Origin of the sequence: Actinomycetospora callitridis (assembly GCF_028737265.1) — a bacterium.
In the GTDB taxonomy this organism is placed as follows: Bacteria; Actinomycetota; Actinomycetes; order Mycobacteriales; family Pseudonocardiaceae; genus Actinomycetospora; species Actinomycetospora callitridis.
The window spans coordinates 338,082-394,466 of the sequence record NZ_JAQZAK010000001.1 but is presented as its reverse complement, the minus strand read 5'-3'; the positions used below and the strand labels follow the sequence as shown (position 1 = coordinate 394,466).

Annotated in this window: 52 protein-coding genes, 1 tRNA gene and 1 pseudogene (2 of these 54 running past the window's edge); 18 read left to right on the top strand and 36 right to left on the bottom strand. The window is 73.8% G+C overall.

Going from position 1 to position 56,385, the window contains the following annotated elements; genetic code table 11:
- Positions 1-260, bottom strand: the 5' portion of a protein-coding gene (locus tag PH191_RS01930; protein ID WP_274192946.1) for a hypothetical protein. It extends 100 nt beyond the left edge of the window; 260 of the gene's 360 nt are visible here — the first part of the coding sequence; it begins with the start codon at positions 258-260; its stop codon lies off the left edge, out of view.
- A 149-nt stretch (positions 261-409) separates the two neighbouring features.
- The gene (locus tag PH191_RS01925; RefSeq protein WP_274192945.1) at positions 410-1,312 is read right to left on the bottom strand and encodes a LysR family transcriptional regulator; all 903 of its coding nucleotides are present in this window, start codon (positions 1,310-1,312) and stop codon (positions 410-412) included.
- Between the two features lie 84 nt (positions 1,313-1,396).
- Here PH191_RS01925 and PH191_RS01920 point away from each other — a divergent pair, with 84 nt between their 5' ends.
- Positions 1,397-2,299: an EamA family transporter gene (locus PH191_RS01920; protein ID WP_274192944.1), complete on the top strand. Its 903-nt coding sequence runs from the start codon at positions 1,397-1,399 to the stop codon at positions 2,297-2,299.
- On the opposite strand, the gene PH191_RS01915 is transcribed toward PH191_RS01920, so the two are convergent.
- Complete coding sequence (locus tag PH191_RS01915) at positions 2,275-2,478, bottom strand: hypothetical protein (RefSeq protein WP_274192943.1); 204 nt, start codon at positions 2,476-2,478, stop codon at positions 2,275-2,277. The two genes, PH191_RS01920 and PH191_RS01915, sit on opposite strands and share 25 nt — an antisense overlap.
- Positions 2,479-2,632: 154 nt before the next feature.
- Here PH191_RS01915 and PH191_RS01910 point away from each other — a divergent pair.
- Positions 2,633-2,705 (top strand) — tRNA-Arg (locus tag PH191_RS01910).
- A gap of 91 nt (positions 2,706-2,796) precedes the next feature.
- Positions 2,797-3,219 carry a hypothetical protein gene (locus PH191_RS01905; RefSeq protein ID WP_274192942.1) on the top strand — a complete coding sequence of 141 codons (423 nt, stop codon included), beginning with the start codon at positions 2,797-2,799 and terminating at the stop codon, positions 3,217-3,219.
- On the opposite strand, the gene PH191_RS01900 is transcribed toward PH191_RS01905, so the two are convergent.
- The 9 genes from PH191_RS01900 to PH191_RS01860 are packed head-to-tail and all read right to left on the bottom strand — an operon-like array spanning position 3,206 to position 12,695.
- Positions 3,206-3,973, bottom strand: coding sequence for a PIG-L deacetylase family protein (locus PH191_RS01900; RefSeq protein ID WP_274192941.1), 768 nt, complete (start codon positions 3,971-3,973; stop codon positions 3,206-3,208). The two genes, PH191_RS01905 and PH191_RS01900, sit on opposite strands and share 14 nt — an antisense overlap.
- A 2-nt stretch (positions 3,974-3,975) precedes the next feature.
- Entirely contained in the window at positions 3,976-5,220 is a 1,245-nt protein-coding gene (locus tag PH191_RS01895) for a glycosyltransferase family 4 protein (RefSeq protein WP_274192940.1), read from the bottom strand.
- Positions 5,217-6,065 (bottom strand): sugar phosphate isomerase/epimerase family protein, encoded by an 849-nt coding sequence (locus tag PH191_RS01890; RefSeq protein WP_274192939.1) that lies wholly within the window; start codon positions 6,063-6,065, stop codon positions 5,217-5,219. The genes PH191_RS01895 and PH191_RS01890 overlap by 4 nt, the downstream gene beginning before the upstream one ends.
- Complete coding sequence (locus PH191_RS01885; protein WP_274192938.1) at positions 6,062-7,612, bottom strand: YcaO-like family protein; 1,551 nt, start codon at positions 7,610-7,612, stop codon at positions 6,062-6,064. Before PH191_RS01885 ends, PH191_RS01890 begins: the two co-directional genes overlap by 4 nt.
- Complete coding sequence (locus tag PH191_RS01880; protein WP_274192937.1) at positions 7,609-8,439, bottom strand: MBL fold metallo-hydrolase; 831 nt, start codon at positions 8,437-8,439, stop codon at positions 7,609-7,611. Before PH191_RS01880 ends, PH191_RS01885 begins: the two co-directional genes overlap by 4 nt.
- The gene (locus PH191_RS01875; RefSeq protein ID WP_274192936.1) at positions 8,430-9,449 is read right to left on the bottom strand and encodes a Gfo/Idh/MocA family protein; all 1,020 of its coding nucleotides are present in this window, start codon (positions 9,447-9,449) and stop codon (positions 8,430-8,432) included. Before PH191_RS01875 ends, PH191_RS01880 begins: the two co-directional genes overlap by 10 nt.
- Entirely contained in the window at positions 9,446-10,585 is a 1,140-nt protein-coding gene (locus PH191_RS01870) for a class I SAM-dependent methyltransferase (RefSeq protein ID WP_274192935.1), read from the bottom strand. Before PH191_RS01870 ends, PH191_RS01875 begins: the two co-directional genes overlap by 4 nt.
- Positions 10,582-11,520 (bottom strand): hypothetical protein, encoded by a 939-nt coding sequence (locus PH191_RS01865; RefSeq protein WP_274192934.1) that lies wholly within the window; start codon positions 11,518-11,520, stop codon positions 10,582-10,584. Before PH191_RS01865 ends, PH191_RS01870 begins: the two co-directional genes overlap by 4 nt.
- Positions 11,517-12,695, bottom strand: coding sequence for an inositol-3-phosphate synthase (locus PH191_RS01860; RefSeq protein ID WP_274192933.1), 1,179 nt, complete (start codon positions 12,693-12,695; stop codon positions 11,517-11,519). Before PH191_RS01860 ends, PH191_RS01865 begins: the two co-directional genes overlap by 4 nt.
- Before the next feature lie 153 nt (positions 12,696-12,848).
- Between PH191_RS01860 and PH191_RS01855 the strand changes: the two genes are divergently transcribed.
- Both PH191_RS01855 and PH191_RS01850 read left to right on the top strand, forming a co-directional pair.
- Positions 12,849-13,871 carry an NAD-dependent epimerase/dehydratase family protein gene (locus PH191_RS01855; RefSeq protein ID WP_274192932.1) on the top strand — a complete coding sequence of 341 codons (1,023 nt, stop codon included), beginning with the start codon at positions 12,849-12,851 and terminating at the stop codon, positions 13,869-13,871.
- A 37-nt stretch (positions 13,872-13,908) separates the two neighbouring features.
- Positions 13,909-14,316, top strand: a complete 408-nt coding sequence (locus PH191_RS01850; RefSeq protein WP_274192931.1) for an acyl-CoA thioesterase — start codon at positions 13,909-13,911, stop codon at positions 14,314-14,316.
- A gap of 56 nt (positions 14,317-14,372) precedes the next feature.
- Here the strand turns inward: PH191_RS01850 and PH191_RS01845 are convergent, their stop codons facing one another.
- The gene (locus PH191_RS01845) at positions 14,373-15,911 is read right to left on the bottom strand and encodes an AMP-binding protein (protein WP_274192930.1); all 1,539 of its coding nucleotides are present in this window, start codon (positions 15,909-15,911) and stop codon (positions 14,373-14,375) included.
- A 527-nt stretch (positions 15,912-16,438) separates the two neighbouring features.
- On the opposite strand from PH191_RS01845, the gene PH191_RS01840 reads away from it, so the two are divergent.
- Complete coding sequence (locus tag PH191_RS01840) at positions 16,439-17,401, top strand: CPBP family intramembrane glutamic endopeptidase (RefSeq protein WP_274192929.1); 963 nt, start codon at positions 16,439-16,441, stop codon at positions 17,399-17,401.
- Positions 17,402-17,478: 77 nt separating this feature from the next.
- Positions 17,479-18,486, top strand: coding sequence for an RNA polymerase subunit sigma-70 (locus tag PH191_RS01835; protein WP_274192928.1), 1,008 nt, complete (start codon positions 17,479-17,481; stop codon positions 18,484-18,486).
- On the opposite strand, the gene PH191_RS01830 is transcribed toward PH191_RS01835, so the two are convergent.
- The 3 genes from PH191_RS01830 to PH191_RS01820 all read right to left on the bottom strand — a co-directional run bounded on the left by PH191_RS01830 (position 18,487) and on the right by PH191_RS01820 (position 22,574).
- Complete coding sequence (locus PH191_RS01830) at positions 18,487-19,071, bottom strand: dihydrofolate reductase family protein (protein WP_274192927.1); 585 nt, start codon at positions 19,069-19,071, stop codon at positions 18,487-18,489.
- A gap of 78 nt (positions 19,072-19,149) precedes the next feature.
- Positions 19,150-20,253 carry an acetate/propionate family kinase gene (locus tag PH191_RS01825; protein ID WP_274192926.1) on the bottom strand — a complete coding sequence of 368 codons (1,104 nt, stop codon included), beginning with the start codon at positions 20,251-20,253 and terminating at the stop codon, positions 19,150-19,152.
- On the bottom strand, positions 20,238-22,574 hold the full coding sequence (locus PH191_RS01820; RefSeq protein WP_274192925.1) for a phosphoketolase family protein: 2,337 nt from the start codon (positions 22,572-22,574) through the stop codon (positions 20,238-20,240). The genes PH191_RS01825 and PH191_RS01820 overlap by 16 nt, the downstream gene beginning before the upstream one ends.
- Positions 22,575-22,735: 161 nt before the next feature.
- Between PH191_RS01820 and PH191_RS01815 the strand changes: the two genes are divergently transcribed.
- Genes PH191_RS01815 through fahA form a run of 3 tightly spaced genes read left to right on the top strand, consistent with a single transcriptional unit; the run spans position 22,736 to position 26,389 of the window.
- Positions 22,736-23,983: a cytochrome P450 gene (locus tag PH191_RS01815; RefSeq protein WP_274192924.1), complete on the top strand. Its 1,248-nt coding sequence runs from the start codon at positions 22,736-22,738 to the stop codon at positions 23,981-23,983.
- A 13-nt stretch (positions 23,984-23,996) separates the two neighbouring features.
- Positions 23,997-25,202 (top strand): homogentisate 1,2-dioxygenase, encoded by a 1,206-nt coding sequence (locus PH191_RS01810; protein WP_274192923.1) that lies wholly within the window; start codon positions 23,997-23,999, stop codon positions 25,200-25,202.
- On the top strand, positions 25,199-26,389 hold the full coding sequence (fahA, locus tag PH191_RS01805) for a fumarylacetoacetase (protein WP_274192922.1): 1,191 nt from the start codon (positions 25,199-25,201) through the stop codon (positions 26,387-26,389). The genes PH191_RS01810 and fahA overlap by 4 nt, the downstream gene beginning before the upstream one ends.
- Positions 26,390-26,393: 4 nt before the next feature.
- Here the strand turns inward: fahA and PH191_RS01800 are convergent, their stop codons facing one another.
- The 3 genes from PH191_RS01800 to PH191_RS01790 are packed head-to-tail and all read right to left on the bottom strand — an operon-like array spanning position 26,394 to position 29,525.
- Positions 26,394-27,761: a dipeptidase gene (locus PH191_RS01800; RefSeq protein WP_274192921.1), complete on the bottom strand. Its 1,368-nt coding sequence runs from the start codon at positions 27,759-27,761 to the stop codon at positions 26,394-26,396.
- A gap of 22 nt (positions 27,762-27,783) precedes the next feature.
- The gene (locus PH191_RS01795; protein ID WP_274192920.1) at positions 27,784-28,113 is read right to left on the bottom strand and encodes a putative quinol monooxygenase; all 330 of its coding nucleotides are present in this window, start codon (positions 28,111-28,113) and stop codon (positions 27,784-27,786) included.
- 14 nt (positions 28,114-28,127) lie between these two features.
- On the bottom strand, positions 28,128-29,525 hold the full coding sequence (locus PH191_RS01790) for a dihydrolipoyl dehydrogenase family protein (protein ID WP_274192919.1): 1,398 nt from the start codon (positions 29,523-29,525) through the stop codon (positions 28,128-28,130).
- Between the two features lie 118 nt (positions 29,526-29,643).
- Between PH191_RS01790 and PH191_RS01785 the strand changes: the two genes are divergently transcribed.
- Positions 29,644-30,489 (top strand): universal stress protein, encoded by an 846-nt coding sequence (locus PH191_RS01785; RefSeq protein WP_274192918.1) that lies wholly within the window; start codon positions 29,644-29,646, stop codon positions 30,487-30,489.
- A gap of 12 nt (positions 30,490-30,501) precedes the next feature.
- On the opposite strand, the gene PH191_RS01780 is transcribed toward PH191_RS01785, so the two are convergent.
- Genes PH191_RS01780 through PH191_RS01760 form a run of 5 tightly spaced genes read right to left on the bottom strand, consistent with a single transcriptional unit; the run spans position 30,502 to position 35,681 of the window.
- On the bottom strand, positions 30,502-32,007 hold the full coding sequence (locus PH191_RS01780) for an FAD-dependent monooxygenase (RefSeq protein WP_274192917.1): 1,506 nt from the start codon (positions 32,005-32,007) through the stop codon (positions 30,502-30,504).
- 3 nt (positions 32,008-32,010) lie between these two features.
- A complete protein-coding gene (locus PH191_RS01775; RefSeq protein WP_274192916.1) occupies positions 32,011-32,619 on the bottom strand; it encodes a VOC family protein in 609 nt (202 codons plus the stop codon).
- An 8-nt stretch (positions 32,620-32,627) separates the two neighbouring features.
- The gene (locus tag PH191_RS01770; RefSeq protein WP_274192915.1) at positions 32,628-33,611 is read right to left on the bottom strand and encodes an alpha/beta fold hydrolase; all 984 of its coding nucleotides are present in this window, start codon (positions 33,609-33,611) and stop codon (positions 32,628-32,630) included.
- Positions 33,608-34,504, bottom strand: coding sequence for a fumarylacetoacetate hydrolase family protein (locus tag PH191_RS01765; RefSeq protein ID WP_274192914.1), 897 nt, complete (start codon positions 34,502-34,504; stop codon positions 33,608-33,610). Before PH191_RS01765 ends, PH191_RS01770 begins: the two co-directional genes overlap by 4 nt.
- 25 nt (positions 34,505-34,529) lie before the next feature.
- A complete protein-coding gene (locus PH191_RS01760) occupies positions 34,530-35,681 on the bottom strand; it encodes an acyl-CoA dehydrogenase family protein (RefSeq protein WP_420791734.1) in 1,152 nt (383 codons plus the stop codon).
- A 179-nt stretch (positions 35,682-35,860) separates the two neighbouring features.
- Here PH191_RS01760 and PH191_RS01755 point away from each other — a divergent pair, with 179 nt between their 5' ends.
- Positions 35,861-36,592 (top strand): GntR family transcriptional regulator, encoded by a 732-nt coding sequence (locus tag PH191_RS01755; RefSeq protein WP_274192913.1) that lies wholly within the window; start codon positions 35,861-35,863, stop codon positions 36,590-36,592.
- Here PH191_RS01755 and PH191_RS01750 read toward each other — a convergent pair.
- Positions 36,551-37,855 (bottom strand): MFS transporter, encoded by a 1,305-nt coding sequence (locus tag PH191_RS01750; protein ID WP_274192912.1) that lies wholly within the window; start codon positions 37,853-37,855, stop codon positions 36,551-36,553. The genes PH191_RS01755 and PH191_RS01750 overlap by 42 nt on opposite strands.
- Positions 37,856-38,026: 171 nt before the next feature.
- Here PH191_RS01750 and PH191_RS01745 point away from each other — a divergent pair, with 171 nt between their 5' ends.
- Positions 38,027-38,326 (top strand): DUF3040 domain-containing protein, encoded by a 300-nt coding sequence (locus PH191_RS01745; RefSeq protein ID WP_274192911.1) that lies wholly within the window; start codon positions 38,027-38,029, stop codon positions 38,324-38,326.
- 7 nt (positions 38,327-38,333) lie between these two features.
- On the opposite strand, the gene PH191_RS01740 is transcribed toward PH191_RS01745, so the two are convergent.
- Entirely contained in the window at positions 38,334-38,681 is a 348-nt protein-coding gene (locus PH191_RS01740; protein ID WP_274192910.1) for a bifunctional 3-phenylpropionate/cinnamic acid dioxygenase ferredoxin subunit, read from the bottom strand.
- 172 nt (positions 38,682-38,853) lie between these two features.
- Between PH191_RS01740 and PH191_RS01735 the strand changes: the two genes are divergently transcribed.
- Positions 38,854-40,284 carry an MFS transporter gene (locus tag PH191_RS01735; protein WP_274192909.1) on the top strand — a complete coding sequence of 477 codons (1,431 nt, stop codon included), beginning with the start codon at positions 38,854-38,856 and terminating at the stop codon, positions 40,282-40,284.
- An 18-nt stretch (positions 40,285-40,302) separates the two neighbouring features.
- On the opposite strand, the gene PH191_RS01730 is transcribed toward PH191_RS01735, so the two are convergent.
- A complete protein-coding gene (locus tag PH191_RS01730; RefSeq protein WP_274192908.1) occupies positions 40,303-41,490 on the bottom strand; it encodes an NAD(P)/FAD-dependent oxidoreductase in 1,188 nt (395 codons plus the stop codon).
- A 430-nt stretch (positions 41,491-41,920) separates the two neighbouring features.
- Between PH191_RS01730 and PH191_RS01725 the strand changes: the two genes are divergently transcribed.
- From PH191_RS01725 to PH191_RS01715, 3 genes are all read left to right on the top strand, one after another.
- Positions 41,921-43,060: an aromatic ring-hydroxylating oxygenase subunit alpha gene (locus PH191_RS01725; protein ID WP_274192907.1), complete on the top strand. Its 1,140-nt coding sequence runs from the start codon at positions 41,921-41,923 to the stop codon at positions 43,058-43,060.
- A gap of 41 nt (positions 43,061-43,101) precedes the next feature.
- Positions 43,102-43,308 carry a hypothetical protein gene (locus PH191_RS01720; RefSeq protein WP_274192906.1) on the top strand — a complete coding sequence of 69 codons (207 nt, stop codon included), beginning with the start codon at positions 43,102-43,104 and terminating at the stop codon, positions 43,306-43,308.
- A 102-nt stretch (positions 43,309-43,410) separates the two neighbouring features.
- Positions 43,411-44,208: an IclR family transcriptional regulator gene (locus PH191_RS01715; RefSeq protein WP_274192905.1), complete on the top strand. Its 798-nt coding sequence runs from the start codon at positions 43,411-43,413 to the stop codon at positions 44,206-44,208.
- 27 nt (positions 44,209-44,235) lie between these two features.
- On the opposite strand, the pseudogene purU reads toward PH191_RS01715, so the two are convergent.
- Both purU and PH191_RS01705 read right to left on the bottom strand, forming a co-directional pair.
- A pseudogene (purU, locus tag PH191_RS01710) lies at positions 44,236-45,078 on the bottom strand (formyltetrahydrofolate deformylase).
- Between the two features lie 22 nt (positions 45,079-45,100).
- Positions 45,101-46,465 carry an L-serine ammonia-lyase gene (locus PH191_RS01705; RefSeq protein ID WP_274192904.1) on the bottom strand — a complete coding sequence of 455 codons (1,365 nt, stop codon included), beginning with the start codon at positions 46,463-46,465 and terminating at the stop codon, positions 45,101-45,103.
- A 99-nt stretch (positions 46,466-46,564) separates the two neighbouring features.
- Between PH191_RS01705 and PH191_RS01700 the strand changes: the two genes are divergently transcribed.
- Entirely contained in the window at positions 46,565-47,239 is a 675-nt protein-coding gene (locus PH191_RS01700) for a GntR family transcriptional regulator (RefSeq protein ID WP_274192903.1), read from the top strand.
- Between the two features lie 59 nt (positions 47,240-47,298).
- Here the strand turns inward: PH191_RS01700 and PH191_RS01695 are convergent, their stop codons facing one another.
- The 7 genes in view from PH191_RS01695 to glyA are tightly spaced (at most 34 nt apart) and all read right to left on the bottom strand, a layout consistent with a single transcriptional unit that may run on beyond the window.
- The gene (locus PH191_RS01695; protein ID WP_274192902.1) at positions 47,299-47,811 is read right to left on the bottom strand and encodes a cyclodeaminase/cyclohydrolase family protein; all 513 of its coding nucleotides are present in this window, start codon (positions 47,809-47,811) and stop codon (positions 47,299-47,301) included.
- 34 nt (positions 47,812-47,845) lie between these two features.
- Entirely contained in the window at positions 47,846-50,308 is a 2,463-nt protein-coding gene (locus PH191_RS01690) for a GcvT family protein (protein WP_274192901.1), read from the bottom strand.
- A 31-nt stretch (positions 50,309-50,339) separates the two neighbouring features.
- Positions 50,340-50,936 carry a sarcosine oxidase subunit gamma gene (locus PH191_RS01685; RefSeq protein ID WP_274192900.1) on the bottom strand — a complete coding sequence of 199 codons (597 nt, stop codon included), beginning with the start codon at positions 50,934-50,936 and terminating at the stop codon, positions 50,340-50,342.
- Complete coding sequence (locus PH191_RS01680; protein ID WP_274192899.1) at positions 50,929-53,700, bottom strand: FAD-dependent oxidoreductase; 2,772 nt, start codon at positions 53,698-53,700, stop codon at positions 50,929-50,931. Before PH191_RS01680 ends, PH191_RS01685 begins: the two co-directional genes overlap by 8 nt.
- Complete coding sequence (locus PH191_RS01675) at positions 53,697-53,996, bottom strand: sarcosine oxidase subunit delta (protein ID WP_274192898.1); 300 nt, start codon at positions 53,994-53,996, stop codon at positions 53,697-53,699. The genes PH191_RS01680 and PH191_RS01675 overlap by 4 nt, the downstream gene beginning before the upstream one ends.
- Positions 53,997-54,019: 23 nt before the next feature.
- Positions 54,020-55,279, bottom strand: coding sequence for a sarcosine oxidase subunit beta family protein (locus tag PH191_RS01670; protein ID WP_274192897.1), 1,260 nt, complete (start codon positions 55,277-55,279; stop codon positions 54,020-54,022).
- A protein-coding gene (gene glyA / locus PH191_RS01665) for a serine hydroxymethyltransferase (protein WP_274192896.1) crosses the window boundary here: on the bottom strand, positions 55,276-56,385 show its 3' portion. The gene runs 195 nt beyond the window's last position; the window shows 1,110 of its 1,305 coding nt (coding positions 196-1,305); its start codon lies off the right edge, out of view; it ends in the stop codon at positions 55,276-55,278. Before glyA ends, PH191_RS01670 begins: the two co-directional genes overlap by 4 nt.

Genomic DNA, 56,385 nt, shown 5'->3' with positions numbered 1-56,385 from the left:
GGTGCGGCCGCGCTCAGCAGGGCCGTGAACTGCTCGCGGTGTGCCCCGCCCAGCGAGACCGCGAGGCCGGTGGCCCCCGCGGTCAGGGCCTGCAGGCCGTCGAGGGCGGCCCGGTGGCACTCGGTCACGCCGGTCATGTCGATGTGGAGCCTCGTCTGCCCGCTCCCGTACAGCAGCCGGCAGTAGTCCAGGAGGCTCTTCGTCTCGGACGCGTCGAGCGGTCCGGCGAGGACGAGCGTGCGCGGAGTGTGTGCGTACACGGAGCGACCGGACCCCCTCGACCAGCGTTCACCGCGCTCCGGGCGCGCGTGTCGTGCCGTCCGGCGGGGTCCGAGCCGGGACGCGTTCGAACAGCGTCGCGCAGCGCCGCCGTTTGGTCCAGCCTCCGCAGGAGTTGCGGACACGCGGCTCACCGGTGTTCGGCCCTGCGCACGATCCGGTCGAGGACGAGGGCCAGCGCGGGCCAGCCGGCGCGGCCGCGGCGGGTCACCGCGTAGGCGCGGAGCCGGACGCCGGGTGCGGTGAGCGCGAGGACCTCGACACCGGGACGGGGACGGCGGTCGCGCGGCAGGAGACCGACGCCGAGCCCGGCGAGGATGAGGTCCTCGACGAGCTCGAGGCTGTCCGCCTCGTGGGTCAGGCGCGGCGCCACGCCGGCCATCGAGGCGAGGGTGCGCAGCACCTGTTCGTCGGCCCGGTTGCGGGAGTTGCCGATCCAGTCCCGGTGGGCGAACGCCGCGACCACCCCGAGGGCGTCGAGCGCGTCGGCGGCGGACGGCACCTCCTCGCTCGGGACCGCGAGCCCCCAGTCCGCCGACCACAGCGGGACCGCGGAGAGGTCGGGGTCGAGCGCGGCGGGAGCCAGGTCGTAGTCGTAGGTCAGGGCGAGGTCGATCTCGTCGGCGGCGAGCATCGCGTGCGCCTCGGCGGGCTCGTACTCGCGGATCGTCAGCGCCACCTGCGGGTGGGTCGTGGCCAGCGCGGTGACGGTCGGGACCACCGCCCGTCGAACGGCCGTCGCGAACCCGGCCACGCGGACGACCCCGTGCGGCTCGGCGTCCGGGTCGAGGTCGAGCTCGGCGGTCTCGATCGCGGCGAGGATCGTGCGGGCGTGCTCGGCCAGACGCCGACCCTCCGGGGTGAGCCGGGACCGGCGTCCCGCCGGCTCCACCAGGGCCGCGCCGACCTCCCGCGCCAGCGCGGCGATCTGCTGCGAGACCACCGACGTGCTGGTGCCCAGCACCTCCGCCACCACCCGCATCGAGCCGTGCCGCGCGAACTCCACGAGATAGGGCAGGCGACGGGTGTCCACGCCGGCCATCGTCCGTGATCTGCGGACATCGCGTCCATGATTCTCACGTGGACGCGAACGGTTCGCTCGCCTTCACTGGTCGTCGTGGCCGCCCCGACCTCCCCGCTCGTCCTCCCGTCCTCGCCCCGCACCGGCGCCCTCATGGCGACGGGCTCGATGCTGTGCGTCCAGATCGGGCTCGCCGTCTCCGTCGGCCTCTTCGACCGGATCGGGTCGACGGGTACGGCGGCGCTGCGGCTGCTCTGGGCCGGGCTCCTGCTCGCCGTGATCGCGCGTCCGAGGCCGTCGGCGTTCACCCGGTCCGGGTTCGCGGCCGCCGTCGCACTCGGCACCGTGACCGCCGGCCTGACGATCCTGTTCACCGAGGCGCTCGCGCGCATCCCGCTGGGCACGGCGGCAGCGCTGGAGTTCCTCGGCCCGCTCGGGGTCGCGCTGCTCCGGGGCCGGGGACGGGCGCGCGGCTGGGCCCTGCTCGCCGCGCTCGGCGTCGTCCTGCTGACCAACCCCTGGCAGAGCGGCCTCGACCCGGCCGGCGTCGCCTTCGCCCTCGCCGCCGCGGCCTGCTGGGCCGGCTACATCCTGCTGACCCAGCGCGTGGGCGACCAGGTCACCGGCCTGACGGGGCTCGGGGTGTCGATGCCGGTGGCCGGGCTGGTCGCGACCGTCGTCGCCGGGCCGAGCCTGGTGGGAAGCGTCTCGACGGGGGCTCTGGACCTGTCCGTGCTGCTCGCGGGCCTCGGGATCGCCCTGCTGCTCCCCGTCGTGCCCTTCAGCCTCGAGCTCCTGGCGCTGCGCCGGCTGACCACGGCCGCCTTCGGCACGCTGATGTGCCTCGAGCCCGCGATCGCCCTCGGGGTCGGGGTGCTCTTCCTGAGCCAGACGCCGTCACCGGCCGCGGCGGCCGGCGTCGCGGCCGTCGTCCTCGCGGGGATCGGTGCGGAACGGGCGGGGGCGCGGGGCGCTCAGTTCTCCACGAGTGCGTCGTAGCCGAGCACGCTCGCGGCGCCGTCGAGGTAGGCCTGCCGGTACGCCGGTGGAATCCACTCGGCGGTCCGGAAGACGGCGAGCGCCGCGCTGTCGAAGGTGTCGTCGAGGTGCACCTGGGCGCGGGCGCCGCTGTCGTCCTGCTCGCCCGGAGGCTGGGCGCCGTTCGGTGAGTCGGCCACGAGAGACCAGGGTGCACGTGTCCCGCCCCGGGATCCACCTCACTATCGGGGAGTGTCGCGGCCCGGTTGAGGCAGCAAGCGCTTGCTCCCGATCTCCCACCGACGTGAGGACGACGACCGGCGACGACGGTCGTGGGCGCTAGAGTGCACGCGGGCCCCCGTAGCTCAGGGGATAGAGCACCGCTCTCCTAAAGCGGGTGTCGCAGGTTCGAATCCTGCCGGGGGCGCCCTCCGCGGTCCGTCTTCACCCTCTTCGATCCGGCGCACTACGAGCTCGACGACGGCTATCTCGAGACGACCCTGTCCGACGACTCGCGCATGCCGCTGCGGTTCTTCGTCGCGTACGACAACGCCTGGTGGTTCGAGATCGTCACCGCCGTCGACGTCCCAGCCGTCGGCTACGACCCGGACAGCGACTCGGGCTTCATCGTCCTCGACATCCACTACGGGGACGACCTCCTGCGGGCCATGCAGCACGTGCACTTCGGCGCATCGTCGATCAACCGGATCCGGACCTACGCGGCGGGCGCGTTCTTCAGCCGAGCTCGGCCCTTGATCGAGCTCGACGCCCACGGCAACCGCTTCTGGCTCGAGACCGGCTACCACCTGCGCCAGTCCACCCTCGCCGGTCAGACCTTCCTCGACGGCGCCACGGGTCGCGAGTTCGCCACCCGCGAACCCACCGCCGCCCCGGTCGCGCGCATCCGGGCCAACCTCGACGAGCTGCTCACCCGACTCTGACGCACGCCAAGGCGTCGCGCGCGGCGGGTGCCGCCACCAGCACCTCGGCGGGGGCCGCGGTCCCGCACCGCTCCCCCTCGCTCCGGGCGAGCGAGGCCAGTGCCGGCCCGGCCGCCGCGACGGACCCGAACTGGAACGGCACCTGGGTCGCGTAGCAGGCCACGGCCCGGATCTTGCGGTCGAGCACCTCGGTCACGTCCACTGCGATCTCCGGACCGCGCACGTGCGCCATGGGAAGCGCGTCGGGCCCGCGGACGACGTACGGGGTGTCGCGCCACCAGGCCCGGCGGTCCTCGCCCACGAGATCGGCCACCACCGCGCCGACCCACTGGTGGTCGACGTGGTCGCCGAGGGCCTGCGGGGCCAGGACGAGGTCGGCACCGTCGATGACGGGTGCCAGTGCCTCGGCGAGTGCGGGGCCGACGTCGTCGCCGCCGTGCCGGCCGGCGAAGAGGTCGGCGGGGCTGTCGTAGCCCCGGTGCGGTGCCTCGAGCAGGTCGAGGTGACGGCCCGCGACCCCGAGAATCTGCAGGGCCTCCCGGTCCTCCTCGCGGCGCAGCGCCATGTAGTCGACGTCGGCCGCCAGCCCCTTGTCGAGCTGGGTCGACAGCGCGAACGGTGTCGCCGTGGCCGGGTCGACCGAGCCGGTGAAGCAGGTGACGACCTCGATCTGCGAGCCGGTCTCCCCGAGGCGCGCGAGGGTCCCCCCGATCGAGAACACGGCGTCGTCGAGGTGCGGGCTGACCGCTACCACCCTCACAGCAGGTGCGGCGCCGCGCGGAAGCGGCAGTCGGCGTCGACGGGCGGGTCGGCGATGGCGGGCACCGGCACGTCGCGCACCAGGTCGTACACCGACGTCACGCGGTCGGCGATCACCGGCCAGGACCAGACGGCCCGCACCTCGTCGAGGGCGCGGCGGGCCATGCCGACCCGGAGCTCCTCGCCGTCGAGCACCCGCACGATCCCGTCCGCCAGGGCCCGCGGGTCCTTCGCCGGGACGAGCACGCCGTTGTCGTCGGGCCGCACGCAGTCGCGCACCCCGACGACGTCGGTGGACACGACGGGCAGCCCCGAGGCCATCGCCTCGAGGATCGTGTTGGAGAACCCCTCGGCGTAGGTCGGGCTGACGAACACGTCCCCGCGCCCGTACACCTCGTGCGCCTGCTCGTAGAGCGTGTAGCCCAGCTGCTCGACGTGGTCGGCGAGCCCGAGCTCGGTGACCCGCTCGGCGACGAGGGCGGTGTCGGGCCCGATCCCGGAGACGAGGAGACGCACCCCGCGGCCGTCGTCGAGCAGCATGCGGTGCGCCTCGAGCAGGTCGAGCACGCCCTTCCGGGCGTCGACGCGACCGTGGTAGAGCAGCGTGGGCGGGTCGCCGAGCGCGCCCGGCTCGCCGTGCGGGGTGAAGCGCTCGGTGTCGGTGGCGCCGGAGACGATCGTCCAGCGGGCCGGGGCGACGTCGTGGCGGGCGGACACCTCGGCGGCGAACGACGGCGAGCCGATGACCAGCGCCGGGGCGTGGGTGAACACCGCACGGACCAGCTCACGGTGGGTGGCGCAGCAGGTGCCCACCCAGTGCCCGTCACCGCCCTGCACGCTGACCGCGGCGGGCAGGCCGAGCTCGTGCGCGGCGCGCAGGACCGCGAGCCCGTTGGGGTAGGCGTACTGGGCGTGCAGCACGTCGAACGGGCGCTCCGCGTGGAGCCGGGCGATGGTCGCCTGCATCGTCGCGACATCGGCCTCGAAGTCGGCGGGCCGGCCCTCGGCGACCTCCTGCTCGCCGTGCGCCTCCAGCGCCACGACCTCCACGCCGGCGGGGATGCGGTCGGGCGGCGGGGGGCCGCCGCCGTAGACCGCGCGTCCCGTCGGGTCCCCCCGGTACTGGGAGATCATCGTGACGTCGTGGCCCGCGCGCACGAGGTGGCGCAGCAGGTTCTCCGCGTACGCGCTCATGCCCGACACCGCGGGCCAGTAGCGGCGGGAGACGAAGCAGATCCTCACGTGACCTCCATGGCTCGCAGCGTCTCGATGGCCCGGGGCACGAGCTGGTCGGCGCGGTGGGAGTCGCGGGACAGCTCGAGGCTGACCAGACCGCGGTGCCCGACCTCGCGCAGGGCCCCGACGACGGCCGGCAGGTCCATGTCCCCCTCGCCCGGGGCGCGGTGGTCGTGGACACCGCGCGGCATGTCCTCCACGGCGACCGCGCCGAGCAGCGGGGCGAACTCGCGGACCGCGCCCTCGGGCGACCAGCGCCCCGAGACGATGCAGTGGCCGGTGTCGAGGGCCATCGACACCTCGGGGACGTCGAGAGCCAGCCGCATCCAGTCGTCGCAGTCGTCGACGAGCATGCCGGGCTCCGGTTCGACGGCGATCGTGACGCCGCGCGCGCGGGCGTGCTCGGCCACCGCGGTCACGCCCTCGACGAGCCACGTCCAGGCCTCGTCGCGGTCGAGGTCCGCGCCGAGCACCCCGGCCCAGAACGACACGGCCTCGCTGCCGAGGTCGGCGGCGACGTCGACGCACAGCCGCAGGAAGTCGACCCGCCGGGCCCGGTCGGCGGCGTCGGCGCTGACCAGCGTCGGGTGGTGCTTGCGTCGCGGGTCGAGCAGGAAGCGCGCACCCGTCTCGACGACGCTGCCCAGGCCCAGCTCGCCGAGCCGGTCGGCGAGGGCCGCGGTGCGCCGGGCGAGGTCGGGGGCGAACGGGTCGTGGTGGGCGACGTCGAGGGTGAGCGCGACGCCGGCGTAGCCGTGGTCGGCGAGCAGGGCGAGCGCGTCGTCCAACCGGTGCGAGGAGAGCCCGTTGGTGTTGTACGCCCAGCGCAGCGGGGGTGTCGGGGCGCTCATCGCAGCTCCACCTCCTCCCCCGCGGCCGCCCTGCCCACCGCGTGTCGGGTCGGTTCGCGGTAGAGCGGGTAGAGGTCGCCGACGACCGCGTCGACGCGGTCGCGGTCCAGCCACGCACGGTCGCTGCCGTGGTCGGCGGCCAGCCGCTGCGCGTCGTCCTCGGTCATCACCACGGGCAGCGCCCCGGGGTGCGGCGGGTCCCCCAGCCCGACGAGCCCGGCGGCCGGGTCGTCGGGGTCGCCCGCCCGCTCGAGCAGCCGCTCGACCCCCCGCCGGCCGATGCGCCCGTAGGACATCGTCTCGACCTCCAGGCCGGGCACGATCGCCTTGACCGCGCACGCGCTGTCGCTGCGTGCCACGACCGCGAGCACGTCGAACCCCTCGAGCCGGCCGAGCAGGTCGTCGAGCAGCGCCGCGGGCTCGTCGAGCGCGCCGGGTGCCACGGTGGGCAGCGCGTCGAACGCCATGCGGGAGCGTTCCGCGAGCACCGTCGGCTCCAGCAGCGTCCGCAGCTCGCGGGCGCTGCGGCCGGTCCAGTCCCGCATCGCCCGGAAGGCGCGCCCCTCCTGGGGCGGCAGCGGGTGGGCGAGCTCGCGCTCCCAGTACGTCCCGGGCGCGAGCGGGCGGACCTGGTCGAGGCCGGCGTGCGCGAAGACCTTGCGCACCCGCGCGGAGCAGAACTCCAGGAGCGCCTTCTGCAGGGCGACCTCGCGGTCGGGGTGGGCGGCCTCGCCGCACGCGGTGAGCGCGATCGGGTGCGGGGCGTCCGCGTCGGTGACGTCGTGCCCGACCACGTGCAGGTCGGTCACCCCGAACGCGGTGGCGGCGAGCTTCCCGACGACGCGGATCCCGGCGTCGCGCAGGTGTGCCAGCAGCCGGCGCGTGTCGGGGTCGCGCACCAGCTCGTCGTCGGGTCCCGTGTCGATCACGATGCCCCGGTCCACGGCGCGGAAGGCGGTGGCGTTGCCGTCGCGCTGGAGGAGCTCACCCAGGGCGTGTCCGAGCGCGCGCTCGACGGTGTCGCCGGCCCCGCACCCGTTGGTGATGACGGTGATCAGCCGCTCGGACGGGTCCTGCCACGGCAGGTCGACGGGGTACGCGGCGGCGAACTCGGCCGGGACGAGCACGGTCTCGCCCGTCCGGACCCGGGTGGCGGGCACCCACCAGCGCGGCGCGTCGGGATCGACGACGGCGCCGGCGGGCAGGGTGAGCGCGACCGGGTCGACCACCCCGTCCGCGCCGTGCCGCGCGCGCAGGGCGCGGTACGAGTCCCGGGTGCGGGGCAGGTCGCGCAGGTGCCGGGAGAGCAGCATCTCCTCGATGAGCTCCGCGTGGGCGGCCACACGGGCCCGGGCTGCGGAGAGCCCGTAGCCGAACGACCCGGAGCGCGGCCAGGTGCCGCCGGGGTCGGCGAAGTCGGCGGCGACGACGTGGACCCCGGTGCGGTCGGCCCCCCCGAGGGTGAAGTCGCCGGCCTCACCCGCGGGCAGCGCGTCGTCGTAGGCCCGGGTGACGGCGTCCAGGTCCGCCGGGGCGTCCACCGTCACGAGAGCTCCTCCAGCGGGATCGGTCCGGCCACCGGACGCCCGGCGAGGAGCCGGTCGTAGAGCGCGAGGACATGGGCGGTCGTGACGCCGTCGACGAACTCGAACGGGGTGGCGACGGCGTCGAACTCCAGCTCGCCGATCACCTTGCGCGCGTCCCGGATCTCCTGGTGCGACAGCGGGATCTGGGCGTGGAACGCCTTGTGGGCCGAGAGACCCGTCGGGCGGCCGGCGTCGTCCAGGCTCGCCTTGAGCATGTCGCCGCAGAACAGGACGCGGCGCCGCTCGTCGTGCAGCACCATGTGCCCGTCGAAGTGGCCGCCGGTGCGGTGGGCGACGAGGCCGGGGGCGAACTCGTGGCGGTCGTCGAGCGGCCACGTCACCCGGAACGTCTTGGTCCACTCCAGGTCGCGGACCCCGATGGCGAGGATCTCCGGCTCGAGGGCGTCCTGCAGCTGGAACAGCGCGCCGTACCCGTGGACGTGGCTGGCCGCGAGCGCGGCGAGCCCGCCCCGGCGCTGCAGCTCGGCGAGGGCCTCGTCGGGGTAGAAGCCCGCGCCCTCCCAGCCGACCAGGCCCTCGTCGGTCTCGATCACCCAGCCGCAGGTGCCGAGGCCGACCTGCGGCTCGCACCAGTAGCCGGTGATGCCGGGGCGGACCTCGGCCCACCGGGCCTCCCGGCCGGGGGCGATCTCGTCGAGGGACCGGAAGTCCCAGCCGTCGTCGGGTAGGGCGTTGCGGACGTCGGTGCACACCGGGCACGACGGCGGCGTCGCGAACCAGCGCTGCCAGTGCCCGCAGTTCGTGCACGTCCAGGGGGTCAGGGGCACGGTGCCTCCTTCTCGAGGGTGTGCAGCAGCAGTTCGTGCAGGGCGAGGTCCCGCGCGAGCGGGAAGGGCCAGTCGCGGTCGCCGCGGACCGCGGCGCCGAAGGCGGCGACCTGGCGGTCGAACGGCCCGTCGGGGTCGAAGGCCACCGCCTCGGCGGCGCCCGTCGCGGCGTCGACGAACGTCAGCGAGCCGCCCGCGACCTGGCCCAGCGTGTTCTCGGCGACGAGCTGGCCGCGGGTGCCGACGACCTCGAGGCGCCGGCGGGGCAGCGCGTCGGGCAGGCAGAAGCTGACGTGCGCGGTGACGATCGTCCCCGACGCGGTGGCCCCCACCAGCGCGGCGCTGTCGTCCGCGGCGGGGTCGGTGTAGGGGTGCACGCGGCGTCGCGTGACCGCGGTGAGCGAGGTGAGGTCCTCCCCGAGCAGCGTCCCGACGAGGTCGATGCCGTGCGGGGCGAGGTCGATCGCGGCGCCGCCGCCCGCCAGCGCCGTGTCCACTCGCCAGTTGCTGCCGTCGGAGGGCGTGTGCGGCGGCAACCACTCCGGCGGCAGCCAGCAGCCGTAGACGATCCGGACCGCGGTCACGGTGCCCAGCCGTCCCTCGGCGACGAGATCGGCGGCGCGCTGGTGCGCGGGATGGAAGCGCTGGTCGAACGCGGTGCCCGCGAGCCCGTCGCCGACCGCCGCGACCATCGCGGCGGCGTCGTCGACCGTGTGGGCCATCGGCTTCTCGCACAGCACCGGCACCCCGGCCGCGGCGACGGCCCGCACCACCGGCAGGTGGGCGTGGTTGGGCGTCGCGACGTAGACCGCGTCGAGGCCGTCGAGGGCGAGGAGCTCCGCGAGGTCGGTGGTGGTGACGACGCCGTCGCCGACCGCCGCGAGCGCCTCGGGGTCGCGGTCGCACACGGCGACGACGTGCGCGTGCGGGTCGGCGGCGACGGCCGGGAGCACGTGGTCGCGGGCCACCCAGCCGAGCCCGACCACGCCCCACCCCGTCACGGCACTCACCAGCGGTCCGGCAGCTCGACGAGGACCCGGCGCCGTGCCGCCTCGTCCCGGCCCATCCCCACGGGGACGTGCTCGGGGAGGTAGGCCGCGACGCGGTCGCCGTACTCGTCGGCCCACCGCGGGTTCGGCCACCTCCGCACGCCGCCGCGGTAGAGCGGGTTCGGGTGCAGCTCGGCGCCGGGAGCCGGCCCGAGGAGATCCGGCCGCGGCGGCGCACCGGCCCGGTCGAGGGCGAGGGCGACCGCCTCGGTGGCGCGCAGCGCGCCGGGCTCCGCGGGACGGGCGGGACGGGCGGCCAGCGCGGCCGCGGTCAGCTCCTCCTCGGCGTAGGTCAGGGCTCCGGGCAGCAGCCCGGCCCACGCGGGCACGGAACGGGGGTGGCCGGCGGCCCCGAGGGGGTGCTCGACGTTGTGGCAGTGCGCCGCCAGGACCGCTCCGCCCGACCCGGCGAGGTCGCCGGCGCGGCGCAGGACGTCCCCGGGGTCGTCGAGGAAGTAGAGCGTGTCGTGGCAGGACACCCAGGCGTCCCCGTCGGGCACGATCGGCCAGCCGGCCCGCAGGTCGGCGCAGACGAGCCGGACGTGCGCGTGGGGCGGCAGCACGAAGCGCCGCGCGAGCCAGAGCTTGGCGAAGACGATGTCGACGCCGGTCGCCGCCGGGGGCTCCCCCGGCTCGAGCGCGAGGCGGCGCAGCAGGTGCCCGGCTCCGCAGGCGAGGTCGACCACCGCGCGGCCCGCCGGCGGGTGCGTCGCCACCAGCGCGGTGACCGCCAGCCCCGACGGGTCGTGGTCGCGGTGCAGGAAGTAGTCGCCGACGCGTCCGAGGCCCAGCGCCGCGACGGCGTCGCGCAGTGTGGTGCCCGGGTCCGCGGCCGCCCGGTAGGCGTCGGCGAGGGCATCCGGCGGGGGTGGCGGCTGGTCCCACCAGTCGTCGTTGTCGGCGAGCAGCGCCGCGGCGGCCTCGGTGACCCGACCGTCGTCGAGCGCGGCGAGGGCGGTCGCGACGAGCTCGTCGCGACCGACCCGCAGGTACGGGATCCCGTCGAACACCGGCCAGCGGCGAGCACCGTCGGAGAGCGAGTGCGGGGTGTCGGGCGTCAGCGGGCGCCCCGACACGGGGTCGTGGAGTGCGGTCACGGCACCAATCCCGCCTCGGCGAGCACGGCGTCGTGGTACGCCGAGACCGGCGAGTCGTGCACGAGCTCGAGGTCGACCAGTGCGTCGCGGGCCGTGAACGCGGCGGCCCGGGCGTGGTGGTGGACCTGCAGCACGCGGTCGAGCACGTCGGCGGCGTGGAAGGCGCGACCGAGCGGACCGTCGGCGTCGGCCCGGGCCGTGAGCAGGTCCCGCACGCGCGCGGCGAGGGCGTCGGGCAGCGTCCCGAGCTCCCGCTCGGTGAGCCGCTCCAGCATCGGCTCGAGGTGCTCGCCGAGCAGCATCTCGCCCGCGAACCCCGCGTCGGGCAGCGCCACGTTGTGCAGGTGGTGGGCCAGACCGAGCAGGAAGGCGTCGCCCGGCTCCGCGCCCGTTTCCCCCGCCAGCAGCGCGCCGCACACCGCGACCGCCCAGCAGTGCTCGCCGTGGTCCTCGGGGGGTTCGACGATCAGGCGCGGCCGCCCGGGGGCGGTCGCGCCCGCGCGGGGCTGGTCGACGAGCGTCGCCGCGAACGCCGGGGTGGGCCCGGCGTCCTCGGTGGGGTCGGGTGCGGCCGCCAGCAGGGCGCACAGCCCCTCGGGCAGCGCGGCGCCGACCTCCTCGATCGCCCGCGTCCGCACCGCCCGCGCCTGGTCCGCGGTGAGTCCGGCGTCGCACAGCACCGGGCCGTCGAGTCCGGCGAGCCGCGCCCCCGCGACGGCGGCGGCGCACTCGCTCGCGGTGACCCTCGCCGGGTCCTCGCCCGCGACGAGCGCCGACCACGCGCGCAGGAAGGCGTGGTCGGCGATCGAGCCGGGACGGCCGGCCACGTGCACCCGCTTGAGGTCACCGATCTCCCGGAACAGCCCGACGAGGTCGCCCAGGCCCCTCGGCACGCCGAGCGTGTCGGGCTCGTGGGCCGTGCCCACAGGGCTCACCGGGCGAGCCACTCGTGCAGCACCTGCTCCTGGCGGTAGAGCGCGTGCTCCGGCTGCGAGCCGTCGCGGGTGATCGGCGCCTTGAAGAAGAAGCCGAGCTGCTCCTGGGCCCCGCCCTCGCCGCGCCGGGCGGCCTCGTCGACCAGACGCACCAGCTCGAGCACCAGTGGCGCGGCCAGCACCGAGTCGCGGCACAGGAAGTCGACCTTGACCTGCATCCGCTGGCCGAGGAACCCGACGAGGTCGATGTTGTCCCAGGCCTCCTTCTCGTCCCCGCGCGGTCGGTAGTAGTCGATGCGGACGACGTGGTCGTCGACGGGGTAGCCGAGCATGGAGTCCAGGACGGTGCCCTTGGTGTTGACCTTGCTCGCGAGCGAGTCGGCGTCGTCGAGGATCTCGCCGTCGCGGTTGCCGAGGATGTTGGTCGAGTACCACCCGTCGACCTGCAGTGCGCGCGACCGGAACGCCGGGGCGAGGACGGTCTTCATCATCGTCTGCCCGGTCTTGCCGTCCTTACCGGCCACCGGCACACCGCGTCGCGCGGCGAGCTCCCGCAGCGCGGGGATGTCGGCCGACGCGCTCGGCGTGAAGTTCACGTACGGGCAGTCCGAGGCGATCGCGGCGTAGGCGTACACCATGCTCGGGCTGACGACCGGGTCGTCGTCGTCCAGCGCGGCCTCGAAGGCCTCCGGGTCCTGCAGGGCCGGCAGCGTCAGGTCTGGCCAGCGCTCGGTGGACGCGAGGTTGACCACGACGACGCGGTCGAGACCGTTCTCCGAGCGGAAGCGCTCGAGGTCCTCGCGGACCCGGTCGACGCGCCCCCGCACCGACCCGACCGGCACCACGTTGGCCCCGGCGGCGTTGCGGCAGTACTCCGGGTCGGCCACCGCGGGCCAGGGCGTGATGCTCTCGAGCGCCGCGCCCGCCGCCTCGATCTGGCGTGCGTCCAGCACGCGGTGCACGTGGGCGGCCTTGGCGAGGTCGTCACCGTCCACGTCCCAGCCACCGAAGACCAGCGAGGTGTACGGCACGAGGTCGGCGACCTCGGCCAGCGGGAGCCCCTCGACGCCGGAGGCCCCGACCTTCAACAGCTCGACCCCGGCGACGGCGGTCGTCGCGACCGCCCCTCCCAGCCCGACGACCGCCACCCCGACCTTGCGCTGTTCGTCCGACACCCGACGTCCTCCTCGACCTGACATCCCGAAACGGGGTGCGTCGCGGGCGCATGACGTCCCGATCTCGACGCGCGACTCGTGGTCCGTGGGTGGCGCGTGGGCTCGGCCTCCCATCCCCGGGGGCCCCGTGATCGGAAGAGGTGAAACCTCGCTGTGAGCGGGGTAGCCGGGTCGGTGCAGCTCCTCGTGCTCGGCGGTGGCGGCTTCCTCGGCCGCCACATCGCCACCGCAGCCGTCCGCGCCGGCCACGACGTCACGGTCTTCTCCCGCGCCGGCACGGCGCCCGTCGACGGCGTCGAGGCGCTCGCCGGCGACCGGTACGACGACCTCACCGCGCTGCACGGACGGACCTGGGACGCCGTGCTCGACACCTTCTCCGACCCCGACGCGGTGTCCGCGACGGCCTCGCTGCTGTCCGGCCCGGTGGGCGCGTACGGCTACGTCTCGGGCATGAGCGTCTACCACCCCGCGGGCCCCGCGGTCCCGGGCGCCGGGGACCCGGTCCGCCGCGAGGGCGAGGCCACCGAGGACGACCCCCTCCAGGAGCGCTCGCTCGCCAAGCTCGCCGCCGAGGCCGCCCTCGCCGAGCGCTTCGACGGGCCGACAGCGATCCTGCGGGTGGGGGTCCTGGTCGGCCCGCACGACCCCACCGATCGGTTCACCTGGTGGCCGGTCCGCCTGGACCGCGCCCTCGCCGGGGACGCCGAGCGCACGGTGCTCGCCCCCGGCGACCCCGACCGCGTCGTGCAGTACACCGACGCCCGCGACGTCGCCGAGTTCGCGGTCGCGGTCCTCGACCGGCGCGGCGAGGGGGTCTTCGACACGGTGGGCCCGGGCCGGGCGCAGCCGCTCTCGGCGGTGCTCGACGCCTGCCTGCGCGCGGCGGGAGGCGCGCCGGGCGACGTCGACTGGGTGTGGGCGGGCGAGCGGTACCTGCGCGAGAACCTGCGGGACGTCGAGGAGGAGCAGCGGCCGCTCTGGTTCCCCGAGGACCAGATCCCGCAGGACGCGATCGACGCGTCGGGGGCGATCAGGCAGGGGCTGCGGTTCCGGCCCGCCGAGGAGACCGCGCGGGACGTGCTGGCGCAGCTCCGCGCGGAGGGGCGCACCGAGCTGACGGCCGGCCTCGACCCGGATCGGGAGCGAGCGCTCGTCGAGGGGTGGGTCGGCGTCTGAGGTTTGCGCGGGCGGCTCCCCGCCGACCATCGCCTGCGTGACCGACGACTACGCGCACTGGCAGGACGTCACCACCCGCTGGAACGACAACGACATGTACGGCCACCTGAACAACGTGGTGCACCACTCGATCATGGACACCGTCGTGAACCGGTGGCTGATCGAGAACGGGTGCCTCGACCCGCTGGGGGACGACACCATCGGCCTGGTGAAGGAGGTCCACTGCGAGTACCACGCACAGGCCGGGTTCCCCGACGTGGTGTCGGTCGGCCTGCGGGTCGGTGAGCTGGGGCGGTCGAGCGTGCGGTTCGAGGTCGGGATGTGCCGCAGCGACGGCACGCTCTTCTTCACCGGCCACTTCGTGCACGCGTTCGTCGACCGCCGCTCGCAGGAGCCCGTGGCGATCGAGGGCGAGCGCCGGGCGGCGCTGGAGGGCCTCCGATGATGCGACGCCAGTGAACGGCAAGCCCGCCCCATCACTCGCCTGACCAGCATCTCCGGTCAGTTCACGCCGCGTCGGTGACCGGCCCAATAGGGCTCGCGAAGCCGGAACTTCTGCACCTTCCCGGTCGCCGTGCGGGGGATGGCGTCGCGGAACTCGACCGTCGTCGGGGCCTTGAACCCGGCCAGGCGTTGTTTGCAGTGGGCGACGATGTCTTGCTCGCTGATCTCGGTGCCGGGGGTCCGGACAACGAGTGCCTTGATCGTCTCGCCCCACCTCTCATCGGGCACGCCGATCACGGCCACTTCGGCGACCTCGGTCAGATGGGAGATGCAGTCCTCGACCTCGATCGACGACACGTTCTCCCCGCCGGTAATGATCACATCCTTCTTCCTGTCCGAGATCGTCAAGTGGCCTTCATCGTCGATCGAGCCGCCGTCGCCGGTGTGGAACCACCCGCTCGCCAGCGCCTCGGACGTGGCGTCGGGATTTTCCCAGTAGCGGTCCAGGACGACGTTGGAACGGACGAGCACCTCCCCGACGTCCGAGATCTTCACCTGCACGCCGAGTGCCGGTGCACCGGCGCGTCCCAACCGGTGTGCGCGTTCCCGGGCGGGAAGTGCGGTGTCGGCCGGCCGCGTCCGGTTGAAGGTGACGATCGGCGACGTCTCGGTCAGCCCATAGATCTGGATGAACTCCCAGCCCAGTTCCTCGTCGATGCGCTGGATCATCCGCGTCGGCGGCGGCGCGCCGGCGCACACGATCCGTACGCGTCCCCGACCGGGGACGTCACCATCCCACGTGGCGGCAGCGTCGAGCACCGCGTTCCACACAGCGGGGGCTCCGCACATGACCGTGACACCGTGCTCGTCCACGCGGCGGAGAACCTCGGCACCGGCCACCTTGCGCAGCACCACCTGCTTGGCCCCGAGCCCGGCCAGCGGGTACGGCAATCCCCATCCGTTGGCGTGGAACATGGGTAGCGTGTGCAGGTAGACGTCGCGTTCCCAGAGGCGAAGGTGCATGCCGAAGCTCATGGCGTTGACCCAGATGTTGCGGTGCGTGATCTGCACACCCTTGGGACGAGCCGTCGTTCCCGAGGTGTAGTTGATCGTCGCCGTCGCGTCCTCCTGCGGGTCCGACCATGCGCAGGGCGCGACATCGAACCGCATCACGTGCTCGTCGGTCTCCCCACCCAGCACGAACCGATGCCGAGCCTGAACCGTCTTGAGCGGCTCGTCGAGCTCTGGGTCGACGAACAGTGCCGACGCCCCGGACTGTCGGACGATGTAGTCGACTTCCTCGGCGCGGAGGCGGAAGTTCACGGGGACGCAGACCCGCCCGCTGGACGGCACCGCGTACATCAGTTCGAGCAGCCTGGTGGCGTTGTGGCTCACCACGGCGACCCGCTCGCCCTCGCCGACGCCGAGCCCGTCCAGGCCGGCTTGCCAGGCGCGGACGCGCATGAGCAGGTCGGCGTACGTCATCGTCCGCACCGGAGCCCCGGGCTGGACGGGCTCGTCGACGACGGCGACGGCATTCGCGCTGACGGCCTCCGCCCGATCCAGGAAGTCATTGACGGTCAGTGGCACACGCATGGGCTGGCCTCCGTGTCTGGCGGACTCTGCGGGTGAGGCAGCCGGTCGGCTCGCCAGGTGTCCCGTCCCGTCCTTCTCGTCACCGTCCTCGGGCAACGGACACCCTGCGGGCACAGCGACATCACCGGCAGGTTGCTGTCCGGGGTCCGAGTGGCCGCCATCACCACCTCCTCCCGAGCGGCGACGCGGGCGACGAGCGCCCTCCACGGGCGTCGCCCACCGAGACGGCGCGCGAGCCGACTGAGCGCCGTCCCGGCCTGACAGCGGCTGCCGACGCGGGACCGCGTCGCCGGAGGCCCACGACCCACCCGTGTCCTGCTCGGCACCGGGCGGGCCGGGGACTGCAGAACGTCGCCGACCACCGTCGCGGTCGACCGCGGACCTCTCCTTCCGGTGACACAAGGCTTGTCGTGCGGCCACGGAACTCGCGCCGCGACGCCACAGACCGCGTCGGAGAACCGGTCGACCCTGGGTGCAGGCCGGCACGCCCACCACCGTGCCGCACTGCACCTCGCCGGAGGACCACCATGACCGCTACGCACTCGTCCGCCCCGCCGACACCGGCTCCGGAGGACGACGTCCCCGTCGACGCCCCCTCGGTCGCACCGGTCCCGCTGACCTACGACCACCTCGCCCGCACGGCGGGTCGCCGCTGGTACCACGGTCCTCTGGCGCTGCTGTCGGTCGTCGTCGTGGGCCTGCTGTTCGTGCTCGTGGTCGGGTTCACGTCCGGCCTGGCTGCGGTGATCGCGGGCATCCCCCTCGGCGCCGACGCCCTCCCGATCGACCCCGGCTGGTCGGCCGCGGTCATCTTGGTGACCGTCGCCGCCGCCCTGCCCGCGGTGCTGCTGGTCGTGCGGTTCGTGGAGCGGCGGCGGCCCGGGACGCTGTCGTCGGTCACCGGGCGCCTGCGCGGTCGCTGGCTCGCCGTGTGCCTGGTCCCCGCGCTCGCGGTGTCCGTCCTCGCCGGCCTGGTGGCCGAGCTCGTCGACCCGACCGAGGGCACCTTCGCGGGCTGGTCGTCGTTCCTCGGGGTCGCCGTCGTGGCCCTGGTGCTCACACCGTTCCAGGTCGCGGCCGAGGAGTACCTGTTCCGGGGCTGGATCGTGCAGACGTTCGGCGCCGTCGTCCGCAGCCCGTGGCCCGGCGTCGCCGTGAGTGCTGTCCTGTTCGCGCTGGTCCACGAGGGTGCGACGGCGAGCGCGTGGGGCTTCGCCGACCTCGTGGTGTTCGCGGTCGCGCTCTCGCTCGTGACCCTGCGCACCGGCGGCCTCGAGGCGGCCCTGGCTCTGCACATGGTCCACAACGCCGTCAGCTGGGTCGTCTCGGCCGCCTACGGCGCGACCGGCTCCATCGCCGACTACACCGAGGTCGGAGCCGGGGTGTTCGTCCTCTCGGCGCTTGGGATGGTGGTCTCCGTGACCGCCGTGCTGGCGCTGGCGCGGCGCCGGGGCGTCGAGACCACGGGTGTGGCGTCTCCCCGGGAGTGACCCCGAGGCCGATCAGGAATCGGCCGCCCCGTCGTCGGTCCTCGTAGCCCCTGACCCCGGTGGAAGGATCGACGACCATGACCGACGCCGCACCATCGGGCGCCGACGAGGCCGCGGTGCTCGCGGCGATCCGCTCGGGCGACACGGCGCGGTTCGCGTCCCTCACGGAGCGCCACCGGCGTGAGCTGCAGGTGCACTGCTACCGGATGCTCGCGAACTACGAGGACGCCCAGGACCTGACGCAGGAGACGTTCCTGCGGGCGTGGAACAAACGGGAGTCGTTCCAGGGCCGCGCCGCGCTGCGGACCTGGCTGTACCGGATCGCGACGAACGCCTGCCTCGACTTCCTGGAGAAGCGCAACGACCGCACACCCGTCCCGTCCGAGCTGGCGGACCCCGCCTCCGAGCTGCTGTACCTGCAGCCCTACCCCGACCGGATGCTCCCCGAGGACCCGCAGGAATCGGTGGTGGCGCGGGAGACGATCGAGCTGGCGTTCATCGTCGCCGTCCAGCACCTGCCGCCGCGGCAGCGGGCGGTGCTCGTCCTGCGCGACGTCCTCGGCTGGCCGGCGTCGACGGCCGCCGACGCCCTCGACCTGACCGTCGCCTCGGTGACCAGCGCGCTGCAGCGGGCCCGCGTGACGATGCGCGAGCAGCTGCCCGACCGCCGCCTCGACTGGCGCAGCCCCGCCACCCACGAGCTGTCCGACGACGAGCGCGCCGTGGTGCGGTCGTACATCGACGCCCACGAGCGCAACGACCTCGACGGGCTGACGGCCCTGCTGCGCGAGGACCTGCGCTTCGCGATGCTGCCCGAGCTGGGCCCCGTGCTCATGACGGCCGAGGACGCGGTGGACGGCTGGGTCTCCGGCGGACTCTTCGAGCGCGGCCACGACGACTGGCGCGGTACCACCACGACGGTCAACCACATGCCCGCCGCCGTGCTGTACCTCCGCGCGCCCGACGACCCGGAGTACCGGTTGTTCGCCCTCGCGGTCCTGCACGTCGTCGACGGGAGGATCGCCGAGCTCCTCGGGTTCGACGCCGCCGACCAGCCGTGGCTGGGACTGCCCGCGACGCTGTGATCATCTCCTCGTCTCGTACCGGGTCAGCAGCACCCCGCCGGGGAACGTCCGCGTCTCGACCAGGTCCAGGTCCACCCAGCTGTCCAGGGTCGTGAAGAACGGCGTGCCGCCACCCACGAGGACCGGGTGGGTGACGATCGCGTACTCGTCGATCAGCCCGGACCGCATCGCTGCTCCCGCGAGCGTCGCCCCGCAGATGTCCATGGGGCCGCCGTCCTCGGCCTTGAGCCGGGTGATCTCGGCGACCGCGTCGCCGGTGACCAGCCGGGTGTTCCCGTCGACCTCGTCGATCGTCGAGGAGAACACCACCTTCGGCATGTCCCGCCAGCGTCGCGCGAACTCGATCACCGCCGGTGTGGCGTCCGGCTGCTCGTCGGCCGTCGTCCAGGAGGAGCTCATGGCCTCCCACAGCTTGCGTCCGTAGAGCGCCAGGCCCGTCGCCTCCACCCGGTCGGACCACCACCGGAAGAACTCGTCGCCCGGCGACGAGTCCGGTCCGTCTCCCCCGCTCCAGCCGAGATCGTCGCCGGTCGCGGCGATGTAGCCGTCCAGTGTCACGTTCATGCCGTAGATCAGTTTCCGCATGGTGCCCCTCCCGTGGGTCGATCCCACAGGTACCGACGGGCGGGGGGCGGGAACCTGATCGGTCCGCGCCACGGGGACTCAGCCGACGAGCGCGGCGCGGGTGCCCGCGGCGATCGCCAGGTCCTCGCGGGCGGCCACCACGAACGACGCCACCGGGGCGCCCGCGGCGCCGATGTCGGTGTCGCCGTCGGCGGTGTCGTTCCTCGCCTCGTCGACGTCCACGCCGAGGAAGGCGAGCCGCTCGGCCGCGCGGCGCCGCACGAGGGGCGCCCTCTCCCCCACCCCGCCGGTGAACGCCAGGACGTCGAGGCCGCCGGCTGCGGCGGCCATCGAGGCGATGCCGCCCACCAGGCGGTGCAGGTAGACCTCGAGCGCGAGCGTCGCGGCCGGCTCGTCCCGCGCGACCGCGGCGACGATCGCGCGCATGTCCGCCGTCCCGGCGAGCGCCGACAGCCCGGACCGTGACTCCAGCGCCGTCGCGATCTCGTGCGGGGCGAGGCCCTCGTGCTCCTCCAGCCAGAGGACGAGTCCGGGGTCCACGCTCCCGGAGCGGGTGGCCATGACCAGGCCCTCGAGCGGGGTGAACCCCATGGTCGTGTCGACGCTGCGGCCGTCCACCACCGCGGCGAGGGACGCTCCGGCGCCGAGGTGGCAGGTGACCACCCGCTGGTCGGTCCGCCCCGTCAGATCGGCCACCCGTCCGGCGCAGTAGCCGTGGGAGAGCCCGTGGAAGCCGTACCGGCGGATCGCGTAGCGCTCGCGCCACTGCGCCGGGACGGCGTAGGTCGCGGCGGCGTCCGGGATCGTGGCGTGGAAGGCGGTGTCGAAGCAGGCGACCGCGGGCACGTCCGGCAGGAGCCGGGACACGGCGTCGAGCCCGGCGAGGGACTTCGGCTGGTGCAGCGGCGCGAGGGAGCCGAGCTCCTCCAGGGCGTGCCGGACCTGCGCGTCGATCACGGTGGGCCGGGTGAACCGGGTGCCGCCGTGGACGACCCGGTGGCCCACCGCGTCGGGCGTCGCCCAGCCGTCGAGCAGGGCCGTCAGGTCGTCGCCGGCCACACCGTCCGGCCCCGCCTCCACGTCCGCCGCCTGCTCGACGGTGTCGTCCCCGCCGAGCAGGCGCAGCTTGAGGCTGGACGAGCCGGCGTTGACGACGAGGACCCGGCTCACTCCCAGGTCCACCCGGAGATCGCCGGGTCGTCCTCGCCGTGCTCGCGGGTGTAGCGGCGGGCGGCGAGCCGGGCGTCCTCCATGCGCTGGCGGAGGACCGCGGCGTTGCTGCCGAGGGCCGGGACGCGGTCGATGACGTCCATGACGAGGTGGAAGCGGTCCAGGTCGTTGAGCATCACCATGTCGAAGGGCGTGGTCGTCGTGCCCTCCTCCTTGTAGCCACGGACGTGCAGGTTGTGGTGGTTGCTCCGGGAGTAGGTGAGCCGGTGGATGAGCCACGGGTAGCCGTGGAAGGCGAAGATCACCGGCTTGTCCGGGGTGAAGAGCGCGTCGAAGTCCCTGTCCGACATGCCGTGCGGGTGCTCGCTGGCGGGCTGCAGCCGCATCAGGTCGACCACGTTCACCACCCGCACCTTGAGATCCGGGGTGTGCTCGCGCAGCAGCTTCGCCGCGGCGAGGGTCTCCAGGGTCGGGATGTCTCCGGCGCAGGCGAGGACGACGTCCGGCTCGCCCTCGGTGTTCCCGGCCCACTCCCAGATGCCGACGCCCCGGATGCAGTGGGCGATCGCCTGGTCCATCGCCAGGTAGGTGAGCTGCGGCTGCTTCCCCGCGACGATCACGTTGATGTAGTGCCTGCTGCGCAGGCAGTGGTCGCCCACCGACAGCAGCGTGTTGGTGTCCGGCGGGAGGTAGACCCGGACGATCTCCGCCTTCTTGTTGATCACGTGGTCCAGGAAGCCGGGGTCCTGGTGCGAGAACCCGTTGTGGTCCTGACGCCAGACGTGCGAGGAGAGCAGGTAGTTCAGGGACGCGATCGGTGCGCGCCACGGGATGCCGAGCGTCGTCTTGAGCCACTTGGCGTGCTGGTTGAGCATCGAGTCGACGATGTGGATGAACGCCTCGTAGCTGGTGAACAGACCGTGCCGTCCGGTCAGCAGGTAGCCCTCGAGCCAGCCCTGGCACAGGTGCTCGGAGAGGACCTCCATCACCCGGCCGCCGGGGGCGAGGTGGTCGTCCCCGTCGACCACGGTGGCGTTCCAGGCCCGGTCCGTCACGTCGAACGCCGCCTGCAGCCGGTTGGACGCGACCTCGTCGGGCCCGAAGAGCCGGAAGCGGTCGTCGTTGCGGGCGACGATGTCCCGGAGGAACTCGCCCAGGACGGTGGTCGCCTCGCTCGTCGACGCGGCCGGCTTCTCCACCGGGACGGCGTAGTCGCGGAAGTCCGGCATCGCGAGGTCCCGGAGGAGGCGGCCGCCGTTGGCGTGCGGGTTGGCGCTCATCCGCCGATCCCCCTCGGGCGCGAGCGCGCGGAGCTCCGGGACGAGGCGGCCCTCGGCGTCGAAGAGCTCCTCGGGCCGGTAGCTGCGCATCCACTCCTCGAGCTGGGCCCGGTGCCGGCGGTCGGTGCGCGTTCCGGCGAGCGGGACCTGGTGGGAGCGGAAGGTGCCCTCCACCTGCTTCCCGTCGACCTCCTTCGGCCCCGTCCAGCCCTTGGGCGTCCGCAGCACGATCATCGGCCAGGCGGGGCGCGTGGAGCCCGGATCGGCCTTGATGGCGGCGATGTCGTCCAGGACGGTGTCGAGGGTGGCGGCCAGCTCCTGGTGCACGGCGGACGGCTCGTCGCCGACGACGAAGTGCGGCGTGTGGCCGTAGCCGCGCAGCAGCGACGCGAGCTCGTCGTCGGGGATGCGGGCGAGCACCGTCGGGTTGGCGATCTTGTAGCCGTTGAGGTGCAGCACGGGCAGCACGACGCCGTCGCGGCGCGGGTCGAGGAACTTGTTCGAGTGCCAGCTCGCGGCGAGCGGCCCGGTCTCCGCCTCACCGTCGCCGACCACGCACAGCGCCAGCAGGTCCGGGTTGTCGAACACCGCGCCGTAGGCGTGCACGAGCGCGTAGCCGAGCTCGCCGCCCTCGTGGATCGAGCCCGGCGTCTCCGGCGCGACGTGGCTGGGGATGCCGCCCGGGAAGGAGAACTGCCGGAACAGCGCCCGCATCCCGTCGACGTCCTCGCCGAGGCTCGAGTAGACCTCGCTGTAGGTGCCCTCCAGGTACGCGTTCGCGACGAGCCCCGGCCCGCCGTGCCCGGGCCCGGTCACGTAGAGCGTGTCCAGGTCCCGCTGCCGGATCGCCCGGTTCATGTGCGCGTAGAGGAGGTTGAGGCCCGGGGTCGTGCCCCAGTGGCCCAGCAGCCGCGGCTTGACGTGCTCCGGGCGCAGCGGTTCCCGCAGCAGCGGGTTGTCCAGCAGGTAGATCTGCCCGACGGAGAGGTAGTTCGCCGCCCGCCAGTACGCGTCGATCAGGGCCAGGTCGTCAGCGGTCGCCGGCTGGGACATCCCGGTGCTCCTCGCGTCGAGCGATCAGGAGCGGAACGTAGCCCTCCGCGACGGCCCCCGGCGAGCGCCGAACGGCCCTGCCGGTGCCGGTGAGCAGGCTCCGACCGCGACCCTGGTAGCAGCCCTCGTCCCCGTGGTAGACCCTTCACGGGAGGTCGACGATGACGCGCCTGGGTGCGGAGGACGACGTCTTCGATCCGACGGTCTTCGCCCGCGGGGTGCCGCACGAGGCGCTGCGGCGGCTGCGGGACGAGCGGCCGGTCGCCTGGCAGGACGAGCACGCCGTCGGCGACTGGCCCGCGGGCCCCGGCTTCTGGGCCGTCACGCGCTACGACGACGTCCGGTACGTCCTGCGCACCCCGGAGGTCTTCAGCTCCGCGCGGGGCGCGACCCAGATCCGCGATCCCGAGCCCGAGGACCTGCCGTTCCTCCGCCGCATGATCCTCAACATGGACCCGCCGGAGCACCAGCGGCTCCGGAAGCTCGTGACGGCCGCGTTCACGCGCCGGCGCCTCCAGCGCTTCACCGACGACGTCGCCGCCCGTGCTCGCGGCCTGCTGGCGGACGTGGCCGGCGCCGGGGCGTGCGATCTGCCCCGCCAGGTCACCGACGACTTCCCGCTGGCCAACCTCGCCGAGCTCATGGGCGTCCCCGGGTCCGACCGGCACCTGCTGCTCGAGTGGACCAACCGCGTGATCGGCTACCAGGACGACGAGCACGCGCAGGTCGTCCGCGACGAGCGTGGGCGGCCGGTGAACCCGCGGTCGCCGGCGATGCTCGCCGAGATGTTCGCCTACGCGGGCGAGCTGGCCGACCACAAGCGTCGCCACCCCGCCGACGACGTCATGACCGCGCTCGTCGAGGCCCGGGTCGACGGCGAGTCGCTCGACGACACCGAGCTGCAGATGTTCTTCTTCCTGCTCACGATCGCCGGCAACGACACCGTGCGCTCCGCGCTGCCCGGCGGCGTCCTGGCGCTCGTCGAGCACCCCGGGCAGTACCGCCGCCTTCGCGAGGACCGCTCGTTGCTGCCGGGCGCGCTCGAGGAGATGCTGCGCTGGCACCCGCCGGTGCTGACCTTCCGTCGCACCGCGGCGCGGGACACGACGCTGGGCGGGGTCGAGATCGCGGCGGGCGACAAGGTCGTCGTCTACCACGTGTCCGCGCACCACGACGAACGCCACTTCGCCGACCCGTTCCGCTTCGACGTCGCCCGCGACCCCTGCGACCACCTCGCGTTCGGCCAGGGCCCGCACCTCTGCCTGGGCGCGCAGTTCGCGCGCCTGCAGATGCGGGAGTTCTTCACCGCGTTCCTCGACCTGTTGCCCGAGGTCGAGCTCGACGGCGCCCCGCGGCGGCTGACGTCGAACTTCATCAACGGCCTGACGCGTCTGCCGCTGCGCTGGTGACCAGGAGGAGCACATGTACTACCAACGGGTCGGGGACGTGCCCCCGAAGCGCCACACCCAGCACCGGCACGCCTCCGGAGCCCTGCACGCCGAGGAGGTCATGGGCGAGGAGGGCTTCAGCTCGGACTCCTCGATCCTCTACCACCTCGCGATCCCCTCGGCGATCGTCGATGCGACCCCGTGGACGCCCGGCGACCTCACCACGACGACGAACCAGCCGCTGCTGCCGCGGCACCTCGAGCTGCACGGCCTCTTCCCCGGTCAGGAGTGGAAGGCCGCCGACCCCGTGACGAGCCGGCGGCTCGTGCTCGGGAACGCGGACGTCCGCATCTCCTACGTCGTGGCCGGGGAGACGTCGCCGCTCTACCGCAATGCGGTCGGCGACGAGTGCGTCTACGTCGAGTCCGGGCAGGGCGTGGTCGAGACGGTCTTCGGCACGCTCCCGGTCACCGGCGGCGACTACGTGCTCCTGCCCCGTGCGACCACCCACCGCTGGCTCCCGCGCGGCGACGAGCCGCTGCGCTGCTACGTGATCGAGGCCAACTCGCACATCGCGCCACCCGCCCGGTACCTGTCGCGCTACGGCCAGTTCCTCGAGACGGCGCCCTACTGCGAGCGCGACATCCAGGGGCCGGACGGGCCGCTGGTCGCCGACGAGCTCCACGCGGACGTGGAGGTGTTCGTCAAGCACCGCGACTCCCGCGGCGGCGTCACCGGCACCCGCTACGTCGTGCCGACCCACCCGTTCGACGTCGTCGGCTGGGACGGCTGCCTCTACCCGTACACGTTCGCCGTGGCCGACTTCGAGCCGATCACCGGACGGGTGCACCAGCCCCCGCCGGTGCACCAGGTCTTCGAGGGCGCCGGCTTCGTGATCTGCAACTTCGTGCCCCGCAAGGTCGACTACCACCCGCTGTCGGTGCCGGTGCCCTACTACCACTCCAACGTCGACTCCGACGAGGTCATGTTCTACTGCGGCGGGAACTACGAGGCCCGGAAGGGCTCGGGCATCGGGCAGGGCTCGGTGAGCCTGCACCCCGGCGGCCACTCGCACGGGCCGCAGCCGGGCGCCGTCGAGCGATCCCTCGGTGCGGAGTCGTTCGACGAGCTCGCGGTCATGGTCGACACGTTCCGTCCCCTCGAGCTGGGCGAGGGCGGGGTCGCGTCCGACGACGGGCGCTACGCCTGGACGTGGGCGGGTCGCGGACCGGCGCGGTGACCCCGGACGACGGCTGGGGCCTCGACAACCTGCCCTACGGCGTCGTCGACGCCGGCGACGGCCGCCGGCTCGGCGTGGCCCTCGGCGACGAAGTGATCGACGTCGGCGCCCTCGCCGCGGCCCACGGGTCGCCGCTGGTCGACGTCCTCGACGTGCCCTCGCTGGACCCGCTGCTCGCCGGGACCCCGGCGCTGTGGCGTCGGGTGCGCGAGGCCCTCACCGGCTGGCTGGGATCTCCCGGGTGGCGGACCGTCCGCTCGCCGCGACCCCTGCACCACCGGCGCGACGCGGTGACGATGCACCTGCCCTTCACCGTCGGCGACTACGTCGACTTCTACGCGAGCGAGCACCACGCCACGAACGTCGGCCGGATCCTGCGCCCCGGGTCGCCCACCCTGGCGCCGAACTGGAAGCACCTGCCCGTCGCCTACCACGGGCGGGCCGGGTCGGTCGTCGTCTCGGGCACGCCCGTGCGCCGGCCGAACGGGCAGCGCCGGACCGACGACGGGCCGCCGACGTACGGGCCGACCGAGCGCCTCGACATCGAGGCCGAGGTCGGGTTCGTGATCGGCGGGCACAGCGCGCTCGGGGAGCCGATCCCGGTCGGCGAGGCCGCCGACCACCTCTTCGGGGTGGTGCTGGTGAACGACTGGTCCGCCCGCGACGTGCAGGCCTGGGAGTACGTGCCGCTGGGCCCGTTCCTCGGCAAGTCGTTCGCGACGTCGATCTCGGCGTGGGTGGTGCCGTGGGCGGCGCTCGAGCACGCGCGCCTCGACCCACCCCCGCGGGACGTGCCCCTGCTGCCCCACCTCGTCGACCCCGGGGACGCCGCCCTGGACCTCGCCCTCGAGGTCCGTCTCAACGGGCACGTGATCTCCCGTCCGCCGTTCCGGACCACCTACTGGACCGCCGCCCAGCAGCTCGCCCACCTGACGTCCAACGGGGCGCCGACGCGACCCGGCGATCTCTTCGCCAGCGGGACGGTCAGCGGTCCGGCGCCCGACGAGTACGGGTCGCTGCTCGAGCTGAGCTGGGGCGGCCGTGAGCCGCTCACGCTCCCCGACGGGAGCCTCCGCAGCTTCCTCGCCGACGGGGACGAGGTCACCATCACCGCCCGGGCCCCGGGACCCCGAGGTCGGACGATCGCGCTGGGCCCCGTCACCGGCGTCGTCACGGCCGCCGGCTGACCCTTCAGCGGGTGCCGGGCGACAGGGAGCGCAGCAGCATCGCCTCGGCGAGCACGCAGCGCCCGAACATCCCCAGGTCGAGGCTCTCGTCGACGCCGTGCCAGCGGCTGGCCGGGTCGCCCACGCCGGTGACCAGCACCGCCGCGCCGGGGAAGGTCCGCGCGAACTCGGCGATGAACGGGATCGTGCCGCCCATGCCCATCTCGACCGTGCCGTGGCCGAACGCGGCGGACAGCGCCTCGCGAGCGAGGTCGTAGACGTCGCCGGTGGCCTCGAGCGCGAAGGGCTCGCCGCTGGCGCGGGTGGAGACCTCGAGGTGGGCGCCCCACGGGACGTGGCGGCGCAGGTGCTCGGTGACGGCCTCGACGGCGCGCCCCGACTCGTCGCCGGGAGCCAGCCGAACGCTGACCATCGCGCGGGCGCGCGGCAGCAGGATGTTCGCCGACCCGTCCACGGCCGGCGCGTCGATGCCGAGCACGGCGATCGCCGGCTTGTGGGCGAGGCGCTCGGTGATCGTCCCGGTGCCGAGGGGCTCGACACCGTCGAGCAGGCCGGCGTCGCCGCGGAAGGTGTCCTCCTCGACGTCGGGCGCCTCTGACGACCCGACCGTCAGGCCCGCGACGGCGACCTCGCCCTTGTCGTCGTGCAGCGTCGCGAGCAGGCGACACAGGGCGGTCAGGGCGTCGCCCGCGGGGCCGCCGAACATCCCGGAGTGCACCGCGCGCTCGAGCATCGAGACCTCGACGACGATGTTCGCCAGGCCGCGCAGGCTCGTGGTGAGCGCGGGGACGTCGACGGCGGGGTTGGCGGCGTCGGCGATCACGATGACGTCGGCCGCGAGGGAGTCGCGGTGCTCGGCGAGCAGCGCGGGCAGCGTCGGCGACCCGGACTCCTCCTCGCCCTCGACGAACAGCAGCACGCCCACCGGCGGCCGGCCGTCGAAGGCCCGCAGGGTGGCGAGGTGGGTCATGACGCCGGCCTTGTCGTCGGCGGCCCCACGCCCGTACAGGCGGCCGTCGCGCTCGTGGGGCTCGAACGGCGCCGTGGTCCACAGCTCGTCGCCGCCGGTCGGCTGGACGTCGTGGTGGGCGTAGAGCATGACGGTCGGGGCGCCGTCGGGGGCGGGCCAGTGCGCGACGACGGCCGGCGCCCCGCCCTCGGCGGCGATGACGTCGACGCGCTGCGCCCCGGCCCCCCGGGCGAGGGTGGCGACCGCGTCGGCCGAGCGGCGGGTGTCCTCGGCGTGGGCCGGGTCGGCCCAGATGCTCGGGATGCGCACCAGCGCCTCGAGGTCGGCGCGGGCGTCGGGGAGCACGGCGTCCACCGCGGCACGCAGGTCTGCAGGGGGCTCGGACGGCGTCGGGGACGACATGCCGTGAGCCTACGAGCGGCACTCACATGTGCGCGGCGACCTCGCCCATCTCCGACCAGTCCACGCCCGCGGGCAGTTCCTGGTAGACGATCTTCGGGACGCGCGCGACCACCGACGGGAGCCAGCCGAAGAACCACTGGGCGTGGGCCGAGGACACGTGGGCCTCGCCGGCGGCCTGGTCGCGGTAGTTCGCCACCACGACGTACTCGTCGCCGCCCTCGACGCTCTCGTAGCACGTGAAGTGCAGGTTGCCGGGCTCCTCGCGGACCCGGGCGCTGTAGCGCCGGATGCCCTCGAGGAAGGCGTCGCGCCGGTCCGGACGGACGTCGATGCTGATCACGATGAAGATCACGGATCCCGGCTCCCCTACAGCCCGTAGGTCTCGAGCAGGCGCAGCCAGACCTCGCTCATGGTCGGGAACGAGGGCACGGCGTGCCAGAGGCGCTCCAGCGGCACCTCGCCGACGACAGCGATCGTCGCCGCGTGCACCATGTCCGCGACGTCCTGCCCGACGAAGGTCGCGCCGACGATCACGCCGCGGTCGGTGTCGACGACGAGCGTGGCGACGCCGTCGTACCCGTCGGCCTGCAGCGCGGCGCCGGCGACGTTGCCGATCTCGTAGCTCACCGCGCGCACCGGCAATCCGGCCTTGCGCGCCGACGCCTCGGTGTGACCCACCGACGCCACCTGCGGGTCGGTGAAGATCACCTGCGGGACGGCGGTGTGCTCGGCCGTGGTGGCGTGGTGGGAGTACCGGCCGCCGAGCTCCTGGCCGCGCGAGCGGGCGACGATCACGTCGCCGCAGATCCGCGCCTGGTACTTGCCCATGTGCGTGAGCTGAGCGCCGGTGGAGGCGTCGCCGACCGCGTAGAGCCAGTCGTCGAGCACCGTCGTCGCGTCGTCGGCCGCGAGGTGGGTGCCGGGCTCGAGCCCGACCGTGTCGAGCCCGATGTCGGAGGTCGCGGGCCGGCGCCCGGCGGCCACGAGCAGCTCGGCGCCGCGCACCTCCGAACCGTCGCCGAGCGTCGCGGCGACGTCCGGGCCGACGCGGCGGACCGCGGTCATCGAGGTGGAGAGCCGCACGTCGACGCCGTCGGCCTCGAGCGCGGCCTGCACGCGGCGCCCCGCCTCCGGCTCGGTGGTCGGCAGGAGCCGGTCGCCGTGCTGGACGAGCGTGACCTGCGCGCCGAGACGCTGGTAGACCGTCGCCATCTCGACCCCGACCACGCCGCCGCCGAGGATGAGCAGCGACGCCGGGATCTCCTTGACCTGGGTGGCCTCCTGGTTGGTCCAGGCGTTCACCGTGTCCAGGCCGTCGACCGGCGGGAACGCCGGCACCGACCCGGTGGCGACGACGACGTACCGGGCACCGACCGAGGTCGTGGTGCCGTCGTGGTGGGCGACCTCGACGGCGCGCTCGCCGGTGAGCCGCCCGCGCCCGCGCAGCAGCGTGATGCCGGCGCCGGAGAGCCAGCCGGCCTGCCCGGAGTCGTCCGGGCCCGCGAACCGGTCGCGGCGCTCCAGGACCTTCGCGACGTCGATCGGGCCGGCCTCGACGCCGGGCACGCGCTGCGCCGCGGCGAGCAGGTCGACCGGGCGCAGCAGCGCCTTCGACGGGATGCACGCGTAGTAGGAGCACTCGCCCCCGACCAGCCGGTCCTCGACGATCGCCGCGGAGAGCCCCTGCCGGTGGGCGCGGTCGGCGACGTTCTCGCCCACCGGGCCGGCCCCGATCACCACGACGTCCACGTCGAGATCGCTCATCCGTCCGTCTCCTCCTCGGTCGTCGTCACGCCGTGCGCGAGTCTGCCCCTCACGCGGCGGGAGTGCGCCCACCACACACGGAACGGGGAGACGCCGGAGGCGCGGCATACTCGCCGCCATGAGCACAGACGGTGGCGCCGGCGTGGTCCTCGTCGGCTTCGACGGCTCGCGGGAGGCGTCCCGGGCGATCGCGGTCGGCGCGCGCGTGCTGCCCGACCTCGCCGCCCGTGTCGTGAACGTGTGGGCGCCACCCGGCGCCGACCCGGCGCTGCGCGAGCGGGTGACCCACCACACCGGCCGGCTGGGCGACCTCGGCGACCTCATGCTGCGGGAGTGCGGCATCGACGCCGAGCACGTCGCCGCCGACGGGACGGCCCTGGCCCGCGCGGCCGGCTGGTCGGCGGAGCCGCTCACCCGCCGCTCCTACGGCGACCCGGGCGCCGAGCTCGCCCTCCTCGCCGCCGAGCTGCGGCCCGCCGCGATGGTGGTCGGCTCGCGCGGCCTCGGCGGGGCGTCCGCGCTGCTGGGCAGCGTCTCCGACCTCGCCGTGCACCACAGCCCCGTCCCGGTGCTGGTCGTGCCCCCGTTGCTGAGCTGGGAACGCGCCCGCGCGGCGACGGGCCCGGTGGTGATCGCCCAGGACGGGTCCGAGGGCGCGGCCCGTGCGGGGGCGGCGGCGGCGGCGCTGCTGCCCGGCCGCGAGCGGATCGACGTCCACGTCACCGCGTCCGTGGACGAGGAGGGCGGCCCGCCGGACGCCGTGTCCGTGCGCGCGCACGGGTGGGGCCCCCGGGCGACCGCCGAGGCGCTCGGCGCCGAGGCCGCCGCACGCAAGGCCGGTGTGATCGTCGTCGGCTCGCGGGGAGGCTCGACGCTGCGCCAGCTGGTGCTGGGCAGCACCGCCATGGCCGTGCTCCACCACGCCCACCGGCCCGTCCTGGTGGCGCCGGCCCCCGAGTCCTGAGCCCGCCACGACTCAGCCCGTGACGCGCTCCACCAGCGACACCGGGTCGGCGGGCGGGTGCTCACCGCGCCAGGCGACGTGCTGGTCCGGCCGGACGAGCAGGGCCTCGTCCCCGCACGGCCGCGGCGCGACGGCCAGCGGCACGCCGCGCCGGGCGCAGGCGTCGACCAGCGCCTCGCCCGCGAAGCCGGGGGGCGTCAGCAGCGTGAACCCCGCGCCGAGGACGTCGTAGAGCGACCGGCCGTCGGGCAGCCAGGCGTGGCGCAGCCGGTCGCCCGCCCCGTCGGCCACCACCGGCGAGCCCGCCACCCCGACGTCGAGGACGAGGTCGAGCGCGTGGAACTCGGCGCTCTTCGCGTCCTGGATCCGCTGGTGGGCGAGCCGGCGGGCGGTGTCCCCGGCCGGGGTGTCCGCCTCGAGGTCGTCGGCGACGAGGTCGCCGGACAGCGTCCGCATGTTCTCGCTCGCGGCCTTCACGACGCGGTCCTGGACGGGGCGCCGCTCGGCCTCGTAGCTCTCGAGCAGCCCCGGCCCGCCCCACCCCTGCAGGACGGCGGCGAGCTTCCAGCCCAGGTCGACGGCGTCGCCGATCCCGGTGTTGAGCCCGTGCCCGCCGAACGGCGGGTTGAGGTGGGCGGCGTCCCCGGCGAGGAACACCCGCCCCACGCGCGCCCGGTCGACGAGCTGCATGCGCGCCGTCCACGGGTCGGTGGAGAGCACCTCGGCGCCGACGGGCGCGCCCGCCGCCGCGTCGACCAACGCCGCGCCGTCGCGCTCGCCGGTCGCGCGGTCGACGCCGAACGCGATGACCCACCAGGTGCCGTCGGCCGGATCGAGCGGGCCGAGCAGCGCGGGCGCCTCCGGGTTGACCGTCCAGTACTGCACCGCCGGCCCGTGCGGCACGCGCTCGGCGAGGCCGGGCGCCCGGAAGACCATCCCGAAGTTCGGGCGCAGCGCGTGCTCGCCCACGTAGTCCGCGCCGACGAGCTCGCGTACCGCGCTGCGCGGCCCGTCGCACCCGAGGACGTGGTCGGCCCGGACCGACTCGCCGTCGTCCAGGCGCACCGTCACCCCGTCCGCGTCCTGCACCAGCCCGGTGACGCGGGAGCCCAGCGCGAGCGTCACCGTGTCGAGCCCGAGGACGACCTCCCGGAGCAGCTCCTCGAGGACGTACTGCGGCGCCTGCTGGCCGACCTCCGGGAAGCGGTCGCCCTGCGCCGCGAGGCCGAGCACCCCGGTGAAGCGCGAGAGCTCGCGGCCCACCAGCGACGTGCAGAACACGACGTCCGTGGAGAACCCGCGCGGCAGCGGGGCCCGGTCGCGCAACCGGTCGGCGATCCCCCACCGGCGCAGGTGCTCCATCGTGCGCACATTGACCGTCTTGCACCGGGGCCGGGCGTGCGACACCGTCGCGCGCGGCTCGACCACGAGGCACTCGACGCCGCGCCGGCCGAGCTCCACCGCGGCCGCAAGCCCGACCGGGCCGCCGCCGGCGACGAGCACCTGGGTGGAGCGCACGGCCTAGTAGACCTCGGGCAGCAGGATGTCGGCGGGCACGACCTCCGGCCGGTACTTCCCGGCGCGCGCCCCCTCGTGGATTTCGCTCTGGGACACGCCTTGCGCCCGGGCCTCGACGAGCTTGTCGGGGTCGAACCACTCGCCGATGGGGTTCTCGGCGAACTCGCGCGACGCCCAGATCCACTCCTTGGAGACCGCCCAGTCGCCGAAGGCGTCGAACTGGATCTCGACGCCGTTGCCCTCGGGGTCGGCGTAGTACATCGACATCGTGATGCCGTGGTCGAGGCACATGAACGGCGTGATGCCGTGGTCGCGCAGCCGCTCGTAGTTGTCGAGCCACTGGCCGAACGAGCCGTACTCGAAGGCCGTGTGGTGGAGGCCGGCGCTGGTCGGCTTGTCCACCGGGCGGTGCACGGCGGGGTGGGCGATGAGCGCGATGCGGTGGTTGGCCTCGTCATTGGTCAGCCAGGCCGCGCTCTCGGCGTAGTGGACGGGGTACAGCCCGCAGACCAGGCCGTACCAGCGGACCATCTCGTCCAGCTCCAGCGTCAGGAACGTGGCGTGGTGCAGCTTCGGCGGGATGATCGGGGCCTGCAGGTGCTCTCCGGCCATGATGTCTCCTATCGGTCGAGGGTCGCGACGAAGTCGAGGACGGCCTCGACGTACTGCTTCGGCAGGTGCTCGTGCATCGAGTGCGGCGCGTCCGGGAAGTCGCGGTACTCGATCCGCGCGCCGGCGGCGGTGACGATCTCCCGAGCGCGTCGGGCCTGGTCGTCGGACGACGCCCCGACGAGGCGGCCCGTCGCGGCGTCGACGCTGCGGAAGTGGTGCGTCAGCAGCACCGGGACGCGGACCTGCTCGAGCATCGTCACGTGGTCGCACGACGCGGTCGCGGTGCCGGAGACGAACGCCCGGCCCCACTCCGGGTCGTACTCCCGCAGGTTCTGCGGCGGGCCGTCGGCGGGGCCCGCCGCGGGATCGGCATCGGGGTCCGGCGGGATCATCGCGGCCAGGTGGACCAACATCGGCACCGGGATCTCGGCCGGGAACGCCCGCATGAGCCCCGTCCAGTCGCCGATCGACCACTGGTCGCCGAGCCACTTGTTCCACGCCGCGAAGACCGGCCCGATGGCCTGGTGGATGCTCTGCCCGATCGCCGGCGTGGTCTGGCTGGAGAACAGCGGCGGGTCCTCCCAGACCGCGGCGCGGATCTGGCCGGGCTTCGCGTACGCCGAGAGCCAGGCCGAGAGGATCCCGCCGGAGGACATCCCGCTGACCAGCGTCTCCCGCCCGATCACCAGGTCGATGAAGCGGACGAGGTCGTTGCCGAAGTTGTCGATCGTGTAGCGGCCCGGCGTCCACGTCGACCGTCCCTGCCCGCGCAGGTCGACGGCGTGCACGTGGAAGTGCTCGGCGAGCAGCGGCATCGCCGGCTCGTAGCCCCACCACGACTCGGACTGCCCAGGGATCAGCAGCAGCGCGGGTAGCGACGGGTCGCCGGCGACGGCGTAGTTCATGCGGACCTCGCCGAGGTCCACGGTCTGCTCGGGGTAGGCGTGCGGGACGAAGGTCGCCGCGCGGTCCGCGGCCTCGAGGATCGTCATGCCCTGCTCCCACTCGGGTTCTCGGCGGTCACGAAGCGGTGCTGCATCTGACCGATGCCGGCGCACCAGGTGACGAGCTCGTCGCCGTCGCCGAGGAAGCGCGGCGGGGTCCGCCCGGCGCCGATGCCGGCCGGGGTGCCGGTGAAGACGACGTCGCCGGGCAGCAGCGTGACGATCGCCGAGAGCTCGGCGACCAGGTCCGGGACCGAGAAGATCATCGCCCCGGTGCGGCCCTTCTGGACGCTCTCGCCGTTGACGAGGCAGCCCAGCTCCAGGTCGTCGGGGTCGAGGCCCGCCGCGCGGAGCTCGTCGACGCTGACGAGGGCCGGACCCATGGGTGAGAACCCGGGGTACGACTTGCCCATCCCGAACTGCGGGGGCGGCGCGGCGAACTGGGTGACGCGGTCGGAGATGTCCTGGCCGACGGTCAGCCCGGCGACGTGGTCCCACCCCTGCGCCGCCGGGATGTGGTGGCCGCCCGTGCCGATGACGGCGACGAGCTCGACCTCCCAGTCGACGTTGCCGGGCGAGAGCCGGACGTCGCCCTGGGGTCCGGTGAAGCTCGACGCGTACTTGGTGAACACCAGCGGCGTGGTCGGCAGCTCCATGCCCGACTCGGCGGCGTGGTCGCGGTAGTTCAGCCCCACGGCGAACACCTGCGGAGGCCGCGGGGCGACCGGGCCGAGGGCGCCCGGGCCGAGCGGCACGGCGGCGGCGAGGTCCGCCGCGTCGGCCCACTCCCGGAACTCGGCCCACCGGTCGTAGACGGTCTGCGGGTCGGCGGCGAAACGGCCGTCGCTGGCCCGCTCCACGTCGAGACCACGCAGGCCCCCCGACGACTCGGCGTCGGGCTCCACCAGGGCCAGCCGGCCCGCGTGATTCGCGATGCGCACGTGTGTCCTTCCTTCTCCAGAGGCTCTAGACGAGAGCCGTCACGCCGTCGGTCAGGCCGAGCAGCGCCCGGCCGTAGACCTCCGACGAGATGGCTGGGCTGATGACGGCGTGCCGGGAGGCGACCTCGGAATCGCGCCAGATCCGCTGCATCGGGCTGACCTCGGCGAACGAGCCCGCTCCGTGCGCCGAGACCAGCGTGCGGATCGCCTCGCGGGCGTTCTCGATGGCGGCCCCGGTGTCCATCCGGACCCGCGCCCGGGCGGCGTAGTCGGGGTAGACGCCGTCGACGGCCGCCTGGTCGATGTCGGCGGCCGCGCGGTAGGCGAACAGGTGCGCCGCGTCGATGAGGGAGGCCGCCTTCGCCACCGCGAGCTGCACGGTCGGCGCCTCGGTCTGGGTGTCGTAGAACGTGTAGGAGATGCCGCGCTTCGGCGCCTTCTCGAGCACCAGGTCCAGGGCCGCCTGGGCCAGGCCGAGCTGCGGGCCGGCGAGCACGATGGCGGCGACCGGGATGAACGCCGACCGGTAGAGCGCCTCGTCGGTGTGCTCGGTGGCGTAGCGCCCGCCGATCGCGGCCGGGATCGAGATGACCCGGTGGTCGGGCACCAGGACGTCGCGCGCGACCAGCGTGTTCGAGCCGGTGCCGCGCATGCCGGCGACGAACCAGGTGTCCTCGATCGACAGGTCGGTCATCGGCACCAGCGCCAGGCCCTGGTCGACGACCTCGCCGTGCTCGTCCGGCACGGGGAACCCGACCACGGCCCACTGCGCGTGCAGGCAGCCCGACGCCCAGCCCCAGGAGCCGGTCAGCCGGTAGCCGCCGTCGACGCGTGTCGCCTCCGCCGTGGGCGCGAGCACCCCGGCGATGCGGTTGCCGGGCGAGCCCTCGAGCACGTCGCGCTGCGCCTGGTCGGGGAACAGGCCCGCGAAGAACGCGCAGACGTTCATGAGCGTCGTCGCCCAGGCGGTCGAGCCGCAGCCGCGGGCGAGCTCGCGGGACACCTCGAGCTTCGTGCGGATGTCGGTCTCGAGCCCGCCGAGCCGCCTCGGCCGCGTGATCGAGAAGAGGCCGGCCTCGTCGATCAGGGCGATGTTCTCCTCGACCACCCGCCGCTCGGCCTCGGTGCGGGGTGCGTTGCGGGCGAGCACCGGGACGATCTCGCGGGCCCGTCCCACCAGGTCCGCCCGTAGGGCACGCGCCTCGTCGGACGTCCCGGGGCGGTCGAGGGAACAGCCTGGTGTCGACGGCGAGGACATGGGCACCTCCGGGTCGGTGGTCACGGCGGCGTGACGCGGGCCACCACGACGCTAGGGCGCTAACTTATAAGATGTCAATCTGCGCTAGGCTGCTCGCCGTGACGGTGGACGGGGTCTCGGGCGTGCAGTCGGTGGCGGCGCGCAAGGCGTCGGCGGTGGACCTCGTGCTGCACGAGATCCGCCGTTCGATCCTGTCCGGGGCGCTGCCGCCGGGTCAGCCGTTCACCGTGCCCGCGCTCACCGAACGCCTCGGCGTCAGCCACGTCCCGGTCCGCGAGGCCCTGCGCCAGCTCGAGGCCCAGGGGCTCGTGACCCTGAGCCCCTCGCGTAGCGCGACGGTCACCCCGCTCGACGCCGAGGACCTGCGCGCGCTCTACCGGCTGCGCACCACCGTCGAGCCCGAGCTCGCGGCGCTGTCGGCACCGCACCGCACCGACGCCGAGATCGCCGAGCTCGACGGGATGGTCCGCGCGACGTTCGGCGACGTCCTCGGCGAGGCGTTCTGGGAGCCGCACCGCGCGTTCCACGCCGCGATGATCGAACCGGCTGCGAGCGACTGGGACCGGCGCATGCTCGCCCCGCTCTGGGACGCCTCCGAGCGCTACACGCGGCTGGTCTTCGATCCCGTCGAGGCGCCCGAGTCGTTCGCGACCCGCCGCGCCCACGCCCACGACGAGCTCGTCGACGCCGCCCGGTCGCGCGATCCGGAGACGGTCCGCGCCGCCGTCCGCGAGCACCTGGAGAACAACCTCGCGACGATGCTCGCGGAGATGAGCACCATCGACACCTCACGCCGGCGGCTCTGGAGCGGTCGCGACGCCACCGCCTGAGACGAGCACGGCCGCCGTGGGGGGCTCCGGCGGCGCCTGCGGACCGTCCAGCGCGCGGAACGCCGGCACGACGAGGGCGACGATCGCAGTGCCGCCGGCGAGCGCGGCGATCACGACCCCGGCAGCGGGCAGCCCGGCCGTCGCGGCCACGGCGGCGAGCGGGGCGCTGGTCAGGGCGGGCGCGGAGAGCATGACGGTGTTCTGCGCGCCGAGCACCCGGCCGCGCATCGCATCGGGGGTGGCCTCGACCGTCAGGACGCCGAGCACGGCCGAGGCCGGCGCGTTCGTGAGCCCGACCAGCGCCGCACCGGCGAGGACCAGCCACGGCGAGGCCATGCTGCCGACGGCGACGAACCCGACGAGGGTGCCGGTCATGCCGATCACGAACCAGGTGCGTCGGCGCACCCGGCCGGTGGTGGCGGCGTAGAGCGCGGAGCCGGCGACGCTGCCGGCCGCGATCGCGCTCAGGGTCAGCCCGGTGAGCGCCGGGAGGTCCTCGGCGGTGAAGTAGGCGGGCATCAGCGTGCTCTGCAGGGAGCTCAGGACGGCGACGAAGGTCGCGCCGACGAGCGTGGCACCGAGCACGAGGCGGTGGCGGACGAGGAACCGCCAGGAGACGACGAGGTCGGTGACGGCGCGGCGCACCGCCCCGCCGGGCCGGGTGCGGTCGCGCGGTCCGACGACACCGACCCGCGGATCGAGCACGACCGTCAGCACCGCAGCCGCGACGCTCGTGGCGGCGGTGGTCAGCACGAGGGCGGGCGACGGTCCGAACAGCCCGACGAGCAGGCCGCCCAGCCCGGGCCCGGCCAGCAGCAGGACGTTGCCGACGGTCTCGCGGGTGGCGATCAGGCGGTCCAGGCGCCCCGGGCGGACGTCACCGAGGCGCGCGAGGACGGGCAGCACCGACTCCTGGGCGGTCATGCCCGGCACGCGGACGACCGCTCCGATCAGACCGAGCACCAGGAACGCGGTCATGTCCAGGCCCCACAGCGCGTCCACCACCGGGAGCGCGGTCAGCGAGAGCGCGGAGAGCAGGTCGGAGACGACCACCACGACGCGCCGGTCGATGCGGTCGACGAGCAGGCCCGAGAGGAGCCCGGTCGCCGCCGCGGCCGCCGTCGTCACGGTCGCGAGCACGCCGGCCGCGAGCACGTCGCCGGTGCGCTCGAGCACGAGCAGCGGCATCACGACGCCGGCGATGCCGGCGCCGAGCAGGGACATGCCGTACGAGGCGAACCAGACGGCGGGGCTGCGGCGCATTTCCGACCTCCCGGGTGCGAGCTGCACCCAGGGGACGCCGTGCCGTCGCGGCACCCTCAAGACCGCGTGAGCCCGACCACCCCGCCGGGCCTGCGCGACGGCACGCCGAACGGGCAGCCCTCGGCGCACGAACCGTCTCGTGACGGCCGACGATGTCCAGGGGGACCCGCGATGCTCGACGACGACGAACGCACGGTGCTCGAGGAGACCGAACGGGCGCTCGCCCGCGACGATCCCTCCCTGGCGCGGCGGATGCGCCGGCCCGGTGTCCGTCGTCGACGGGCGGCGCGCGGGCGAGCCGCCGTCGTGCTCGTGACCGTGGCGCTGGTCGTCGGGCTCTTCTGGCTCGCGCTCCCCGGGCAGGCCCTGCTCGTGGTGATGGTGGGCGTCGGCGCCCTGGTCGGCCTGGGCTGGCGCCCCCGGCTCGAGGGGATCACCACGGCGCTGCGTCCCGAGCGCCGCGAGCCGTGACGGCGGTCTACGCCGCGGTCACCTGCTGCGCGGGCGCGGCGGAGGCCTCCACCGTCACGGTCTCCTGGACGTAGGCGACGCCCTCGACGACGTGCACCTCGTGGGTGCGCACCGGCTTCTTCGCCGGCGGGCCGCTGGGGCGACCCGTGCGCAGGTCGAAGCACGCCGCGTGCAGCGGGCACTCGACCGCGCAGCCCTCGAGCCAGCCGTCGGACAACGACGCGTCCTGGTGGGTGCACGTGTCGTCGATGGCATAGAGATCGCCGTCCACGTTGAAGACCGCGATGGCCACCGAGCCCTGCACCCGCACCGACTCCCCCACGGGGATGTCGGCCAGCTCCGCCACGTAGATCATGTCGAGCTCCTGTTGCGCTATGCGCATCGAGTCCTGTAATCCGCAACACCAGGGTGAGGCTTCGAAAGTCGGCCGTCAACCTCAGTGACCGACGTCGCCACGAGATGTCTCACGACGAGCATCGAACATTGATATTCCACTGATATTTCGAACACGCTACGATGGGCGTCCCATGTCCTCGCAGCGACCGCCTCCGGGCCACGGTGTCGCCCGGGCTGTCGAGGGCGAGCACACCCTGCGGCGTGCGACGGCCGCCGCGGCGATCGGCAACGTCGCCGAGTGGTACGACTTCGGGATCTACTCCTACCTGGCCGGCGCGGTCCTGAGCAGGGTGTTCTTCCCCGACGCGGGCCCGTGGGCCACCGTCTACACGCTCGGCGCCTTCGCCGCCGCGTTCCTCATGCGCCCGCTCGGAGGCCTGGTCTTCGGCCCGCTGGGCGACCGCATCGGCCGCACCCGCGTGCTCTCGATGACGGTGCTCCTCATGGCGGTGGCGACCGTGCTGCTCGGGCTCGTCCCGACGCACGGCGCGCTCGGCGCGGCGGCCCCGGTCCTCGTGCTGGTGATCCGCATGCTGCAGGGGTTCTCGGCGGGCGGGGAGTACACCGGCGCGCTCACGATGATCGCCGAGTACTCCCCGGACACGCGTCGCGGCGTGTTCGGGAGCTGGCTGGAGTTCGGCACCATCACCGGCTACACGCTCGGGGCGGGCGTGAGCGCGGCCGTCATCGGCCTCCTGCCCGACGACGACCTCCTCGCCTGGGGCTGGCGCCTGCCGTTCCTGCTGGCGCTGCCCCTCGGGGTCGTCGGCATCTACCTGCGCCTGCGCCTCGAGGACACCCCGGCGTTCCGGCAGCTCATGGAGCGCTCCCCCGCGCTGGCGACGATGCCGCTGCGGCGCGCCCTGCACATCCTCGTCCGCCGCCACCGCCGCGCGCTCGTCGTGGCCGGTGGCCTGATCGTGGCCTGGAACATCGCCAACTACGTGATGACCAGCTACGTGCCGACCTACCTCACCAGCACCCTGGCCGAGCACGGCGAGACGGGCACGGGGAAGGCCACGTCGACGCTGCTGCAGGTGATCGTCATGGTCGCGATGCTCGCGGTCATCACCTCGCTGGGCCGGCTCTCCGACCGCGTCGGACGCCGGCCGGTGCTGCTCGCCGGGAGCCTCTCGCTGGTCGTCCTCGGCCTGCCGTCGGTCTGGCTGCTGCGCCAGGGTCTCGGCGGTCAGCTCGCGGGCCTCGTCCTGATGGGCGCGAGCCTCGTGTGCTTCGCCGCGGTCGCCCCGTCGACGCTGCCGGCGATGTTCCCGACGCTCGTGCGCTACGGCGGCCTGGCCCTGACGTTCAACGTCTCCGTCTCGGTGTTCGCCGGCACCGCACCGACCGTCATCGCCGCGGCGACGACGGCCACCGGGAACCTCGACTGGCCGGGCTACTACCTCGTGGCGGCGGGGGTGGTCGGCGTGGTCAGCGTGGCGTTCCTGCGGGAATCCGCCGGTCAGCCGCTCGCGGGCGCCGCGCCGCTCACCTCGAGCGCCGAGCTCCCGCCGCTGCCGGTGTCGGCGGACGGCGTGCCCCTGGAACGCCCGGGCGAGTAGCCCACCCCCGGGAGCCCCCTACGCGGGGCGCCGGAGCTCGGTGCGGCGGAAGCGCCCGAACATGCGCGGGTTGCCCATCCCGAAGATGCCGGTCGTGGTCCCGGAGCCGTCGGTGTAGCGCGCGACGAACCGGCCGTCGGCGACGTCGCCGTCGACGATCTCCACCTCGTCGTCGACGGACGGGTGCCCGGCGAGCTGCAGCATCCGCCCGTACTGCTCGGACCACACGTAGCCGCTGGGCCGGAAGGTCGCGCTGCCGCGCCCACCGAGCAGGTTGGCCGCCGCGACGGCGGCCTGCTCCCCCGCGCTGGTCCAGTGCTCGTGGCGGTGGGTGCGCGCCTCGGCCCCGTCGCTCCAGCGGGCGACGTCGCCGACGGCCACGACGGTCGGGAGGTCGGTGACCAGGCCCGTGTCGGTGCGCACGCCGCGGTCCAGCGCGACGCCCGACCCCTCGAGCCACTCGGTGTTCGGGACGATGCCGATGCCCACCACCACGATGTCGGCCTTCACCGTGCTCCCGTCGCCCAGCTCGACGCCGACGACCCGGCGACCCTCGCCGCTCGGGACCGTCGCCAGCCCCGCGACGGCGGCGCCGACCTGCAGGGACGTGCCGTGCGCGGCGTGCAGGTCGACGCAGCTGCGGGCGATGCGGCGGCCGAGCGCGGGCGCCAGCGGCAGATCGGTGCCGTCGAGGACGGTCACCTCGAGGCCGAGCGCGCGGCACGTCGACGCCACCTCGGCGCCGATGAAGCCGGCCCCGACGATCGCCACCCGCGGGGCGCCGTCGCGCAGGGCCGCCCGGAGCGCCACGGCGTCGTCGAGGGTCCGCAGGACGTGCACGCCCTCGACGCCCTCGGTGCCCGGCAGGCGGCGGGCCCGCCCGCCGGTGGCGAGGACGACGCCGTCGGCGCGGACGTCGGAGCCGTCCGCGAGCACGACGCGCCCGCCCGCGGCGTCGAGCCGGGACGCCGTGACACCGAGCCGCAGCTCCAGCGCCAGCTCGTCGTCGTCGGTCGGGTCGAGCAGGCCGATCCCGTCCTCGTCGACGCTGCCGTCGAGGAATCCCTTCGACAGCGGCGGCCGGTCGTAGGGCCGGTGCACGTCGTCGCCGACGAGCACCAGCCGTCCGTCGTAGCCCGCGGCGCGCAGGGCCTCGGCGGACCGGACCCCGGCGACGGACCCTCCCACGATCGCGATGGTCTTCATGCGGCCTCCTGGTCGGCCTGCGGTACTGGGGAGTGGCGCGCGGGTCGCGCGCGCGTGTCCTCACGCCCCCGCGTGGCCGTCGGGCCCGGGGTCGGGAGGTCTCGGGGGACGACCGGTCGAGCGGCGTCGCTGACGACCGGTGAGCGAACACCCACGGGCTGGAGTGCGTTGCGTGATGAGAAACGCGATGCTCATCCCGCAACAAGTGACGGTGGGAGAGACGGAACCGCTTGTCAAGAGGCGTCCTGCCCGAGATCCGTCGACGGACGGGCCGACGTCACCGGCGCGGACCCTTGACAACACGACTCGGCGATCGGACCGTGTGTGTTGCGTACTGCGAACCACGTTGTTTCATGCGCAACAAACGCGCACCATCCCCGCCACGGCGCCGTCGCCCCGCCCCTGCCGCACTCCGAGGAGCACGGATTCAATGACCACTGGAGAGATGGCACCGACGGTGTCGGGGTTGCCGACGAGCCTGCGGGGCACGCTGCCGGGCCGGTACTACACCGACCCGACGATCTTCGCGGCCGAGCAGGCGCTGATCTTCGAGACGCACTGGTTCTGCGCGGTGCTCGCCACCGACATCCCGGCCGCCGGCGCCTTCGAGACCGTCCAGGTCGGTCGCGAGAGCGTCATCGTCGCCCGCGGACGCGACGGCGCGGTCAACGCCTACCTCAACGTCTGCCGCCACCGCGGCGCACGGCTGTGCACCGAGGAGAAGGGTGCCGTCCGCCGGTCCTTCCAGTGCCCGTACCACGCCTGGACCTACGGCCTCGACGGCAAGCTCATCGCCGCGCCCAACATCGGGGACATGCCGGACGTCGACCGCGTCGAGTTCGGCCTCCACCGCGTGCACGTGCGCGAGTGGCTCGGCTACGTCTGGCTGTGCCTGGCCGACGAGCCGCCGTCCTTCGAGGACACGGTGGTCGCCGACGTCGACGAGCGGCTGGGCTCCCCCGACGCGATCGTCGGCTACCAGGTGGCCGATCTGAAGCTGGGGCGGCGTATCGAGTACGACGTGGCGGCGAACTGGAAGCAGATCGTCGAGAACTTCATGGAGTGCTACCACTGCGCGACGATCCACCCGGAGCTCACCGAGGTCCTCCCCGAGTTCGCCGACGGCCTCGCCGCGCAGTACTTCGTCGGCCACGGTGCCGCATTCGGCGACGACGTCGCGGGGTTCACCGTCGACGGCTCGGAAGGCCTCGATCGCATTCCCGGCGTCGCCGAGGACCAGGACCGGCGCTATTACGCCATCACCGTCCGGCCCCAGGTCTTCATCAATCTCGTCCCCGACCACGTCGTGTTCCACCGCATGTTCCCGCTCTCGCCCACGCGCACCCTCGTGCGCTGCGACTGGCTCTACCTCCCCGAGGTGGTCGACTCGGGCGCCGACATCGAGCGCTCGGTGGAGCTCTTCCACCGGGTCAACCAGCAGGACTTCGACGCCTGCGAGCGCTGCCAGGTGGCGATGGACTCCCGCGCCTACGCGCGCGGCGGCGTGCTCGTCCCGAGCGAGCACCACATCGGCGAGTTCCACGACTGGGTCCAGAAGAAGACCGACTGACCGTCCACCGTCCCGACCAGCACCGACACGAGGATCACACCATGCACCCTGTCTCCCCCGGGAGCCCCTCCGACGACGCCGACCCGCTCGCGACCGCGGCGGGCCCGACGCGCTACCGCGACGCGTTCGCCGTGACCGACGAGCTCTCCGTGCACGGCAGCGACTGCGTCTGCCCGACCTGCGCCGGCCGTCTCACCGGCCTGCTGAACGAGCTCGCGCAGGCCATCCGGCGCGACTCGACCGACTGAACGCATTTCCCGGGATTCCGCCGCGAATTGCGGGGAAAGGTCGGCCCATCCACGGACGAATGCGGTGACGGAGCTCCACCTACTGTCAGGTAGCATATGATGATGTCTGCGACGCGGGGGCCGGAGGAATCCACGGAGAAGGCATCCTCGGTCCAATCGGTCGACCGCGCGATCTCGATCCTCGAACTCGTGGCCACCCGCGGCGAGGTCGGGATCACCGAGATCGCCGACGAGCTCGACGTCCACAAGTCGACGGCCTCCCGCCTCGTCGCCGCGCTGCAGCACCGCAACCTGCTCGAGCAGCTCTCCGAGCGGGGCAAGTACACCCTGAGCTTCGGCATCGTGCGGCTCGCCGCGGCCACCACGGCCCGCCTCGACGTGGCGCGGCTCGGCCAGCCGATCTGCCAGCGCCTCGCGGAGAGCCTGGGCGAGACCGTCAACATCGCCGTCCACGACGGCGAGGCCGGCATCACGGTCGCCCAGGAGGACGGCACGGCCGCCATCACGTCGCAGAACTGGGTGGGCCGCCGGACTCCCCTGCACGCCTCGTCCGCGGGCAAGGTGCTGCTCGCGTGGATGACCGAGGACGAGCGGCGGCAGGTGCTGCGCAAGAAGCTCACGCGGTTCACCGACGACACCATCGTCACCGCCACCGACCTGCGCGCCGAGCTCGCCCGCGTGCTCGACGAGGGCCACGCCCGCTCGTTCGAGGAGCTCGAGGTCGGGATGCACGCCGTGGGGGTGCCGGTCTTCTCCTTCGACGGCACCGTCGGCTCGGCCCTGAGCGCCACCGGCCCGGCCTACCGGCTCCCGCGCCGCCGGGCCCGCGCCATCGTCGGCGAGCTCCGCGAGGGTGCCGCCGAGCTGTCGGCGAAGCTCGGGTACCGGGGCGAGACCTAGCGGAACACCCTCTGGCGGAAGGCCCCTCTAGCGGAACACCACCGTGCGGTGCCCGTCCACGAGCACCCGCCGCTGGCAGTGCCAGCGCACGGCCCGCGAGAGCGCCAGCGCCTCGGCGTCGCGCCCGACGGTCTGCAGGGCCTCGGGGTCGTAGGAGTGGTCGATGCGGACCACCTCCTGCTCGATGATCGGCCCCTCGTCGAGGTCCGGGGTGACGTAGTGCGCGGTCGCGCCGACGAGCTTCACCCCGCGGTCGTAGGCCTGGTGGTAGGGCTTCGCGCCCACGAAGCCGGGCAGAAAGGAGTGGTGGATGTTGATGGCCCGCCCGCGCAGCGCCACGCAGGTCCGGTCGGAGAGGATCTGCATTTAGCGGGCGAGCACGACGAGCTCGACATCGAGGTCGTCGACGAGGGCGAGCAGCTCGGCCTCGGCGTCCGCCTTCGTCGCCGGGGACACGGGCACGTGGAAGAACGGCAGGCCGGCGGACTCGGCCATGGCGCGCAGGTCCTCGTGGTTGGAGATGACGCCCACCAGCTCGCCGTCGAGGCTGCCGGTGCGCCAGCGGAAGATCAGGTCGTTGAGGCAGTGTCCCGACTTCGACACCATGACCAGCACGCGCACGTCGCGGCGCGGGTGGAAGGCGTACTCCATCCCGAAGGCGGTGGCGACGTCGGCGAAGCCCGCGGCCAGGGTGTCGAGCTCGGTGTCGGTCGACGCCCGGGTGCGCATGAACAGGCGCCCGCTCACGGCGTCGTCGAACTGCTGGTGCTCGACGATGTCGCAGCCGTACGCGCCGAGGTGGCTGCTCACGGCCTGCACGATGCCGGCCCGGTTCGGGCAGCTCAGGGTCAGGACGAACGGATCGGTCACGGGGTCCTCGTTCGGTTCGGGATCAGCACTCGATGACGTTGAGAGCCAGCCCTCCGCGGGCGGTCTCCTTGTACTTGACCGACATGTCGGCGCCGGTCTCCCGCATGGTCTTGATGGCCTTGTCGAGCGAGACGTGGTGGACGCCGTCGCCGCGGCGGGCCATGCGTGCCGCGGTGATGGCCTTGACCGACGCGACGGCGTTGCGCTCGATGCAGGGGATCTGGACCAGGCCGCCGACCGGGTCGCAGGTCAGCCCCAGGTTGTGCTCGATCCCGATCTCGGCGGCGTTCTCGACCTGCTCGGGGGAACAGCCGAGGAGCTCGGCGAACCCGGCCGCGGCCATCGAGCACGCCGAGCCGACCTCGCCCTGGCACCCGACCTCGGCGCCGGAGATCGACGCGTTCCTCTTGAACAGCAGCCCGATCGCGGCGGCGGTGAGCAGGAAGCGCACGACGGCGTCGTCGTCGAACCCGCGGACGGTGTTCGCCGCGTGGTGCAGGACCGCGGGCACGATGCCGGCCGCGCCGTTGGTGGGGGCGGTGACCACCCGGCCGCCGGCGGCGTTCTCCTCGTTGACGGCCAGGGCGTAGAGGGTGACGCGGTCCATCGGCTCCGCGGCGTCGGTCTCCGCGTCGAGGTGACGCCGCAGCTCGGGGGCGCGCCGGCGCACGCGCAGACCCCCGGGCAGCACCCCGCCCGTGGTCGTGCCGCGCTCGACGCACTCGCGCATCACCGACCAGAGGTGCAGCAGGCCCGCCCGGGTCTCCTGCTCGGGGCGCCAGACGGCCTCGTTCGCGAGCATCACGTCGCTGATCCGCAGGCCGTGCTCCCGTGCGCGGGCGACCAGCTGGTCCCCGGAGTCGAAGGGGTGGGGCACGGGCGTCGGGTCCTCGCGGAGCACGGGCTCGCCCGTCTCGTCCTCGTCGAGGACGAAGCCGCCGCCGACCGAGTAGTACTCGCGGCGGTCGACGGGACGACCCTCGGCGTCGAGGGCGAGGAACACCATGCCGTTGCTGTGGAAGGACAGCCGCCCCCTGCGGTGGAGCACGACGTCGTCGTCGACCGAGAACGCCACCGTGTGCTTGCCGCCGAGGGCGATCCGCCCCCCGGACCGCACGGCCGCGACGATCGGCTCCGCCTCCACCGGGTCGACGAGGTGGGGCTGCTGGCCGCTGAGGCCGAGGACGACGGCGGGGACGCTGCCGTGGCCGTGCCCGGTGGCGCCCAGGGAGCCGAACAGCTCGCAGCGCACCGTCGCGACACGCTCGAGGAGGCCGGTGTCGTGCAGCCGCGAGACGAACAGGAAGGCGGCGCGCATCGGGCCCACGGTGTGCGAGCTGGACGGGCCGATCCCGACCTTGAACAGGTCGAACACCGAGATGGCCATGGAGCACCCCTGACGATCGCAGGGCGGTTGAGGCCAAACTAGTATATCAGTTATGGCTCCAGACCGGAAGAGTTGCTCCATCTGTTGTAGGCTCCGCCCGTGAGCGTCCTCAGCGATGAGCAGGAGACCGGTCCGCCCCTGTCGCTCTCCGAGCGTGCCTACACGGCGATCCAGGACAAATTGATCATGCTGGAGATCCCACCCATGGCGCCGATCGACGAGGTCGCCCTGGTGGAGTCGCTGGAGGTGGGACGCACGCCGGTGCGCGAAGCGCTCAAGCGTCTCGAGGTCGACCGGCTAGTGGTCTCCTACCCCCGGCGCGGGACCTTCGCGACGGCCGTGGACATCACGGACCTGGCCTACATCTCCGACATCCGGGTCCAGCTCGAGCCGCTGGCGGCGCGCCGCGCGGCCGAGAACGCCGCGACGTCCACCGCGCTGCGCGCGGAGCTCGAGGACCTCGCGGACGCCACCGACGCGCTCGACATCCCGGAGCTGACCCGCGACGAGCTGATGCGCTGGGACCTGCGGGTGCACCGTTCGGTCTACCGGGCGGCCGGCAACCCGCACCTCGAGGACACCCTCGTGCGCTACGACAACCTGGCGACCCGGATCTTCTGCATCTTCCTCGACCGCATGACCGACTTCGTCTCCCACGTCGAGGAGCACGCGGGCCTGCTCCGCGCGATCGCCGAGGGCGACGCCGACGGCGCGGCCCGCAAGGCCCGCCACCACGTGCAGGGCTTCGAGAAGGCGATCCGCGCCGTCATCTAGGGCCGTCATCGACCCGTGAGCGAAGTTCCCGGCTATAGCCGGGAACTTCGCTCACGTGGTCAGCGCAGGATCTGCTCCCGCACGACGGCGGTCAGCTTCGCGGCGCGCAGGACGAGGTCGTCGACGGGCTCGATCGCGGTGAGGAGCCGCTCCCGCTCGCCGGGATCGGTGATCCCGACGAGGTCCACCTCGACCTCGACCCGGGCGGTGCCCGCCGCGGCGCGCACCGCCTCGGACGCCGCCGCGAGGTCGGCGACGGCCGTGCGGCGGGCCACCGGGCGGATCGACTCCGCGAGGGTCAGGACCTGGTCGGCGACGGCGATGACCTCCACGCAGAACCGTCCCGGTCCTGCGGGCCCGGTGCCGTCGGCGTCACCGGCGGCCAGGGTCAGCGCGGTCTCGCGCAGCTCGTCGGCCCGCTCCGGCGAGGACGCGACCCCGCTGTCGCGCGCGACCTTGGCGACGAGCGCCGCCCCCTGGGCGGCATGCAGCGCCGCGCCCGTCCGGCCGCCCGGAGCGGGGCTCCGGGCGGCGAGGGACTCCAGGAAGTGCTCGACGGTCTCGGTGCGCACGCGACGCCCTCTCTGACGAAGGACCCGCCGGGGATCAGCGCCGGATGCGCGCCATCTCCGGGTCGACGAGCGGCTCGGCGGCCACCGTCGCGCAGACGGGTTGCCCGAAATACTCGATCGACACCGAGGTGCCGACCTCCAGTCCGGCGGGCAGCCAGGCGTAGGCCACGGGACGCCCGACGGTGTGCCCGAAGGCCGCCGAGGTGACGTAGCCGGCGGGGACGCCGTCGACGAGCACCGGCTCGTGGCCGACGACCACGCTGCGCCCGTCGTCGACGGTCAGGCAGGTCAGGGAGCGGGTCGGCGCGGCGCAGCCCTCGAGGGCGGCGCGGCCGACGAAGTCGCCCTTGGTCTGCGGACGCACCGCGAACCCGACCCCGGCCTCGTAGGGGTCGTGCTCGCTGGTCATGTCCGTGCCCCAGCTGCGGTAGCCCTTCTCCAGGCGCAGGCTGTTGAACGCCGCCCGGCCCGCGGCCACGACGCCCAGCGGCTGCCCGGCCCGCCACAGGACGTCCCAGAGCCGCTGCCCGTACTCGGCGGACGCATAGATCTCCCAGCCGAGCTCGCCGACGTACGACAGGCGCATCGCCGTCACCGGGATGCCGGCGATCTGCCCCTGCACGCAGCGGAAGTACTTCAGCCCCTCGTGCGAGAGGTCGGTCGAGGTCAGCGGCTGCACGAGGTCCCGCGCGAGCGGCCCCCAGACACCGACGCAGCAGGTCCCGCCGGTGACGTCGCGGACCGACACGCCGCCCTCGCCGGCCGCCTCCTGCTGCAGGTGGTGCACGTCGAGCGGGCCGTTGGCGCCGACCTGGAAGAGGTCGGGCCCGAGGCGGGCGACGGTGAGGTCGCTGCGGATGCCGCCGGCCTCGTCGAGGGCGAGCGTGTAGGTGACCGCGCCGACGGACTTGTCCATCTTCCCCGTGGTGAGCCGGTCGAGGAACGCCAGCGCGCCCGCGCCGGAGACCTCGATGCGGGTCAACGGGGTCATGTCGTACATCGCCACCGCGGTGCGCGTCCTCCACGCCTCGGCCGCGACGATCGGCGAGTCGAACATCCCCGACCACGGGTCGCGGGCCACCGGCGCCCACTCGGGCGGCAGGTCGGCGACCAGCGGGGCGTTGGCCTCGTACCAGTGCGGGCGCTCCCAGCCGTGGGACTCGAGGAACACCGCCCCGAGCTCCTTCTGCCGCGCGTGGAACGGGCTCACGCGCAGGTCGCGGGGCGCGAGGCGCGGCTGGAGCGGGTGCACGATGTCGTAGATCTCGACGAAGTTCTGCTGCGCGGTCCCCGAGACGTAGTCGTCGGCGGTCTGGAACTCCTCGAAGCGGTGCACCGAGCAGCCGTGCAGGTCGATCTCGCTGCGCCCGTCGACCAGGAGCTGCGCGACGCTGCGGGCGACCCCGGCGGAGTGGGTCACCCACACCGCCTCGGCGATCCAGAAGCCCGCGACGTCCGTCGACTCCCCGATCAGCGGCCCGCCGTCCGGGGTGAACGAGAAGATGCCGTTGAAGCCGGTGTCGACCTTGGTGTCCTGCAGCGACGGCAGCAGCAGACGGCTCTGCTCCCACTGGGCCGCGAAGTCGTCCTCGGTGAACGGCATCATCGAGGGCTGGCGCGCCTCGCTGACGTCGTCGACCTCGGGCAGCTCGTGCAGCGAGACGGGCATCGGACGGTGGGCGTAGGAGCCGATGCCGATGCGGTCGTTGTGCTCGCGGTAGTACAGGTCCTGGTCCTGGTGGCGCAGGATCGGCAGCCGCGCCTCGCTCGCCTCGTCGTTGCGGCCGACCAGCTCGGGCACCTGACCGGTGAACACGTACTGGTGCGCCAGCGGCAGCAGCGGCACGCGCATGCCGACCATATCCCCGATCGCCTGCCCCCAGAAGCCGGCACAGGAGACGACGACGTCGGCCGGGACCTCGCCCTGGTCGGTCTGCACGCCGGTGACCCGCCCGCCCTGCTGGGAGATGCCGGTGACCCGCGTGGAGCCGCGGAACACCGCCCCGCGGGACTCCGCGCGCCGCATGAGCGCCGTGACGGCGCGCGCGGCCTTGGCCAGCCCGTCGGTGGGGGTGTGGAGACCGCCGAGGATGCGCTTGGGGTCGATCAGCGGGTGCCGGCGGACGCACTCGTCGACGTCGACGACCTCGGCGGGGATGCCGCGGGCGGTGGCCCAGCCCTGCTTGCGGTGCAGGTCGGCGAGGCGCTCGGCGGTGGTGGCGACCTCGAGCCCGCCGACCTGGTTGAAGCACCAGGCGCCGTCGACCTCGAGCCCGAGGAACTTCTCGACGGTGTAGGACGCGAACGCGCTCATCGTCCGCGACGCGTTGGTCTGGAACACCAGGCCGGGGGCGTGGGACGTCGAGCCGCCGGTGAGCGGCAGCGGTCCCTGGTCGAGGACGGTGACGTCGGTCCAGCCGCGCTCGGTGAGCTCGTCGGCGAGGTTCGCGCCGACGATCCCGGCTCCGATGACGACGACGCGGGGGGTGGTGCTCATGGCGTCTCTTTTCGGGGGTCGTGTCGAGGTCTCAGGACGGGCGGCGGAACTCCTGCGCGGCGTCGACGAGCCAGTCGACGACGTAGCCCGCGAAGGAGGGACGGACGAACAGCTGGAGGTCGTCGTCGGCGAGGGCGACGAGCAGCACGCCCGCCTGGCCGAGCAGGGTCTGGGCGCAGCGCCCGCGTGGGAACGACGCGGGGCGCAGGTCGATCGCGCACCCGGAGGCGAGTAGCGGGCGGGCCGAGGCGCCCCGCACCCGCACCGTCGTGCGCTGCGCGGACACGTCGACGGCCGCGCCGCCGAACGGGGCGGCGGCCTCGTCGAGGCCGAACTCCCAGTCCTCGGGCCGGGCCGCCGCGCTCGTCAGCAGCCACTCGTCGGGGCCGAGGCGCAGGGCCTGCCCGGCGGCGAGCCCGGTCCACGTGTCGGGCTGCGGCGGCAGCGGGCCGCCGGCCACCTCCGCGACGGCGGCGGGCCCGGGCCCGGCGGGGTCGAGCCGCAGGTCGACGGCCGCGAGCGGCGCCTCGAGCTCGAGGGCCACGCCGTCGAGCTCCGCGGAGAGCTCCGCCAGCAGGGTGCGCCGCGTCTCGAGCGGGTGTCGGACGAGCATGGAGGTGTCAGCCATCGCGGCGCGCTCCTTCGGGGTCGACCAGCACGGTCTCGCCGATCAGTGCGGGCACCAGCTCGCCCGCGACGGGGACGCCGACGACCTCACCGATGCGCTCCCGCCCGCCCTTGACCAGGGCGAGCGCGAACGGTCGGTCGAGGGCGGCGCTGTGGTAGCTCGAGGTGACGTGCCCGAGCATCGGGACGGGCGGCGCGGGCAGCCGCCCGTCGTCGGCGAAGCGCACGATCTGCGAGCCCTCGGGCAGCTTCGTCGCGGCGTCGGTCGGCAGGAGCGACACGAGCTGCTTGCGCAGCGGGTCCTGGTTCTGGGGGCGGCCGAAGGAGCGCCGGCCGACGAAGTCGGGCTTCTTCTTCGACACCGCCCACGCCATGCCGAGGTCGTGCGGCGAGACCGTGCCGTCCGTGTCCTGCCCGATGATCGGGTAGCCCTTCTCGGCTCGCAGGACGTGCATCGTCTCGGTGCCGTAGGGCGTGATCCCGTGGTCGCGGCCGGCCTCGAGCAGGCGCGCCCACACCGCCGGCGCGTACCAGGCGCTGACGCTGACCTCGAACGCCAGCTCGCCCGAGAACGAGATGCGGGCCAGCCGCACGGGCACCCCGTCGAGGGCGGTGTCGTGCCAGGTCATGAAGCCGAAGGCCTCGTTGGAGACATCCAGATCCGCGAAGACCGCGCCCACGACGTCGCGGGAGCGGGGACCCGCCACCGCGAAGATCGACCACTGCTCGGTCACCGAGGTCAGCCGCACCCGAAGCTCCGGCCACTCGGTCTGGAGCCACTCCTCCATCCAGTCGAGGACGGCGGCGGCGTTGCCGGTGGTGGTGGTGACGAGGAAGCGGTCGTCGGCCAGGCGCAGGACGGTGCCGTCGTCGAAGACCATGCCGTCGTTGCCGCACATGACGCCGTAGCGCACGCGCCCGACCTTCAGGCTCGACATCATGTTCGTGTAGAGCCGGTCGAGCAGGACCGCCGCGTCGGGACCGCGCACGTCGATCTTGCCCAGCGTCGAGGCGTCCATGATGCCGACCGAGGTCCGCACGGCGGCGCACTCGCGCAACACCGCGTCGGTCATGTTCTCCCCGGGGTGCGGGTAGTGCCGCGCACGCTTCCACTGGCCGACGTCCTCGAACTCCGCGCCGGCCGCGACGTGCCGGTCGTGGATCGGGGTGGTGCGCACGGGGTCGAAGAGGTCGCCGCGCTCCCGCCCGGCCAGCGCGGCGAACGCGACCGGCGTGTAGGGCGGCCGGAACGTGGTCGTCCCGAGGTCCTCGACGGGCCGGCCCAGGAGCTCCGCGGTGATGCCGGAGGCGATCACACCGGAGGTCTTGCCCTGGTCGTGCGCCGTGCCGATCGTCGTGTAGCGCTTCACGTGCTCCACCGACGTCATCCCGGCGCCGACGGCGCGGGCGATGTCGGCGACGGTGGCGTCACGCTGGATGTCGACGAACTGGCGGGTGGGATCGCCGTCGGTGCGCCAGAGCACCGCCGTCGGGTCGCGGGGCTCCTCGTTCGCCGGCGGCGCTCCCACACCGCCCGCCTGGCGCAGGATGTCCGCCAGACCGAAGGTGCCGTCGGCGGCGCCGATCACCTCGACGCCCGGGCGGGGCGCGGCCGGCCGGAAGGCGCCCAGCGACGGGTCGTAGGCCAGCCGGCCGCCGACGTGGCTGAACAGGTGCGCGGTGGGGTTCCAGCCGCCGCTGGTCAGCAGCAGGTCGCAGGCGACCTCGCGGCGCTCGGGGCCGACGAGGGCGGCGGTGATGCGGTCCTCCCCCCGGGTGCCGTGGACGTGGGTGTTCGCCGTGACGGCGATGCCCCGGTCGGCGCATCGGCGGGACCAGAGCGTGGGAGCCGTCGCCCGGGCGTCGAGCACCTGGACCGAGGCGCCGGCGTCGTGCAGGTCGACCGCTGCGGCGTAGGCGGCGTCGTCGCTGGTGAAGACGACGACCTCGCGACCGGCGAGCACGCCGTACCGGTGCAGGAAGTCCCGCGCCGACGCGGCGAGCATGATGCCCGGGCGGTCGTTGTCCTCGAGCACGATGGGGCGCTCGATCGCGCCGGCCGCGACCACGATCCGGGCGGCGCGGATGCGGTGCACCCGCTGGCGCGAGCGCCGCGCGAGGCCGCCGTCGTCGGTGTGTGAGGTGCGCCGCTCGAGGGCGAGCACGAAGCCGTCGTCGTAGTGTCCGAAGGCCGTCGTGCGCTGCAGGTGCGTGACGTTCGGCGATGTCGTGAGCTCGGCGACGATCTCGTCGACGACGTCCAGGGAGGGTCGGCCGTCGATCGTCTCGGTACCGGTGAGCGTGCCACCGGCGGTGGGGCGGTCGTCGACGAGGACGACGTCGTCGCCGCGTCGGGCCGCGGTGCGGGCGGCGACGAGCCCGGCCGGGCCGGCGCCGATCACCAGGACGTCGCAGTGGGTGTGCAGGCGGTCGTAGCGGGCGAGGTCGGGGACCTCGGAGAGCCGGCCCTGCCCGTTCACGCCGCGGGCGACGAGCCCGTCGGTGGCCTCGACGGTCGTGGCCAGCAGCATCGGCTCCGGGAACGGCTCCTCGACCTGCACCAGGCCCGTCGGGTCCTCGGTCCACGAGGCGCCGATGCCGCGGGGCCGCCCCAGCTTGACGCCCGTGTTGGCCGGGCGGGCGTCGTGCGCGAGCAGCACCGAGGCCAGCGAGTCGCCGGGGTGGCCCGTGTAGGCGGCGCCGTCCACGGTGACCGTGACGTGGCGGCTGCGGTCGATGCGGCCGTAGCCCTCGATGCGGCTCATGGCGTGGCCTCCGGGAGGACGGACGTGCGCGCGGTCGTGGCGGAGAGGGGTCCGACGGAGAGGAACTCGTAGGTCCGGGTGTCGCGCACGGCCCCGAACCAGCGGCGGCAGCCGGCGCTGTGGACCCAACGCTCGGCGAACGGCCCCTTCGGGTTGTCGCGGAAGAACACGAAGCGGGCCCACTGCTCGTCGGACAGCGACGCGGGGTCGGCCGGGTAGGCGACGGCGGCCTGGCCGCCGTAGGAGAACTCGATCTCCTCGCGGGGGCCGCACCAGGGGCAGGCGATGAGCTGCATCAGGACTCTCCCGTCTCGGAGGTTCAGTGGGCCACGGCGGCGGCGCCGTGCTCGTCGACGAGGGCTCCGGTGACGAAGCGGTCGAGGCCGAAGGGGGCGACGAGCGGGTGGGGACGGCCGTGCGCGACGGTGTCGGCGAACGCCCAGCCCAGGCCCGGGGTGGCCTTGAAGCCGCCGGTGCCCCAGCCACAGTTGAGGAAGACGTTCTCGTAGGGCGTGGCGCCGACGATCGGGCTCGCGTCCGGCGTGACGTCGACGACGCCGGCCCAGCTGCGCAGCAGGTGGGCCCGGGCGAACACCGGGAAGAGCTCGACCGCGGCCGCCATCTGGCGCTCGATGATGTGGAACGCGCCCCGCTGGCCGTAGCCGTTGTAGGTGTCCACGCCCGCGCCCATCACCAGTTCGCCCTTGTGAGCCTGGGAGACGTACACGTGCACGGCGTTCGACATGACGATCGTCGGGTGCACGGGCTCGAGGAGCTCCGAGACCAGCGCCTGCAGCGGGTGGGACTGCAGCGGCGCGGGCACGCCGAGCATGTCCAGCAGCACCGAGGTGTGGCCCGCCGCGCAGAGCGCGACGGTGCCGGCGGCGATGTCCCCGCGGGTCGTGCGCACGCCGGTGACGCGGTCGCCGTCGGCCACGAAGCCCGTGACCTCGCAGTTCTCGATGATGTCGATGCCGGCCTCGCTCGCCCGGCGCGCGAAGCCCCACGCGACGTAGTCGTGCTTCGCGATCCCCGCGCGGGCCTGGAACGTCGCGCCCTGCACCGGGTAGCGGATGTCGCCCGAGACGTTGACGATCGGGCAGACCTTCGCGACCTCGTCGGGGTCGAGCCACTCGGCGTCGATCCCGTTGAGCTTGTTGGCCTCGACGCGGCGCACCGAGTCGCGCACGTCCTGCTCGGTGTGCGCGAGGTTGAGCACCCCGCGCTGGCTGAACAGGATCGGGTAGCCCAGGTCCTCCTCGAGGCCCTCCCACAGCTTGAGCGCGTGCTCGTAGATGCCGGCCGACTCGTCCCAGAGGTAGTTCGAGCGGATCAGCGTGGTGTTGCGGGCCATGTTCCCGCCCGCCAGCCAGCCCTTCTCGAGCACGGCGACGTTCGTGATGCCGAGCTTCGCGAGGTAGTGGGCCGTGGCCAGCCCGTGTCCGCCGCCGCCGACGATGACGACGTCGTAGGACCTCTTCGGTTCGGCGCTGCGCCAGAGGGACTCCTGGTGCTCGGGCAGGTCGGCGCCCGGCGGGGTGGGCGCGGTCGTGGGTGCGGTCGTGCCTGCGTGCGTCATGCCGGCAGCTCCGGGTAGAGGGGGTGGCGGTCGGCGAGGGCGGCGACGCGGTCGGCGAGGGCGTCCAGCTCGGACTCCGTCACCTGCGGCCGCAGGGCCCGGGCGATGACGTCGGACACGGCGGCGAAGTCCTCGTCGCCGAAGCCGCGCGCCGCGAGGGCGGCGGTGCCGATGCGGACGCCGGAGCTGACCATCGGCGGACGGGGGTCGAAGGGCACCGCGTTGCGGTTGACCGTGATGCCGACGCGGTGCAGCCGGTCCTCGGCCTGCTTCCCGTCGAGGTCGGAGTCGCGCAGGTCGACCAGCACCAGGTGGACGTCGGTGCCGCCGGAGACGACGCCGATGCCGTCCTCGGCCACGAGGCGCTCCGCGAGCAGGCGGGCACCGGCGAGCGTGCGCACCTGGCGCTCGCGGAACTCGGGCTCCGCGGCGAGCTTGAACGCGACGGCCTTGGCGGCGATCACGTGCTCGAGCGGGCCGCCCTGCTGACCGGGGAAGACGCTCGAGTTCAGCTTCTTGGCGAGCTCCCGGGTGCCCGCCAGGATCACCCCGCCGCGGGGGCCGCCGAGGGTCTTGTGGGTCGTCGAGGTGACGACGTGCGCGTGCGGCACCGGCGAGGGGTGCAGGCCCGCCGCGACGAGGCCGGCGAAGTGGGCCATGTCGACCATGAGCCAGGCACCGACCGCGTCGGCGATCCGGCGGAACTCCGCGAAGTCCTGCTGCCGCGGGTAGGCCGACCAGCCGGCGATGATCAGTGCCGGGCGGCGCTCGTGGGCGAGCCGGGATACCTCGGCCATGTCGACGCGGTGGTCGTCGGCGCGCACGTGGTAGGCGGCGACGTCGTAGAGGCGCCCCGAGAAGTTCAGGTGCATCCCGTGTGTGAGGTGGCCGCCGTGCGCCAGGTCCAGGCCGAGGATCGTGTCGCCGGGCGACAGCAGCGCAGCCATCACCGCGGCGTTGGCCTGGGCCCCGGAGTGGGGCTGGACGTTGGCGTACTCGGCCCCGAACAGCGCCTTCAGGCGGTCGATCGCGAGCTGCTCGACGACGTCGACGTGCTCGCAGCCGCCGTAGTAGCGCCGGCCCGGGTAGCCCTCGGCGTACTTGTT

Excerpts from the sequence above, each read along its gene's own strand:
- PH191_RS01800 (WP_274192921.1), bottom strand. The coding sequence starts at position 27,761 with ATGTCGTCCCCGACGCCGTCCGAGCCCCCTGCAGACCTGCGTGCCGCG.
- PH191_RS01720 (WP_274192906.1), top strand. The coding sequence starts at position 43,102 with ATGCACCCTGTCTCCCCCGGGAGCCCCTCCGACGACGCCGACCCGCTC.
- PH191_RS01670 (WP_274192897.1), bottom strand. The coding sequence starts at position 55,279 with ATGACGCACGCAGGCACGACCGCACCCACGACCGCGCCCACCCCGCCG.
- PH191_RS01730 (WP_274192908.1), bottom strand. The coding sequence starts at position 41,490 with ATGAAGACCATCGCGATCGTGGGAGGGTCCGTCGCCGGGGTCCGGTCC.
- PH191_RS01830 (WP_274192927.1), bottom strand. The coding sequence starts at position 19,071 with ATGCGGAAACTGATCTACGGCATGAACGTGACACTGGACGGCTACATC.
- PH191_RS01775 (WP_274192916.1), bottom strand. The coding sequence starts at position 32,619 with ATGGCCGGAGAGCACCTGCAGGCCCCGATCATCCCGCCGAAGCTGCAC.
- PH191_RS01840 (WP_274192929.1), top strand. The coding sequence starts at position 16,439 with ATGACCGCTACGCACTCGTCCGCCCCGCCGACACCGGCTCCGGAGGAC.
- PH191_RS01675 (WP_274192898.1), bottom strand. The coding sequence starts at position 53,996 with ATGCAGCTCATCGCCTGCCCCTGGTGCGGCCCCCGCGAGGAGATCGAG.
- PH191_RS01890 (WP_274192939.1), bottom strand. The coding sequence starts at position 6,065 with ATGAGCGCCCCGACACCCCCGCTGCGCTGGGCGTACAACACCAACGGG.
- PH191_RS01690 (WP_274192901.1), bottom strand. The coding sequence starts at position 50,308 with ATGAGCACCACCCCCCGCGTCGTCGTCATCGGAGCCGGGATCGTCGGC.
- PH191_RS01815 (WP_274192924.1), top strand. The coding sequence starts at position 22,736 with ATGACGCGCCTGGGTGCGGAGGACGACGTCTTCGATCCGACGGTCTTC.
- PH191_RS01750 (WP_274192912.1), bottom strand. The coding sequence starts at position 37,855 with ATGCGCCGCAGCCCCGCCGTCTGGTTCGCCTCGTACGGCATGTCCCTG.
- PH191_RS01680 (WP_274192899.1), bottom strand. The coding sequence starts at position 53,700 with ATGAGCCGCATCGAGGGCTACGGCCGCATCGACCGCAGCCGCCACGTC.
- PH191_RS01785 (WP_274192918.1), top strand. The coding sequence starts at position 29,644 with ATGAGCACAGACGGTGGCGCCGGCGTGGTCCTCGTCGGCTTCGACGGC.
- PH191_RS01770 (WP_274192915.1), bottom strand. The coding sequence starts at position 33,611 with ATGACGATCCTCGAGGCCGCGGACCGCGCGGCGACCTTCGTCCCGCAC.
- PH191_RS01715 (WP_274192905.1), top strand. The coding sequence starts at position 43,411 with ATGTCTGCGACGCGGGGGCCGGAGGAATCCACGGAGAAGGCATCCTCG.
- PH191_RS01745 (WP_274192911.1), top strand. The coding sequence starts at position 38,027 with ATGCTCGACGACGACGAACGCACGGTGCTCGAGGAGACCGAACGGGCG.
- PH191_RS01845 (WP_274192930.1), bottom strand. The coding sequence starts at position 15,911 with ATGCGTGTGCCACTGACCGTCAATGACTTCCTGGATCGGGCGGAGGCC.
- PH191_RS01740 (WP_274192910.1), bottom strand. The coding sequence starts at position 38,681 with ATGATCTACGTGGCGGAGCTGGCCGACATCCCCGTGGGGGAGTCGGTG.
- PH191_RS01820 (WP_274192925.1), bottom strand. The coding sequence starts at position 22,574 with ATGTCCCAGCCGGCGACCGCTGACGACCTGGCCCTGATCGACGCGTAC.
- PH191_RS01705 (WP_274192904.1), bottom strand. The coding sequence starts at position 46,465 with ATGGCCATCTCGGTGTTCGACCTGTTCAAGGTCGGGATCGGCCCGTCC.
- PH191_RS01810 (WP_274192923.1), top strand. The coding sequence starts at position 23,997 with ATGTACTACCAACGGGTCGGGGACGTGCCCCCGAAGCGCCACACCCAG.
- PH191_RS01835 (WP_274192928.1), top strand. The coding sequence starts at position 17,479 with ATGACCGACGCCGCACCATCGGGCGCCGACGAGGCCGCGGTGCTCGCG.
- PH191_RS01725 (WP_274192907.1), top strand. The coding sequence starts at position 41,921 with ATGACCACTGGAGAGATGGCACCGACGGTGTCGGGGTTGCCGACGAGC.
- PH191_RS01790 (WP_274192919.1), bottom strand. The coding sequence starts at position 29,525 with ATGAGCGATCTCGACGTGGACGTCGTGGTGATCGGGGCCGGCCCGGTG.
- PH191_RS01685 (WP_274192900.1), bottom strand. The coding sequence starts at position 50,936 with ATGGCTGACACCTCCATGCTCGTCCGACACCCGCTCGAGACGCGGCGC.
- PH191_RS01735 (WP_274192909.1), top strand. The coding sequence starts at position 38,854 with ATGTCCTCGCAGCGACCGCCTCCGGGCCACGGTGTCGCCCGGGCTGTC.
- PH191_RS01905 (WP_274192942.1), top strand. The coding sequence starts at position 2,797 with ATGCCGCTGCGGTTCTTCGTCGCGTACGACAACGCCTGGTGGTTCGAG.